Origin of the sequence: Candidatus Nitronauta litoralis (genome assembly GCA_015698285.1) — a bacterium.
Classification (GTDB): Bacteria; Nitrospinota; Nitrospinia; order Nitrospinales; family Nitrospinaceae; genus Nitronauta; species Nitronauta litoralis.
The window spans coordinates 3,517,958-3,575,628 of record CP048685.1 but is presented as its reverse complement, the minus strand read 5'-3'; the positions used below and the strand labels follow the sequence as shown (position 1 = coordinate 3,575,628).

The 57,671-nt window shown below is 45.3% G+C and carries 54 protein-coding genes (2 of these 54 running past the window's edge); 26 read left to right on the top strand and 28 right to left on the bottom strand.

What is annotated here, in order from left to right:
• Both G3M70_16340 and G3M70_16335 read left to right on the top strand, forming a co-directional pair.
• Positions 1 to 70: the 3' portion of a response regulator transcription factor gene (locus G3M70_16340; protein ID QPJ63361.1), read on the top strand. It extends 572 nt beyond the left edge of the window; only the last 70 of its 642 coding nucleotides appear in the window; its start codon lies beyond the left edge, outside the window; the stop codon is at positions 68 to 70.
• A gap of 366 nt (positions 71 to 436) precedes the next feature.
• The gene (locus G3M70_16335; protein ID QPJ63360.1) at positions 437 to 3,898 is read left to right on the top strand and encodes a molybdopterin-dependent oxidoreductase; all 3,462 of its coding nucleotides are present in this window, start codon (positions 437 to 439) and stop codon (positions 3,896 to 3,898) included.
• Between the two features lie 428 nt (positions 3,899 to 4,326).
• Here G3M70_16335 and G3M70_16330 read toward each other — a convergent pair whose 3' ends face one another.
• Positions 4,327 to 5,553 (bottom strand): FTR1 family iron permease, encoded by a 1,227-nt coding sequence (locus G3M70_16330; protein ID QPJ63359.1) that lies wholly within the window; start codon positions 5,551 to 5,553, stop codon positions 4,327 to 4,329.
• 112 nt (positions 5,554 to 5,665) lie between these two features.
• Positions 5,666 to 6,706 (bottom strand): cytochrome c, encoded by a 1,041-nt coding sequence (locus tag G3M70_16325; protein QPJ63358.1) that lies wholly within the window; start codon positions 6,704 to 6,706, stop codon positions 5,666 to 5,668.
• A 255-nt stretch (positions 6,707 to 6,961) separates the two neighbouring features.
• On the opposite strand from G3M70_16325, the gene G3M70_16320 reads away from it, so the two are divergent.
• Together G3M70_16320 and G3M70_16315 are read left to right on the top strand one after the other, a co-directional pair.
• Entirely contained in the window at positions 6,962 to 8,488 is a 1,527-nt protein-coding gene (locus G3M70_16320) for a carboxypeptidase M32 (GenBank protein ID QPJ63851.1), read from the top strand.
• Between the two features lie 26 nt (positions 8,489 to 8,514).
• On the top strand, positions 8,515 to 9,021 hold the full coding sequence (locus tag G3M70_16315; GenBank protein QPJ63357.1) for an SH3 domain-containing protein: 507 nt from the start codon (positions 8,515 to 8,517) through the stop codon (positions 9,019 to 9,021).
• A 3-nt stretch (positions 9,022 to 9,024) separates the two neighbouring features.
• Here G3M70_16315 and thrH read toward each other — a convergent pair whose 3' ends face one another.
• Positions 9,025 to 9,636 carry a bifunctional phosphoserine phosphatase/homoserine phosphotransferase ThrH gene (gene thrH, locus G3M70_16310; protein QPJ63356.1) on the bottom strand — a complete coding sequence of 204 codons (612 nt, stop codon included), beginning with the start codon at positions 9,634 to 9,636 and terminating at the stop codon, positions 9,025 to 9,027.
• An 89-nt stretch (positions 9,637 to 9,725) separates the two neighbouring features.
• On the bottom strand, positions 9,726 to 11,297 hold the full coding sequence (gene murJ / locus G3M70_16305) for a murein biosynthesis integral membrane protein MurJ (protein ID QPJ63355.1): 1,572 nt from the start codon (positions 11,295 to 11,297) through the stop codon (positions 9,726 to 9,728).
• 217 nt (positions 11,298 to 11,514) lie between these two features.
• Between murJ and thiD the strand changes: the two genes are divergently transcribed.
• Together thiD and tenA are read left to right on the top strand one after the other, a co-directional pair.
• Positions 11,515 to 12,351 carry a bifunctional hydroxymethylpyrimidine kinase/phosphomethylpyrimidine kinase gene (gene thiD / locus G3M70_16300; GenBank protein ID QPJ63354.1) on the top strand — a complete coding sequence of 279 codons (837 nt, stop codon included), beginning with the start codon at positions 11,515 to 11,517 and terminating at the stop codon, positions 12,349 to 12,351.
• Positions 12,348 to 12,995, top strand: coding sequence for a thiaminase II (gene tenA, locus G3M70_16295; GenBank protein ID QPJ63353.1), 648 nt, complete (start codon positions 12,348 to 12,350; stop codon positions 12,993 to 12,995). Before thiD ends, tenA begins: the two co-directional genes overlap by 4 nt.
• A gap of 6 nt (positions 12,996 to 13,001) precedes the next feature.
• Here the strand turns inward: tenA and G3M70_16290 are convergent, their stop codons facing one another.
• Positions 13,002 to 14,825 carry a hypothetical protein gene (locus G3M70_16290; GenBank protein ID QPJ63352.1) on the bottom strand — a complete coding sequence of 608 codons (1,824 nt, stop codon included), beginning with the start codon at positions 14,823 to 14,825 and terminating at the stop codon, positions 13,002 to 13,004.
• 12 nt (positions 14,826 to 14,837) lie between these two features.
• Positions 14,838 to 15,794, bottom strand: coding sequence for an AAA family ATPase (locus G3M70_16285; GenBank protein ID QPJ63351.1), 957 nt, complete (start codon positions 15,792 to 15,794; stop codon positions 14,838 to 14,840).
• Positions 15,795 to 15,942: 148 nt separating this feature from the next.
• Between G3M70_16285 and G3M70_16280 the strand changes: the two genes are divergently transcribed.
• The 14 genes from G3M70_16280 (at position 15,943) to G3M70_16215 (ending at position 29,630) form a co-directional block, all read left to right on the top strand.
• Positions 15,943 to 17,499 (top strand): hypothetical protein, encoded by a 1,557-nt coding sequence (locus G3M70_16280; GenBank protein ID QPJ63350.1) that lies wholly within the window; start codon positions 15,943 to 15,945, stop codon positions 17,497 to 17,499.
• Positions 17,500 to 17,625: 126 nt separating this feature from the next.
• Positions 17,626 to 18,234, top strand: a complete 609-nt coding sequence (locus tag G3M70_16275) for a hypothetical protein (GenBank protein QPJ63349.1) — start codon at positions 17,626 to 17,628, stop codon at positions 18,232 to 18,234.
• Positions 18,231 to 19,652, top strand: coding sequence for an FAD-binding oxidoreductase (locus G3M70_16270; protein ID QPJ63348.1), 1,422 nt, complete (start codon positions 18,231 to 18,233; stop codon positions 19,650 to 19,652). The genes G3M70_16275 and G3M70_16270 overlap by 4 nt, the downstream gene beginning before the upstream one ends.
• A 125-nt stretch (positions 19,653 to 19,777) precedes the next feature.
• Positions 19,778 to 20,320, top strand: coding sequence for an HNH endonuclease (locus G3M70_16265; protein QPJ63347.1), 543 nt, complete (start codon positions 19,778 to 19,780; stop codon positions 20,318 to 20,320).
• A 25-nt stretch (positions 20,321 to 20,345) separates the two neighbouring features.
• The gene (locus G3M70_16260) at positions 20,346 to 21,662 is read left to right on the top strand and encodes an HPr family phosphocarrier protein (protein ID QPJ63346.1); all 1,317 of its coding nucleotides are present in this window, start codon (positions 20,346 to 20,348) and stop codon (positions 21,660 to 21,662) included.
• Between the two features lie 20 nt (positions 21,663 to 21,682).
• A complete protein-coding gene (locus G3M70_16255; protein ID QPJ63345.1) occupies positions 21,683 to 22,189 on the top strand; it encodes an NUDIX domain-containing protein in 507 nt (168 codons plus the stop codon).
• 60 nt (positions 22,190 to 22,249) lie between these two features.
• Positions 22,250 to 22,930, top strand: a complete 681-nt coding sequence (locus G3M70_16250; protein ID QPJ63344.1) for a hypothetical protein — start codon at positions 22,250 to 22,252, stop codon at positions 22,928 to 22,930.
• A gap of 5 nt (positions 22,931 to 22,935) precedes the next feature.
• Positions 22,936 to 23,802: a branched-chain-amino acid aminotransferase gene (locus G3M70_16245; protein ID QPJ63343.1), complete on the top strand. Its 867-nt coding sequence runs from the start codon at positions 22,936 to 22,938 to the stop codon at positions 23,800 to 23,802.
• 24 nt (positions 23,803 to 23,826) lie between these two features.
• Positions 23,827 to 24,444, top strand: coding sequence for a dephospho-CoA kinase (locus G3M70_16240; protein QPJ63342.1), 618 nt, complete (start codon positions 23,827 to 23,829; stop codon positions 24,442 to 24,444).
• Positions 24,437 to 25,048: a hypothetical protein gene (locus G3M70_16235; protein QPJ63341.1), complete on the top strand. Its 612-nt coding sequence runs from the start codon at positions 24,437 to 24,439 to the stop codon at positions 25,046 to 25,048. Before G3M70_16240 ends, G3M70_16235 begins: the two co-directional genes overlap by 8 nt.
• 62 nt (positions 25,049 to 25,110) lie before the next feature.
• A complete protein-coding gene (locus G3M70_16230; protein ID QPJ63340.1) occupies positions 25,111 to 25,440 on the top strand; it encodes a hypothetical protein in 330 nt (109 codons plus the stop codon).
• A 36-nt stretch (positions 25,441 to 25,476) separates the two neighbouring features.
• Positions 25,477 to 26,985 carry a hypothetical protein gene (locus G3M70_16225; protein QPJ63339.1) on the top strand — a complete coding sequence of 503 codons (1,509 nt, stop codon included), beginning with the start codon at positions 25,477 to 25,479 and terminating at the stop codon, positions 26,983 to 26,985.
• Positions 26,982 to 27,275 carry an EscU/YscU/HrcU family type III secretion system export apparatus switch protein gene (locus G3M70_16220; protein ID QPJ63338.1) on the top strand — a complete coding sequence of 98 codons (294 nt, stop codon included), beginning with the start codon at positions 26,982 to 26,984 and terminating at the stop codon, positions 27,273 to 27,275. The genes G3M70_16225 and G3M70_16220 overlap by 4 nt, the downstream gene beginning before the upstream one ends.
• Positions 27,276 to 27,437: 162 nt before the next feature.
• Positions 27,438 to 29,630, top strand: coding sequence for a LysM peptidoglycan-binding domain-containing protein (locus G3M70_16215; GenBank protein ID QPJ63337.1), 2,193 nt, complete (start codon positions 27,438 to 27,440; stop codon positions 29,628 to 29,630).
• Between the two features lie 3 nt (positions 29,631 to 29,633).
• Here the strand turns inward: G3M70_16215 and G3M70_16210 are convergent, their stop codons facing one another.
• From G3M70_16210 to G3M70_16195, 4 genes are all read right to left on the bottom strand, one after another.
• Positions 29,634 to 30,383 carry a M14 family metallocarboxypeptidase gene (locus tag G3M70_16210; GenBank protein ID QPJ63336.1) on the bottom strand — a complete coding sequence of 250 codons (750 nt, stop codon included), beginning with the start codon at positions 30,381 to 30,383 and terminating at the stop codon, positions 29,634 to 29,636.
• A complete protein-coding gene (locus tag G3M70_16205; protein QPJ63335.1) occupies positions 30,376 to 30,978 on the bottom strand; it encodes a hypothetical protein in 603 nt (200 codons plus the stop codon). Before G3M70_16205 ends, G3M70_16210 begins: the two co-directional genes overlap by 8 nt.
• Before the next feature lie 96 nt (positions 30,979 to 31,074).
• A complete protein-coding gene (gene nth, locus G3M70_16200) occupies positions 31,075 to 31,722 on the bottom strand; it encodes an endonuclease III (GenBank protein QPJ63334.1) in 648 nt (215 codons plus the stop codon).
• 54 nt (positions 31,723 to 31,776) lie between these two features.
• Positions 31,777 to 32,538, bottom strand: a complete 762-nt coding sequence (locus G3M70_16195; GenBank protein QPJ63333.1) for a formylglycine-generating enzyme family protein — start codon at positions 32,536 to 32,538, stop codon at positions 31,777 to 31,779.
• A 244-nt stretch (positions 32,539 to 32,782) separates the two neighbouring features.
• Here G3M70_16195 and G3M70_16190 point away from each other — a divergent pair, with 244 nt between their 5' ends.
• Positions 32,783 to 33,739 carry a hypothetical protein gene (locus tag G3M70_16190; GenBank protein QPJ63332.1) on the top strand — a complete coding sequence of 319 codons (957 nt, stop codon included), beginning with the start codon at positions 32,783 to 32,785 and terminating at the stop codon, positions 33,737 to 33,739.
• Positions 33,740 to 33,744: 5 nt separating this feature from the next.
• On the opposite strand, the gene carB is transcribed toward G3M70_16190, so the two are convergent.
• The 6 genes from carB to pyrR are packed head-to-tail and all read right to left on the bottom strand — an operon-like array spanning position 33,745 to position 41,814.
• On the bottom strand, positions 33,745 to 36,987 hold the full coding sequence (gene carB / locus G3M70_16185; GenBank protein ID QPJ63331.1) for a carbamoyl-phosphate synthase large subunit: 3,243 nt from the start codon (positions 36,985 to 36,987) through the stop codon (positions 33,745 to 33,747).
• Entirely contained in the window at positions 36,987 to 37,886 is a 900-nt protein-coding gene (locus tag G3M70_16180; protein ID QPJ63330.1) for a hypothetical protein, read from the bottom strand. The genes carB and G3M70_16180 overlap by 1 nt, the downstream gene beginning before the upstream one ends.
• Complete coding sequence (gene carA, locus G3M70_16175; GenBank protein ID QPJ63329.1) at positions 37,873 to 38,997, bottom strand: glutamine-hydrolyzing carbamoyl-phosphate synthase small subunit; 1,125 nt, start codon at positions 38,995 to 38,997, stop codon at positions 37,873 to 37,875. Before carA ends, G3M70_16180 begins: the two co-directional genes overlap by 14 nt.
• A gap of 6 nt (positions 38,998 to 39,003) precedes the next feature.
• On the bottom strand, positions 39,004 to 40,293 hold the full coding sequence (locus G3M70_16170; protein ID QPJ63328.1) for a dihydroorotase: 1,290 nt from the start codon (positions 40,291 to 40,293) through the stop codon (positions 39,004 to 39,006).
• 45 nt (positions 40,294 to 40,338) lie between these two features.
• A complete protein-coding gene (locus G3M70_16165) occupies positions 40,339 to 41,274 on the bottom strand; it encodes an aspartate carbamoyltransferase catalytic subunit (GenBank protein ID QPJ63327.1) in 936 nt (311 codons plus the stop codon).
• On the bottom strand, positions 41,275 to 41,814 hold the full coding sequence (pyrR, locus tag G3M70_16160; GenBank protein QPJ63326.1) for a bifunctional pyr operon transcriptional regulator/uracil phosphoribosyltransferase PyrR: 540 nt from the start codon (positions 41,812 to 41,814) through the stop codon (positions 41,275 to 41,277).
• Positions 41,815 to 42,057: 243 nt separating this feature from the next.
• Between pyrR and G3M70_16155 the strand changes: the two genes are divergently transcribed.
• The gene (locus tag G3M70_16155) at positions 42,058 to 42,669 is read left to right on the top strand and encodes a cob(I)yrinic acid a,c-diamide adenosyltransferase (protein QPJ63325.1); all 612 of its coding nucleotides are present in this window, start codon (positions 42,058 to 42,060) and stop codon (positions 42,667 to 42,669) included.
• 1 nt (position 42,670) lies between these two features.
• Here the strand turns inward: G3M70_16155 and G3M70_16150 are convergent, their stop codons facing one another.
• Both G3M70_16150 and G3M70_16145 read right to left on the bottom strand, forming a co-directional pair.
• Positions 42,671 to 42,967, bottom strand: coding sequence for a (2Fe-2S)-binding protein (locus G3M70_16150; protein QPJ63324.1), 297 nt, complete (start codon positions 42,965 to 42,967; stop codon positions 42,671 to 42,673).
• A 34-nt stretch (positions 42,968 to 43,001) separates the two neighbouring features.
• A complete protein-coding gene (locus G3M70_16145; GenBank protein QPJ63323.1) occupies positions 43,002 to 43,877 on the bottom strand; it encodes a DnaJ domain-containing protein in 876 nt (291 codons plus the stop codon).
• Between the two features lie 175 nt (positions 43,878 to 44,052).
• Between G3M70_16145 and G3M70_16140 the strand changes: the two genes are divergently transcribed.
• Genes G3M70_16140 through G3M70_16130 form a run of 3 tightly spaced genes read left to right on the top strand, consistent with a single transcriptional unit; the run spans position 44,053 to position 46,561 of the window.
• Positions 44,053 to 44,931, top strand: a complete 879-nt coding sequence (locus G3M70_16140; GenBank protein QPJ63322.1) for a hypothetical protein — start codon at positions 44,053 to 44,055, stop codon at positions 44,929 to 44,931.
• Positions 44,918 to 45,574, top strand: coding sequence for a TlpA family protein disulfide reductase (locus G3M70_16135; GenBank protein QPJ63321.1), 657 nt, complete (start codon positions 44,918 to 44,920; stop codon positions 45,572 to 45,574). Before G3M70_16140 ends, G3M70_16135 begins: the two co-directional genes overlap by 14 nt.
• A gap of 6 nt (positions 45,575 to 45,580) precedes the next feature.
• Entirely contained in the window at positions 45,581 to 46,561 is a 981-nt protein-coding gene (locus tag G3M70_16130; protein ID QPJ63850.1) for a methyltransferase domain-containing protein, read from the top strand.
• A 5-nt stretch (positions 46,562 to 46,566) separates the two neighbouring features.
• Here the strand turns inward: G3M70_16130 and G3M70_16125 are convergent, their stop codons facing one another.
• From G3M70_16125 to G3M70_16100, 6 genes are all read right to left on the bottom strand, one after another.
• Positions 46,567 to 48,471 carry a motility associated factor glycosyltransferase family protein gene (locus G3M70_16125; protein QPJ63320.1) on the bottom strand — a complete coding sequence of 635 codons (1,905 nt, stop codon included), beginning with the start codon at positions 48,469 to 48,471 and terminating at the stop codon, positions 46,567 to 46,569.
• A 64-nt stretch (positions 48,472 to 48,535) separates the two neighbouring features.
• Positions 48,536 to 49,300 carry a methyltransferase domain-containing protein gene (locus G3M70_16120; GenBank protein QPJ63319.1) on the bottom strand — a complete coding sequence of 255 codons (765 nt, stop codon included), beginning with the start codon at positions 49,298 to 49,300 and terminating at the stop codon, positions 48,536 to 48,538.
• Positions 49,301 to 49,308: 8 nt separating this feature from the next.
• The gene (locus G3M70_16115; protein ID QPJ63318.1) at positions 49,309 to 50,031 is read right to left on the bottom strand and encodes a class I SAM-dependent methyltransferase; all 723 of its coding nucleotides are present in this window, start codon (positions 50,029 to 50,031) and stop codon (positions 49,309 to 49,311) included.
• A gap of 34 nt (positions 50,032 to 50,065) precedes the next feature.
• On the bottom strand, positions 50,066 to 52,342 hold the full coding sequence (locus tag G3M70_16110; protein QPJ63317.1) for a DUF429 domain-containing protein: 2,277 nt from the start codon (positions 52,340 to 52,342) through the stop codon (positions 50,066 to 50,068).
• 13 nt (positions 52,343 to 52,355) lie between these two features.
• The gene (locus G3M70_16105; GenBank protein ID QPJ63316.1) at positions 52,356 to 53,000 is read right to left on the bottom strand and encodes a hypothetical protein; all 645 of its coding nucleotides are present in this window, start codon (positions 52,998 to 53,000) and stop codon (positions 52,356 to 52,358) included.
• Complete coding sequence (locus tag G3M70_16100; protein QPJ63315.1) at positions 52,985 to 54,127, bottom strand: pyridoxal phosphate-dependent aminotransferase family protein; 1,143 nt, start codon at positions 54,125 to 54,127, stop codon at positions 52,985 to 52,987. The genes G3M70_16105 and G3M70_16100 overlap by 16 nt, the downstream gene beginning before the upstream one ends.
• Before the next feature lie 162 nt (positions 54,128 to 54,289).
• On the opposite strand from G3M70_16100, the gene G3M70_16095 reads away from it, so the two are divergent.
• Positions 54,290 to 54,673, top strand: a complete 384-nt coding sequence (locus G3M70_16095; GenBank protein QPJ63314.1) for a hypothetical protein — start codon at positions 54,290 to 54,292, stop codon at positions 54,671 to 54,673.
• A 5-nt stretch (positions 54,674 to 54,678) separates the two neighbouring features.
• Here G3M70_16095 and G3M70_16090 read toward each other — a convergent pair whose 3' ends face one another.
• The 4 genes from G3M70_16090 to G3M70_16075 all read right to left on the bottom strand — a co-directional run.
• On the bottom strand, positions 54,679 to 55,104 hold the full coding sequence (locus G3M70_16090; GenBank protein ID QPJ63313.1) for a DUF1566 domain-containing protein: 426 nt from the start codon (positions 55,102 to 55,104) through the stop codon (positions 54,679 to 54,681).
• Between the two features lie 30 nt (positions 55,105 to 55,134).
• Positions 55,135 to 56,007 (bottom strand): hypothetical protein, encoded by an 873-nt coding sequence (locus G3M70_16085; protein QPJ63312.1) that lies wholly within the window; start codon positions 56,005 to 56,007, stop codon positions 55,135 to 55,137.
• A gap of 8 nt (positions 56,008 to 56,015) precedes the next feature.
• The gene (locus G3M70_16080; GenBank protein ID QPJ63849.1) at positions 56,016 to 57,449 is read right to left on the bottom strand and encodes an anthranilate synthase component I family protein; all 1,434 of its coding nucleotides are present in this window, start codon (positions 57,447 to 57,449) and stop codon (positions 56,016 to 56,018) included.
• A gap of 95 nt (positions 57,450 to 57,544) precedes the next feature.
• On the bottom strand, positions 57,545 to 57,671 hold the final stretch of the coding sequence (locus G3M70_16075; protein ID QPJ63311.1) for an FtsX-like permease family protein. It continues 1,085 nt past the right edge of the window; 127 of the gene's 1,212 nt are visible here — the last part of the coding sequence; its start codon lies off the right edge, out of view — the gene reads right to left on this strand; the stop codon is at positions 57,545 to 57,547.

The window sequence follows — 57,671 nt, the reverse complement described above, 5'->3', positions numbered from 1 at the left end:
AATTCAAAAAATGAATATGGAGTCGAATTCTCAACTGGTTCAATACGCTGTATTGAATAAATTAATTTGAGCTGTATTTTTTTATTTATATCCCGCTATTTTGTTTTTTTAAGATTCATGAAATCTGGGCGCGAGTCGGAAAAACACCCACTGCTTTGATGAGATAATTTTTCAAAAATTTTAGGGAAAATTTTATTTGAATTTAGGATTTCCCCGATATTTCCTTCCTGTAATTTTAGATACTCTCTCGCACAAGTGCAAAAGGCCTGAAATAGGTCTTGTTTCCTTGAGGTTCAGGGAAATGGACTTGGTTGGATTTGTCACTGGTTGAGGTTCCACGATTAGGTAGGCAGTGGCGGTCTTTGGGGAGGGTTGGGTGGTCAAGCTGCTCAATCTTCAAAAATTTCCTCTCTACAATTTTTAAAGGAGATGGTCTATGAGGTTGAATCGCAGGAAGTTCCTGCAGGTCAGTGCTGGCGTCGCTACGGCGATGGCACTTTCTAGTAAGAGAGTTGGAGCACAGTTAAAGCCGGTTGTTAAGGTAGGTAATCCCCTCGAATCCTATCCGGATCGTCGCTGGGAAGAAGTCTATCGTGACCAGTATAAGTATGAACGTTCATTCACGTACTGCTGTTCTCCTAATGACACCCATCAGTGTCGTGTTCGTGGATTCGTCCGTAACGGCATTTTGATGCGTATTGAGCAGAACTACGATCATCATAAAATTCTTGACCTGTATGGTAACCAGTCAGACGCTGCCTGGAACCCACGCATGTGTCTGCGCGGCATGACCTTCCCTCGCCGCGTTTACGGTCCTTATCGGAATAAGTACCCGATGATTCGCGTTGGCTGGAAACAGTGGGCGGATGACGGGTTTCCTTATCTCGACAAAGAAAACCGTGAAAAGTATAAGTTCACCAGCCGGGGAACGGACGAGTTTGTTCGTATGACCTGGGATCAGACCTTCACTTATCTGGCTAAGGGGCACATTGCGGTAGGTAAAGCCTACTCCGGTCCTCGTGGTGCCCAGCGCCTGAAAAACGAAGGTTATCAGCCAGAAATGATCGAAGCCATGGGCGGTTCCGGTTCACGCGTTATGAAATACCGCGGTGGTATGGGAATGGCCGGTGTTGTTGGTAAATATGGTCTTTACCGAGTTGCCAACATGGTGGTTTTGATCGATGCTATCGTGCGTGGCCGTGGTCCTGGTCATGTTTTGGGTGGTCGTGCGTGGTCCAACTACACCTGGCATGGTGATCAGGCTCCGGGGCATTCCTGGGTGCATGGTATGCAGACTTCTGACATCGACTTCGCTGATCATCGTTATGCGAAGCTGACCATTCAGTGGGGTAAAAACCTCATTGAAAACAAGATGCCGGAAGCGCATTGGTACACTGAAATCATGGAACGTGGTGGTACGCTGGTTTCTATTGCGCCGGAGTACAATCCTCCTGCGACGAAGGCTGATTACTGGATTCCGGTTCGCGCTGGTCTTTCAGATATCGCCATTTTCCTTGGTACGGCCAAAATCATCATGGACGAAGGGTTGACGGATATTCCTTACATCAAGGATTACACCGATATGCCTCTTCTGGTACGTACCGATAACCTGACGCGCTTGCATCCGGATGATTTTATTCCCGGTTATAAGCCTCAGCCGCTTCCGAAAGATGGCTTCACCACCAAGTGGATGAAGAACTTCAATCGGGACAAAATGCCGGACTTTGTTGTCTGGGATACCAACACCGACAAGCCTGTAGCGATCACTCGCGAAGACATCGGTGCGAAAATGCGTAAAAAGAACATCGATCCAGCTCTGGACGGTGTTTATGATATTAAGCTTGTAAATGGCAAGACCATCACGGCTATGCCTCTGTACGAAATGTACAAGATCCATCTGAAGGACTACGATCTGGATACCACTCATCAGATTTCTCATGCTCCTAAGGATCTCGTTGTTCGTCTGGCGCGTGACATGGGTACGATTCTCCCCGTTGAGATCCACTACGGTGAGGGTATCAATCACTACTTCCATGCCACCATGCATAACCGCGCATCCTATGTTCCGCTGTTGTTGACCGGTAACGTAGGTCCGAAGGGTTCCGGTTCTCATACCTGGTCCGGAAACTACAAAGCTGGTAACTACCAGGGTTCTCACTGGTCAGGTCCTGGCTTTGCGGCGATGGTTGCTGAAGATCCTTTCAACCCGATCACTGATCCAGCCAAAAATGTCGACTGGGCCAATGTTAAGGGGTACATGAAGGGTGAAGAAGTCAGCTACTGGGCGCATCGTGATAAAGCTCTTATCGTTAATACCCCACGGTATGGACGTAAGGTTTTCACGGGTCGTTCCCATATGCCGACTCCGACCAAGTTGATGTGGTTTGTAAACGTTAACGTAATCAACAATGCGAAGTGGTTTTATGAATTAATTTTTAATACCAATAACAGCATTGACATGATCATAGCTCAGGACATCGAGTTCACGGGTTCTTGTGAGTACTCAGACATCGTACTTGCGCCGAACTCCTGGGCTGAGTTTGAGAGTTATGAGATTACGTCTTCTTGTTCTAATCCGTTCCATCAGATTTGGGGTGGTACCGGTATTAAGCCTGTTTTCGACACCATTGACGATAACCTGATTCATCGGGAATTCGCTCTGAGACTGTCAGAGGTTACAGGTGACAGGCGTTTTGCGGATTACATGAAGATTTATGAAGGTAAAGCTCCCACTCGGACGAAAGCAATGATTCGTCGGTTGTTCACCACGTCGACCACGGGTATGGGCTACAACATCGATGACATCATCAACGGCAAGTATGGTGAGCCGGGTGCATGTCTGATGCTGTTCAGAACTTATCCGCGTTCTCCGTTCTGGGAGATGTTTACCGAGTCTAAACCTTACTACACACCAAACGGACGTATCCAGTTCTACAATGATGAGCCGGAAGCGATCGAATTTGGTGAGAACTTTGTTGTTCATAGGGAAGGTCCGGAAGCAACGCCTTACCTGCCGAACGTTATCGTGTCCACCAATCCCTACATCCGTCCTGATGACTACGGAATTCCGGAAGACGAGCAAGATCCGGATCTGCGTCACGTGCGGAATATCAAGAAGCCATGGTCTTCAGTACGTACGACCAAAAACTTCTTGTGGGAAAAGGGATATCGTTTTTACTGCGTAACTCCGAAGTCCAGACATACCGCTCATTCGTCCTGGGCGACGACTGACTGGAACATGATCTGGAACAACAACTTTGGTGATCCATATCGCATGGACAAACGGTCTCCTGGTGTGGGTGAATGGCAAGTTCATATGAACCCATTCCTTTGTAAGGATCTGGGTATCAATGATGGTGACTATATCTACTGTGACGCTAATCCGGCTGATCGTCCTTATATGGGTTGGAAACCTTCCGATCCTCGTTATAAGGTTGGTCGCCTGATGTTGCGTGCGAAGTACAACCCTGCGTATCCGTATCACACCACGATGATGAAACATGCAACGTGGGCCGGTACAGAGCGTACGGTTAAGGCTCATGAAGAGCGGCCAGACGGACGTGCAATGTCCATGACCACTCCTTATCAGTCTAACTTCCGTTACGGTGGTCAGCAGTCCATCACCCGGTCTTGGTTGATGCCGATGCATCAGACTGACAGTCTGTTCCATAAGGCAAAATCCAAGATGAAGTTCAAGCATGGTTACGAGGCAGACAACCACGCTGTTAACGCCACGCCGAAGGAAACTTTGGTTAAATTCTCCAAGGCGGAAGACGGTGGTCTGCACGGTAAGGGGCTTTGGGAGCCAGTCCGAACGGGCTACACTCCTGAGTCTCCGCTGAAAGACCGTTTTGCTGAAATGTATCTCGCGGGACAATACGTACGCACTAAGATATAAAGGCAAAGTATTGCGGGGTCCTTTAAGGGCCCCGCAATATTTTCGTTTTTAAGATATTTTTTTTTTTCTCTATATTTTTTCTTAATTCTTGATCCCTCAAAAATTCAAAGGACTGTTTCCAGTTAAGAAGCCTGTGGTTTTACTTTTCCTTCAAGTTTGGAAAGGGGGGGGTAATTCCTATTGCTATTATGTAGGCGACAAGAAGAATGACTTGTCCAATGAGGGTTTCGACTGTGGCGTTTATTCCAAGGTCTTAGGATTCGGGCGTCCAACTGGCTGGAGTGGTTGAGAGGGCGTTCCCTATCGGGTGATCATGTCAATCCCTTGGCCATGAAAGTAAAGGCCATGAAGGCAAGTAGAGTACAGGTTGACCTGGATTCAAATCCCTGAATGTTTGATCCCTCAAGAATTCAAAGAATTGATTTCAATTAGGAAGTCTGTGGTTTTACTTTTCCTTCAAGTTTGGAACGGAGGGTGATTGCTATTGCTATTATGTAGGCTACAAGGAGAATGACCTGTCCAATGAAGGTTTCGATTGTGGCGTACATCCCTAGTTCGGCAAATTCGGGCGCCCAGGTGACTGGTGTGATTGAGAGAGCGTTCCCCATCTGTAGTTCATGCAATCCCTTGCCCATGAACATAAAAGCCATGAAGGCAAGTAGAGCACTGGTGGCAATAAAGAACCATTTGACCGGGATTCGAATTCCCATTTTATAAATCAGGAAATAGACGATTACCAACACCAGGCAGCCGAAAAGAAAACCGGGCAGGATGCCGCTGGCCGATTCACCAGCCTGGATGAACAACGCCTTGTAAAAAAGTACCGTTTCAAATCCTTCCCTGTAAACCGAAATAAACGCCACCATGCCTAAGGTGAATGTGTTCCCAGTTCCAATTGCATCTTTCATTTTACCGGATATGTAAGCCTGCCATTTTGAGGCTTCAACTTTTGAAACCAGCCAATAACTCACCCAGAACAGCATGACGACAGCTAGCAACATTATCCATCCTTCCATCACTTCCCGGCTGGCGGCTCCCATTTCAAACACTGTTTCCAGTAACCATGCGGTAAAGAGGCTGGCGACCACCGCCAGGACCACGCCAATCCAGATGTGCCGGACCTTGTCCTGATTTTTTGATTTGATGAGGAAGGTGATGAGGGCGGCAAGGATCAATATGGCTTCAAAACCTTCGCGAACGATGATTCCGAAAGAATTGATGAACTGACTTTCGAATCCCATTTTTTCTTCGAGCAGGGGAAGGGCTTTTTTTAACCCAGCATTGAGCTCAGCGATAATGGTATTGACCTTTTCGAGGGGAGCATCGCTTTTGATTTGTCCCTGCAACTTGCCGAAGGTCTGTTCTAACCCTTTTCCCAATTCTTTATCCTTGTTGATCAGTGCGGGTTCTATTCCCTCATAAACGAGATAGGCGTCCATGGCGGCAAGTCTTGCCGTTGAACTGTCCTTGTCTTTATAGGCAGTCTGGGTTTCGGTAAGAATAGTCTGGATTTCCTGGACTATCTGGGCGGGTGTTTGCTCTGTTGATTCAGTTGAATCTTCTGCATAAGCCAGGCTTTGAACAAGAAGAAGACTGACGAATATGGATGCTTTAAGGATGCGTTTTAAAAACATGACTTGTAATAAAAAAGGCACCCGTCAGTGCCGTTCAATGATGAGTTGGCGCCTGAAATTAATTCAAAAGAGTAATTTCAGGGACCGATTACAATGTGAGAATACTGTAACCGGCCCCCTTAAACAATACTCTTTATTGCAACAGGGGCAGGGCGCTTTTTAAATCCAGATTGATTTTGTTTATGGTCGTTTCAATATCCTGATAGGGAGCTTTCTTTTTCATTTGTGTTTGTAATTCACCGAAGGTGCGCTCAATACCCTTTCCAACTTTTCTATTTTTTTCGAGCAAAACTTGTTCAACTGGTTCAAAAACAAGATAAGCATCAATTACGGCCAGTCTTGCCGGACGGACTTTTTCCTTCTCATAAGCTGAACGTGATTTTTCTAGCAGGTTTTTTATTTCCTCCAGAACCTTTTCAGGGTTTTCACCTGTTGCACCTGAATTTTCTGTTGCGGCCGCTTTTTGGATAGCGGGTAATTTGACCAGTTTATTGGAAAAGGTTCTAACGAAAAAAGTTACATCCCATCTTTCTTCTTCACTTAAAGTATCCGCCCAGCCCTGCATGGCAGTGTTGGCTATGCCCACCGAGATGATCTGGAAATTGTCATACGGATCGGTAATGCCATCTCCTGTCAGCTGAGGGTCAGCGAGCCGGGCCGGTGCCGGTTCCAGGCCTTTTGCCTTGGGACCATCCCCCTGACCGGTTGGGCCGTGGCAGACGACACAGTTCTTTTGATATATGGTTTTCCCCTTTGCCAGTGATACGGGCTTTCTCGGCGACTTAAAAATTGTTAGCCCGAACTGTTTTACCAGACCCGCATTCAGGTTTTGAACGGCTTTTGATATTTGAGCCGGATCCTTTTTGGATGCAATTATTTTGGATAGGGATTTGAACTTTGCTGCCAACTTCGAAGCTGACTTTATATCCTGACCCTTCTCTGAAATTCCCTGATACCGCTCTTCTGACTGAGCTAGGAATACCTGACTTTCTCCATACTCGTCCGCATTGATGATTTTTCCATCCTTAACTCCCTCGTGATACTCTTTATTGACGATGTTCAACATCATCACAATTTTTTCAGCTTGTTCTTTAATATCAGAAGCAAACGCTGTATTTGGGAGAAAAAGGACAAGAAGTAAGGGTAAGGACCGGACGAAAAAAGGGAATTTCATAAAATTAAGTTTTTTTGAAAGGTTAAAGATGTTCCCTTTGTTTTTAATGAACAGGGAACGGCTATTAATTGAGAACCATTTTCAATATATCGTGAGGGGCATAAAAGGTCAATGGATAACCCGTACTGGAAAAAAAATTACTACACCATTTTTTCCTATTAGTCAGAATTTGGGAATGTTACAAATGATAGTGAGCATAGTTTGGCCTTTGAGGTGGGTTTAGGTACAATTTTGTTATTAACTTGATGTGGGGTTATTTTGAAAAATAACGTTCGGGATGTTTACGACTCCCTCGAAGAAAAATTACAGGATAAAAGCAGAGTTGGCGCTGTGATGGGTATTTTGCACTGGGATCAGGAGGTGATCATGCCTAAGGGCGGTGCTAATTCCCGGGCTCGTCAAATGGCAACTCTTGCCTCAATTCTTCATGAAAAGTCCACTGACTCTGAACTTGAAGGAATGTTGGACCAGTTGCTGGAATGTCCGGAAGCCCAGTTCAATGAATACGAGTGGCGAAACATTCTGGAAGCAAAGCGGGATTATGACCTGGAGACCAAAGTACCGGGTCGATTGGTAAAAGAGATAGCAGAGCTCAGTTCCAAAGGGCATTCCATATGGGCTAAAGCCCGGGAGGAAAACAGATTCCAGGATTTTGCTCCCACACTGAAGCGCCTGATCGAGTTAAAAAAGGAATGGGCTGCCTGTGTGGCACCTGAAAAGCACCCCTATGATGCCAATATCGACCTGTTTGAACGCGATGCCACCATTGCAACCATTTTGCCTGTTTTTGAAAAACTGAAAGAGGAATTGATTCCCCTGGTTCAAGCAATTGCCGAAAGTGGAAAAGAAGTGGATACCAGTATTCTCACAGGCAAATTCCCACTTGATAGGCAGGAAGCCCTGGGTCGGAAAATCAGTGAAGACATGGGGTTTTCTTTTGATCAGGGGAGGATGGATGTTTCCGTTCACCCGTTTTCCGGTGGAGGCGATTTCACAGATGTCCGGATCACCACCCGTTACGGGGAGGATAACTTTGTGGAATCGCTGTACGCTGTGATCCACGAAACAGGACATGGACTTTATGAACAGGGGAGGATGCAGGACTGGCCGGATCTCCCGGTTTCCGAGTCTTTGACCATGGGGGTTCATGAATCCCAATCTCTTTTCTGGGAAAGAATGATCGCACAGGGGCGGCCATTTTTAAAATATTATCTGCCGCTGTTTACGGAAACCTTTCCTGAGCAAATGAACGGAGCGAGTGTTGACAACCTGTACGCAGCGATCAATAAGGTTTCCCCCTCCTTTATCCGTGTTGAAGCTGATGAGGTGACTTATCCCCTCCACGTTATACTCAGGTTTGAAGTAGAGAGGGGGATTTTTGATGGGTCGATTCAGGTGGATGACCTTCCCCAGGTTTGGAATCAAAAAATGAAAGAATATCTGGGCCTGACCCCGGAGACAGATGCCGAAGGAGTGTTGCAGGATGTCCATTGGAGCGGCGGGGCTTTTGGTTATTTCCCAAGTTATACATTAGGAGCCATGTATGCCTGCCAGTATTTTCAAGCTCTCAAACGGGATATTCCGAATATTGAGGAACAAGTTAGCCAGGGAAAATTGCAGCCGGTTAAGGAATGGCTGAATCAAAATATCCACAGAAGGGGCAGGCTTTATTCTGCAGAAGGACTTTGCGAAAAGGTGACTGGTGAGCCACTCAACCCGGAGCACTTCATCAGTTATCTAAAAAATAAATACGGGGAGCTTTACGAAATCAGTTTTTCCTAGCTTAAAAATTTTGAAGAGACAGAACCATGGTTTCTGGAAAGATGAAAACGGGTCGGGATGCGGAGGTCTGCTCTGTATGCCATACAGTGATACGTCCCTCCAGCATTTTTTGTGAAGGTTGCGGGCCACCAAAACTTCCACCTGAGGAAGTTAATGAGGGTATCGGGCCCTGGCAGACATTTTTCAGGGTAATGGTTGTAGTTCTGATTTTTTCCGGTTTGGTTTTTTATAAATACAAACCGGAAAGCTTTTCGAGTTTCGACACACTGGTCACCGAAATAAAATCCACTATCCCTGTGTTAAAAGAAGAGCTACCTGTTGCTGACGAGCCAGATTTCAAACTTGTGCACATGGTCAATGTTGATCGTGCAAATGTCCGGGCCAGGGCAACCTCCAATAGCCCGGTCATAGGGGTGTTGAACAAGGGGCAGGTTGTGAAGATGATAAGAAAAACAGATACCTGGTGCGAAATTCAACTAGACAAAAGAACAGGTTGGATAGCCACCCGGTTGCTCGATTCCAAAGTCGAGTGACCCTTATTTAAGAATTCCTTCCCTGACTTTCAGAAAAGCAGCTTTTAATTCGTCATAATTTTGTGTGACTGGAAATTGAGGAAACTCTTCCGTGATACTTGCCGGAGGCTTGAAGAAAATACCGCCTTCAGCCTGTTTCAGCATTCCCGTGTCGTTGTATGAATCGCCCGCGGCTATGGCTTGGAAATTCAGGCTCTGAAAAGCTTTCACCGCCTTGGTTTTTCCATCATTCTGTCGAAGCTTGTAATCTGCAATCCTTCCGTTGCTGTCAATAACCAGAGAATTACAAAACAAAGTTGGATAATCGAGTTGTGCCATGAGGGGGCCGGCAAATTGGTAAAACGTGTCCGACAGGATAATTACCTGAAATTCGGATTTCAGCCAATCCAGAAATTGCCTGGCACCCTGCATGGGTTCCATGGAACCGATTACTTTTTCAATATCCGGTAGCTTGAGGTTATTGTCATCGAGAATCTTGAGGCGCCCACGCATCAATTCGTCGTAGTCGGGAATATCCCGAGTGGTCAGGCGTAATTTTTCTATTCCGGTTTTTTCTGCAAATGCAATCCAGATTTCAGGGATCAATACCCCTTCAAGGTCAAGGCAAGCCAGCATGTTTCAGTTCCTCAGGTTTAAGTTTGGGAGAATATTATAGTGAAGGGAGATGAGAGTGCAATAAAGAATCATGGCTTTCCTTGCAACGGTCAGGTAGTCTTTGCGGCCCTTATTTGTTTCAGGTCAAGAACGTAGCGCAATTCTTCAAGTTTCATAAAACGCGCAATTACCCCGAAAATAAAGGCCCCCATGATGATGGCCACCAGGAGCACGGGGACTTTTACTAAAAGAGCTGCGGTCCTGTCAAATGCCCATTCGTTGAATACGTAGACTACCGCTCCCATGGCTGTTGCAGCCCCCGTGACCTTAAGGGTCATGGTCACTATTTTTTTCCCCCCAATTCGTCCAAGCCTGTTTTTTAAAACAAATATGAGAACCACTGCATTGAATATGGAGGAGAGGGAAGTGGCCAGAGCCAGGCCTCCATGTTTCAAAGGACCCATGAGGAGGATGTTCAACACAATATTTAAAACCATGGACCAGATTCCAATAATCATCGGAGTCCTGGTGTCCTGCATGGAATAGAATGCAGTGATTACAATTTTGGAGCCGGCGAATCCACACAATCCCAGGGCATAAAAAAGGAGAGCGAAGGCCGTCCCATCCGTTGCGGTGGTTGAAAATTCTCCGCGTTCCCACAGGGTGTTTACTATCGGCATTCGGCACAATATGAGCCCAACCGTTGCCGGTATGGAAATGAAGAGGACTAATCGGATACCAAAATTGAGCGAGTCTCTAAGTTCACCAAATTTTTTCTTCGCTGCCTGTTCGGATAGCAGGGGCAGCAGGGCGGCGCCCAGTGCCACGCCAAAAACTCCAAGAGGTAATTGCACCAGGCGGTTGGCGTAATAGAGATAGGAAATTGAACCGCTATCGAGAAGAGAGGCTAATAGTGTGTCTACCAGGAGGTTGATTTCGTAAACAGCTAGGCCCAGCATGACCGGAACCATTAATTTACCAATTTGAATAACGCCCGAGTGACGCCAGTTCCATGTCGGAATGAAACGAAATCCTAGGCGGCCAGTGGCGGGCCATTGCAAAGCAAACTGAAAAAAACCGCCGATACAAACCGCATAGGCCAGAGCCATCACGGGGACATCCAGGGTGGGAGCCCAAAAAAGGATGGAGAGAATAATGCAGATGTTGGTGATCGCCGGAGCAGCAGCGGGCAACGCAAATTCTTTGAAGGTATTCAAAATGCCGGTGCTGAACGCTGCCAAACCAATAAAGAGAAGAAACGGCGCCATCCATTGGGTCAGTTTAACTGTCAGGTCAAACTTTTTGGGTTCATCTATGAAACCGGGGGCAAACAGGGCGACGATCCATGGAGCAAACAGTGCGAGAAAAATGCAAGAGGCGACCAATAGAAACAGGAGGATATTAAACAGGTTTGCAGCCAATAACCAGGATTCCTCTTCAGGATGATTTTCACGATACTCGCTGAATACTGGAATGAATGCTGAACTGACAGCACCTTCGGCCAGGATCCGACGCTGTATATTGGGAATCCGGAAAGCCACGAAAAATGCATCGGCTGCAGGAGTTGCTCCGAATTTCATGGCGATGAGGACATCTCGCATAAAACCAAAGGCTCTCGAGAGTAGAGTCATGGAACCGATGACTCCGGCGGCGCGGCTGACCTGATGGTTGGTTGTTGGCATGTGTGATTTGTCGGATTAACGACAGGAGTTCAAGGGCAGGATCGAATACAAAGGAGGGTATTAACGGGGTTGGAAACCGTTTCCCTGTTGAAGAGTATAGCAAAAAGTGGAAATCCTCCCAATTACCAATTAAGAGGTCATAAATTTTATTTTGGAGGAGGTCATTTGTATTTCTGGACAGGGGTGGCTTTGGTACCATGCCTTGAAAGGATCCATTATGAAATCGTACACAACAGCGCTTAGCATTGCAGGTTCTGATCCCAGTGGTGGAGCCGGAATCCAGGCCGATCTCAAAACGTTTTCTGCGCTGGGTTGTTATGGAATGTCCGTTATTACGGCTTTAACATCTCAGAACACTATGGGAGTTCGGGGTATTTTTGATGTCACGTCGGAGTTTGTTGAGTCGCAATTAATTGCAATTCTGGACGATATTGAAGTCGATGCCGTGAAGATTGGAATGCTGCATTCCCCTGCAATCATAGAGGTGGTGGCGCGGTGCCTGAATAAATATTCTGTAGAAAAACTCGTTGTCGATCCGGTCATGTTTGCGAAAAGTGGCGATCGTCTTATTAGAGACGATGCGATCGAAAGCTTGAGGAAAGACTTGATTCCAAGGGCGACTGTGCTGACTCCGAATCTTCCGGAAGCAGGTGAATTTTTAAAACGGTCTATAAAAACCCGGGATCATATGGAAGAGGCTGCACATGCCTTGCTTAAAGAGGGTCCTTCTTGCGTTGTCATCAAGGGGGGCCATCTGGATTCTGGGGGAAGCGATGACTACCTGGCGTTCCGAAGTGAAAGCGGAATTGAAGGACAGTGGTTGTACAGTCGCCGCGAGACCACACCCAACATGCATGGCACGGGTTGTACCTTTTCCTCTGCGGTCGGCGCATATCTGGCGAAGGGACGTGAATTAAAAGAAGCTGTGCAATCAGCCAAAGAGTATATTGCTGGAACTGTCCAGGCAGGGGGTGAGTATTCGCTTGGCAAGGGGCAGGGGCCTGTGTCTCATTTTTATAAATTGTGGAAAGAAGGGGGAGAGGACAATAAATGAAATTTTCCGAAAGGGCATGGGATGCCGTAGCTCCACTATATAAGAAAATACTGGATCATCCTTTTAACCGGGAGCTTTCCCTGGGAACGCTCGCGTTGTCACGGTTTCAATTTTATATGAAGCAGGATTCCTTATACCTGGTCGATTTTGCCAGGGCGCTTGCCATTGTTGCTTCCAAAGCCGATAACCCTGATGATATTGTCTTGTTGCTCGAATTTTCCAAGGGAGCTATTGTTGCGGAACGTGGCCTGCATCAGCATTATTTTGATTTGTTCGATATTGAGTTGGATGTTGATAAAGCTCCCGGATGTTTCTCTTACACAAATTTTCTGATTTCAACTTGTACTCACAAAAGCTACGCGGAGGGTATCGCTGCCTTGCTCCCTTGTTTCTGGATTTACCGTGAAGTCGGTTTGCATATCCATTCACAAGCGGTTGCGGAAAACCCCTACCAGAAATGGATCGATACTTATTCGGGGGAAGAGTTTTCGAAAATTGTGGATGATGCGATTGATTTAACCGACCGGGTTGCAGATCAGGTGAACACTGAACAGGGAGAACAGATGCTAAATGCTTTTGTCTTATCCACTCGCCTTGAATGGATGTTTTGGGACAGCGCCTATCGGGAGGAGGCCTGGGTATAAATCATATTAAAAGTCGCTGATAAATCTCTGGGCAAATGATCGCACCTGTTTGCCATTTAAAACGTGAAATTGCCGTACCTTCTCGATGGTCTGGTTGGAAAACCTTTTGAGGGGGATGTGAATTATTCGACGGTGGTAATGCCGTGCCAGTTTTCTCCAGGCAGCGGGAGGCGGAGCAGGGGAGACCACCGTCACATGGCGCTCCTGTGAATGAAAAAATGCGGCCTCCAGTAAACGTTCCTCCAGAGTTTCCGAAAGTTTCATGCGGGGGTCGTCCCAGATATTCGGAATTGGTCGGGGGGGAAACATCATCATGCATCCACCATAGGTAGCCTGCCCTATACCCGGGCCGATCATATTATCGATATAGTTGGTTGCGAAAAAACACAGGGTCGATTCTTCATTGTGCTCAGCGTACCAGGTCTGGCGCCAGGGATAACGTTCCGGAACCGGTTCCATTTCGAACAGGAAAAGAACAATCTCGACCTTTCCGCGCGAAGGCGGAATTTCTTTTACATAAATATCACCAGTATGCCAGTTGCGCAGGGTATCGCGGATGTCGATCCCATCTTTTACAGATGAGGTGAATTTTTCGCTTCTGGCAAGATCGTTGGCCAGTAATAGTTTGGTCTGTTCCCGGACATGCGTATTAAAACTTTCAATCTTGTCGTCTTCAGGGGGCCATGAACATTGGCCGTGCGGATCCCAGGTGTATTTCCATTCGTCCTGTTTTTTCCAATCTGGTTGTGGTTTCAAGTCCAGGGTGCGCCAGACCAGCTCGGTTTCCTGTAGACGGTTTTTAAGGTTGACGGGGGTGTCGTCCCCAAAAGTTCCCTGGTCAATGCCAAGCGTCATGGTGTCGAAATATTCTTCTTTTTCCTGGTAAGGGTACTCCCGTGCTGCCTCGACCAATGCGATCGCAAAGGAATCTCCTCCAACCTGTTTAGCTGCCATGGCCAGCGTATAGAGGTCTGGAGTCAGCCTGCTTTCCATGAGAGACAGGTTGCGCACATATTGGAGATAAACCTGAAATGCCTGAGAAGACAGATTGTGATATTTGACCTTGTGTCTTTCCAGAAACTTTTCGCGAGCTCTTAGCAGGATCTCTTTTACCCCATCAATTTCGGCTGTTTTGTCTGATCGCAATTCTTCTCGTCTTTTTTCGTAAAGAGATGTGACATAAGGAAGTTCGCTGAGGGCAAAGGTCAATGTGGAATGTTCTATTCCAAAGAGGTCTGGGTTGTTTGTCTTTTCGGGCTGTGGGAATTTTTCGAGACTGTCATAAGCGGCCTTTATCCAGGGCCAATCAAGCATGGAACAAATAAAAATTAAATTTTCACATTCGAGTTCCAGACGGTGTAACTGGTGTGCCATCCAGCGGATTCTTAAATCCTGTTGGCTGTCTGCAGGTGGTTTCTTTAGTGAGGGCAGTAAGGTTACTGCAAATTCTTCCAAAGTAAGTTGAGAAAGTGCCAGGGTATCCGGGAATATTGATTTTCTTGGTTCGAAACGAGAGACTGGCAAGTCAATAAACTCCCGCCGAATATTTTCCTGCAAGGCAATTCTTAAACCAGCAATAACAGGCTGGGTGGGATCTATGGGGACATAATTCTGGGTGCCGTCCTCCTCGGACTGGAAGCTTGCCGTAATGTAGGGAAGATGGGTGATTCCGGTTTCTACAGTGGACTGGAATTCAGGCGGCAGGCAAACTGCCAGGCAGTCGTAGGTCTTGCCTAACAGGCGTTGCCTGACGACCCGCATGAACTGTCCGCTGCCGTGAACGACAGGGAGAAATTCGATCCGGTCACTAAGCGTGAATAGTTCGCTCAAGATAACCTCTCGTTATCGATCAAGATCGGGGTGAAGAGGGTCTCCCTCCCCAAAGAAGAAATCACCGAGACCCATCGGCAACCGTTCATTGCCAAGAGCGCGACGTTTACGCTCCGCAAGCTTATCCAGATCCAGCGCGTCTTCTCCAAGAATGCCTTCCACCGCTTCTTTCCAGGCTTTGTCGCTTGATAATGGATGCTCCGGGTCCTGAGCCAGTCGTTTGACTGCGTACTGGAGGATATGAAGGCCATCTCTTGGAGAAAAGTCCAGGTCGAGTTGATGTGATTTTTGCAGGAACTGAACGGTCAGTTCAACCATATCATGCCGGACAAAGGGTAGATGGTATTTCAGGATCGCCATTTCATCCTGTTCAGTCGGCATGCCCAGTGACAGGGTAGGTTGCAAACGCGACAAAATATAATCTGGAATCTCAAAGGTTGATTCATCCTGGTTCATGGTGACGCAGCAACGGAATTCCTTGTGTGCCGGAATTTGAATACCAGCGATGATTGACTCCACATAACGCCGATGATCGAGCAGGGGAGCCAGGGATGCCCAGCTCTTTTCGTTCATCCGGTTGCCTTCGTCCAGAATACAGATACCCCCGCTAATCATCGCTGTGACTAATGGAGACGCATGGTAGGAAATTTTGCCTTGCTCAGATAGCACCGGGGTAATGAGCAAATCTTCGGGCCTGGTGTCGCTGGTACACTGGAAAATATATAAAGGCTGCTTTCTGTTTCTTGCCGCTACCATACCCAGGGTCGTTTTTCCGATTCCCGGCATGCCGACAATGCGTGGTGAAAGTGGCATATCCTCCTTTGCCACCACCAGCCAACAAGCGAGCAATTGCTTTAGAATTTCCTCTTGCCCTATCCATTCAGGCTGGCTTTTATCCTGGGGACTCAGTGTGAGGTTGACCCCACCAAGGGTCACCGTCTCGAGCTGTAGTTTGTTTTCCTGATTCATTTGATCTCCTTAATTTTCCGGGAACAGGATACTTTTTGTTGTCAGGAGGTGTCAAGAATTGCCCCAAATATTCTAATTAATTGGAGTTACATTTCTGTGGTAGGATATGCCTGTAGTCCATTTCCTACCATTTTAGAAAAAATCGCTTATGATGGGTTGTGATTTAAGAGAGGGGCTTGGACGCATTGCCCTGGTTCTTTTTGGTTTATTGCTGATATTGATTGGGGAATTGACCCTAAGATGGGGAGGCTATGGGGAAGCCTATAATTTTGTTATCCAGGACTCAAAAATCCATAAAGGTAAGTCTTCTCTCAACTCCCAATATGTTGCCCTCCATTATTTCAAACATCTGCCTGTAAATTTTTCTTCTTTGATGAGAGAAAAACCCTGGTTTCAGGATACCGAGTTTTTTACCGAAAAAAAACAAGGAGTTTTTCGAATTTTCACATTAGGCGCATCAACGACCAGAGGATTTCCTTTCACTGGTCGTGAGATTAATTATTCCCGCTTTCTCGAAATGATTTTAAAAGATGTAGTGCCGGGAAAAAATTTTGAAGTGATCAATGCGGGCTACGATGCTTTGAGCAGTTTTGGTGTGTTGGACCTGACCCGGGAGGTAATCAATTACGAACCTGACCTGCTGATAATCTATTCAGGCCACAATGAATTTATCGGTCACTTTGGAGTCAATTCCACCATTAATTACGGTAACCAGCGTTGGATAATGGATCTGGTGAGGAACCTTCATCATTCCAGACTGTTTTTAGCGGGAGAATTAATGGTGATGAAAGTTAAAGGTGTAGGAAAAGAAGATGCAAACAGAAAAAGTCAGGTCAACATGTTTCGAGCTATGTTGTCCAAGTCGAATATTACCTGGGACCAAACGGAGCATTCAATCGCTCTCAAGAACTATCAGGAAAACTTGAACCGTATAGTCACCCTCGCCAGGAATGAAGGGATTCAGGTCATGCTCCTGAGCCCCGCTTCAAATATAAGGGACTTCCCACCTATTCGTTCAATTCCCGATAAAGGTCTCTCGGGTATGGAAACGTCTCGCATGAAAAAATTGGTTGAAGAAGGACGCGAATCTATAAAATTGAAACAAACAGCCCTTGCTTTTAACAAATTAAAAGCAGCGGTTAAATTGGATTCGGGATTTGCAGAAAGTCATTTTTTATTGGGTAAGTTATTGGAGGCACAGGGGAATAAGGTAGAGGCACGAAAGGAATATCGATTAGCTCGTGAATTTGATGGAGTTCATTTAAGAGCTTGTGCCGGGATGCAGGCTGTTGTCAGAAAAGTTGGAAAAAATAAGGGAATTGCTGTTGTTGATTTGGAAAGTAAAATGGAAAAAGTGGCTTCGGATGGTATCGTTGGTGATAATTTTTTTCTTGAACACGTTCATCCTAATATTAACGGACATTTTTTAATCGCTGATAGTATTGCCCATGCCCTCGAACTGGAAAGAGGGACTGGGTTAGATGGTTTCTGGGATTGGTCCCGGTTAAGAAGACCTGTGGAATATGTTCGTCAGATAGGGTATGGCCCAAGGCAATTTGTGGAAGCGCGATATACGGTTGGCCGTTTGTTGCTGGATTTTCCCTTTTACCATTGTGATTCAGGGGAGAAAATTTTACGTAGAATTGACCGACTGAATGCCGAAAATAATTTACTGAAAACGTGTTGGCAAATAAAACCTCATTAGAGCTTTACCTTCCGTTTTAATTATCTTAGGAGTGACAAACATTGGTCACTCCCTTCCATAGTGATAAAATAAAGTAGTAAGTTTATTGGATTCGTCCTTAAATCTTCTTTGGGGAGCCAGAATGCCATGACTGAACTGGATGCTATTTTTGAGGACTACATAGCGAGATTTTTAGAAGGAAATGCTGTGGCAAGACATTTCAATATGAAACTCAACGAACTGGGTATCGGTTTAATGCCCCTTGTGGATCATTGCACAATTAGAACAATGGATGTGGAACAGCGGGTGAAGGAGTTTATTGGGTTGGGATACCAGTACGACTCTTTAATAGGGGTTCTGAAGTTTGATAGCTGGTGGGCAAAAGTCTATCGCAAGCCGGGATATCCTGCGTTGTTTGTGGATCAGGCCTATAGTGATGAACGAGGACAGGAGAGCCTGATCCCCAAGTGGGTTCGTGCTCATGGAGACCAATGTTTCCACCATGTCGCATTATTGACACAAGATATCGAAAAAGCGATCAGTGCCATGGAAAAGAGCGGGTTTGAAATGGCAGGAAGTATTGTGGGTGAAGTTGGATCTGATCTGCGTCAGGTGTTTACAAAACCAGAAATGCGTGAGGGAGAGGCATATACCGTGTTGGAGTTGATAGAGCGTCACAATGGCTACGCCGGGTTTCTCCCCCCTCAGGCAAACGGCTTGATGGAATCCTCTCGTATTTCCGAGGGGTCTTCATGATTATCAAAAAAGATTCCTCTGCTATCGCACCCTACCTGAAGGATGCTTCAAATTTTCCTGACGGAACAGCAAGCTCTGTTGTGATCCCTGATTCTGTCGAGGAATTGATTCAATTTTTAAAGAGCAACACGGAACCAATAACCATCTCTGGTGCGAGAACGGGTTTGACAGCTTCCGGCATCCCTTTGTCGGGAACTATAATTTCAATGGAAAAGCTGAAGGAGTTATCTGGGCCGGATTCAATGGGGAAACTTGTTTCCGGTCCTTTCGTTACCATAAAAAATATACAGAGCCATCTAAAGGGATCAGGCTGGTTTTACCCGCCAAATCCAACGGAAACCTGGGCGAGTCTGGGCGGAACCTTGTCGACCAACGCATCAGGATCGAGGAGTTACAAGTGGGGCGCCACTCGCAATTATGTGGAAGAAGTAGAAATAGTGTTGGTAGATGGGCGTTGTGCCAAGGTCTCCAGAGGGCAAAAAATATCAAGTGATCTTGATTTTAACGACGGTTCAAAAATCAGATTCCCAGATATCAACTACACAAGTCCCCAGTGCAAAAACGCTGCTGGATTTTATGTTCAGCCGGATATGGATTGGCTCGATTTGTTTGTTGGTTCAGACGGCACTTTGTGCCTTTTTACGAAAATCACACTTAAAACTATACCTTCACCTGCAGATTTTTTAAGTGGAATATTATTTTTAGAAGATGAAGAGCAATGTTGGAACCTGGTAAAGGAGATTCGTGAATCCAAAGTCCAGGAAATTTCACCCTGTGCTTTGGAGTATTTTGATTCCAACTCTTTGAAAAGGCTTAAACCGGAATTTTCAAATATATCTCCTGGTGCCATGGCAGCTCTTTACTTTGAGCAGGATATTCAGTCCATGGATGATTACGACCGCTATCTGGAAGCCTGGTTTGAATTTCTGGACAATATGAGGGTTCCGTTAGAGGATTCGTGGTTTTCTCAATCGGATGCCGATCTGGAAAAATTCCAGGAATTTCGGCATAGACTTCCTTTAATAATCAATGAAGAGAACAGCCGTGAGGGACGTGTTAAAATTGGTACGGATATGGCGGTTACCGATTTACATTTTGTTGATCTCATGCACTTTTACCGAAGTGTATTAAAAGAATCAGGTTTGCCCAATGTCATGTTTGGGCATATCGGCGATAACCATCTTCACATAAACCTGCTGCCTGATAAGTCACAGATGACAACCGCAAAAGAAGTTTATGAAAAGTTTGTGGATCAAGTTCTTGCCTGGAGGGGAACGATTTCGGCGGAACATGGAGTCGGCAAACTAAAAAAAGAGTACTACCATGAAATGGTAGGCGATGAAGCGCTAGCCGATTTAAAAACGATAAAAAATTGTTTTGACCCTGATAATCTACTGGGGCAGGGTAACCTTTTCTGAATTTCCTGAAAAAAATACCTTTTAAATTGTAGGTTCTTATCAAACCGGTTGACGCACTTAGGCCTAAAGGGTAAAATTTCTCGACGGTTTCCTCGTGTATTTCTTTGATATGAAAAGGAATTCGTATGCTGGATGAGCAAAAAGTTCTGATTCTTAATTTTTCTTATGAACCCCTGCAATTTTGCACGGCAAAACGGGGGATCATCATGGTTTTGTCTGGACGGGCGGAAAAAATAGAATCAAACGGGTATATTGTCCGTTCGCCAAACCAGAGCTTTGCTTTGCCAACGGTAATACGGGTTTTGAAAATGGTACGGCGAAATATGGGCAAAGGATTGTCTTTCAGTAAAAAGAATATAATGCGAAGAGACAATTACACCTGCCAATATTGTGGAGTTCGCGAGAATATGTTGACGGTGGACCATGTTATTCCCAAATCACGTGGAGGCGGTACCAGTTGGACTAATGTTGTGGTGGCGTGCAAACCCTGTAACTTGAAAAAAGGCAGCAGGACAGCGGTTGAAGCTGGAATGCCACTCAAGAAAAAACCTTTTCGCCCGAACTTTCATTACCATTCATTTGTGATTCCATCCGCTTCTGAGGAGCATTTGGAAAGCTGGTATAAATACCTGCCTCCAGCACTTAAAGCTCGCAATTCTATAAATTGAATAGCAACACTTCCCTGGTCGTACTTTGGAACCAAAATCGCTGAATCAAATAATTTCCGAAGAAGAATTTTTGATTCTTCTTCAGGATAGCTGTGGTGCATTTTTCAAAACCTTCAATGCATTTCGAGACCTTCCTCAAGGCGACGGAGGTGCGACCCGGAAATGCTATTCGAGTCTGATTCAAGAGGCGGAGTTACTGGAAAGTTTCCTGGATGAACACGGTGCCCGCGAAAATAAAACCTGGGCCGGTTTTACAGAGTATGTTGCCTGTATTCGAAACCTGGTTAAAGCAGCATTTTTTTGTAAGCATCTGGTTGATCGTTATCCCTTTTACAAGTTGCGGGATACTGAGGAAGTGCAAGGGCGATTTTTTAACGATTCAAATGTGGTTCTGGACTTTTTAAATAACTCCATCCTGAAACTCTTTTTGGAATGTATTGAAGAGGGGAAGAAAAACCAGTTGGCAATTCCCGAGGCTGCCATCGATCCTGATAATTTTGCATTGCTGGAAGCCAATAAGCGGCTTCCAAAAAATGTAGAAGGTGAAGAGGTCAATGAACAAGAAGACCGGATCATTGACATGCTGGAAAAAATGCAAGCAGTGGGCAGTCTGATGGAGGCGATGCAAGTTGAGCGGACACAGGTGCCTGAAGCATTGAAAGCAATTGTTCCTGACAAAATCGATGAAAAAAACGCACGTATGTTAATGAATCTGGTGCACAGTATTCAATCAGAATTCGATACCTACATAAAAAGTACTCCCATTGAACAGAAGCATGAGGGGTTGAAAGGCCTGCGTGGCTATATCTCGATGCCACTTCACCTGCTCGAGATGATGATCTGGCTGATTCATTTTTATGAACGTCATGAAGATGAAATCAGAAAAGGTGAAGCAAAGAAAGTTATCAGCGGGTTGGTTGATAAAAACGATTTATTGTCCCACGTCGTGAACTACTGTTTTTATTATTCTCTTTACTATGTGCATGAAGGGGACAAGCTCAGCAAAGAGCTTCTAAAGGTTTTTGTGAAAACGGTTCGTTATGAGTTACCGGTGCCAGACCCGCTTGGATTTCATGCCCGACCCTCTACCTATGTTTCCAAAATTGTTCGGCGCTATGAAGGTGATGCCTGCATTATTATTGATAATGAAAAGATTGATGCGCGATCTGTAATGGGTTTGTTGCAAGCTGGAGGAGAATTGGCGGACAAGGGGTATAAGACGGTGGTATTCGAGGGAGACAAAAGAATACTGGATGACTTGAAAATCCTGGCATCCCATAATTATTGCGAAGAGAAAGAGGTCCCGGCAGAGCTGGATTATCTCAGGGGCTCCATTGAATAGGAATAGGTTGGAATACTCTCATGCATGAGTCAGAAGAAATTTTTGATGTGGTCGATCAGGATGACCAGGTCATAGGACAGGCAACCCGGAAGGAAGTCCATGAGCGGGGATTGCGGCATCGCTCCGTTCATATTCTTGTTTTCAACTCAAAAGGGGAATTGTTTCTCCAGAAGCGATCACTGGCTAAGGATGAAAATCCGGGTTATTGGGACACTTCTGCAGCGGGCCATGTCGATTCTGGAGAGGATTATGAAAGTTGTGCGCACCGTGAACTTGAGGAAGAACTTGGAATCAAAGCGGATCTAAAGGAAATTGGGAAATTCAGCGCCTGTTCGGAGACCTTTTTTGAGCATGTCAGGGTTTATCTCTGCACCTCTGATGCAAATATTGTAATTAACCCTGATGAAATTTCCGAGGGACGTTTCTGGTCTCTAAATGAAATTGAAACCTCACTTCAGGATGAAACGCTGCCCTTCACCTCAACCTTCAGGTTGATCCTCGATAAACTTAGAGGTAGTCTGCGATAGTCAGGCTATTTCCGCTTTTCAATTTTCATATTTTCCAACCCGCCTTTTCCAAAAGAGCCAATGACAACTTTTGATACTATCGTCGTTCTGGTTTTAAGTGTCAGCCTTATTTATTCCTTGTTTCGGGGAATGATTAAAGAGGTGTTTTCCCTGCTTTCTATCGCGGTAGGGTACCTGGTCGCAATAAAGTATAACCATGAAGCCGCGATTGAGCTAAAGGGCTTTATCGATTCCGAACCTATCGCCAGAGCTGTAGGCTTTGTTGGTCTTTATCTGGTATTTTCTATGGCGGTTTCTTTAATAGGTTTTCTTGTTAAAAAACTACTGCATAAGTCGGATACTCTTTCCGGTATGGACCGAATCATTGGTGGGGGAATTGGTCTTTTAAAAGCGGCAGCCCTGTTGGCAATGGTGATTGTCCCGCTCCAATGGTTTCCTGATTTTTACGGAGACATTACCCGTGATTCTGTTACAGCTCCTTATTTGGAGAAAACTACGGTCGAGGTAAAACGTCTTTTAAATGTCGATGACGAGTTTTTTGAAAGGAATCTTAATAAGGTTAAAAGGTTAAAAGAAGAAATGCCGGATATTGAAAAAATGAAAAAGATGAATGATCAGTTTGAAAAGTTAAAAAAACAGGCGGAAGAGCTTGGGGTTTCAAAATCGGAACCACAGGACAAACACAGTCAGGAAGATCAGAAAAAACTAGACGACCTGATCCGGTCCGTAACCAAAGAATAATAAAAATGACCACGCAAATTAATTTAAATGGCGAAATTGGACCAGATGCTTTTATCTCTGTTCTCGATCATGGTTTTCTTTTCGGAGATAGTATTTACGAAGTTGTTGTAACCCATAAGGGTGTTCCCTGTTTCATGATGGGGCATCTGAAGCGGTTACGAAACTCAGCTGCCGGACTTTCCATGGAAATCCCGTGGTCCGATGAGCACATTGTTCAACAAATTGACCGTACGGTAACGGAAGCAGGTAATGAAGAGTCTTACATAAGGGTTATCGTGACCCGGGGTGTGGGTGAACTTGATATTGACCCCACTTCTTGTTCGAACCCCGAATTGCTGGTTCTGGTTAAGGAATTAAAACCATACCCTCAAGCAAACTATGAAAAGGGGATCAACGTTGCTCTGGTTTCGGTCAAACGCAACTCCAGGGACACGGTCAGTCCTGGAATAAAAACAGGAAATTACCTTAACAATGTGTTAGCTAAGCTGGAATCTAACAGCATGGGGGCACAGGATGCTTTGATGCTGAATCATGAGGGCCATCTCACCGAATGCACCACCAGTAATTTCTTTTTTGTAAGTGATGGTCGAATAATGACCCCATCGCTTGAATGTGGAATTCTTGCCGGAATTACACGTGACGTTCTTCTCCAGGTTGCTCAGGAAAACGGAGTATTGGTAGAAGAAGGTGAATGGCCTCCTGATAGCCTGATAAAGGCGGATGAAGCGTTCATCACCGGAACGGTTAAAAAAGTTATGCCTGTCACTCATCTGGATGGGCGACCATTTGGAGATGGTCAGCCGGGACCCGTGACGCGCCGTATGATGCGACTATATGACGAAGCTTTAAGTCGAGAGGCAGACACTTCCTGAAATTGGAATTACTCAAGAGTTTATATGGCATTGTTAGTCGGTGTAACAGGAGGGATGGGGGCTGGAAAATCGACTGTATCTGGAATGATTTCCAGGCTCGGGGGACACATCATTGATGCTGATCAGATTTGCCGACGTCTGGTTGAACCGGGTAAGCCAGCATGGAAAGAAATCGCGGAGGCTTTGGGGCCTGAGATAGTTTTGCCGGACCAGACTCTTGATCGCAAAAGAATTGCGCAAATTATTTTTAAAGACGCCGAGCAGAAAAAAAAGCTGGAAACGATTCTTCATCCGAAAGTGTTTGAGCAGGAACAGGTGGAGTTTAGGGAAATTAGCATTAAAACCCCTTCATCAGTCGTGATTCTGGATGCTGCTCTGTTAATTGAATCAGGAAATTACCGAAAAGTAGATAAGGTGGTTGTAGTGGCCTGTCCGGAAGAACAGGCAATAAGTCGGATAGTGGCCCAGGGGCGATTTGCGGAAGATGATGCCAGGCTCAGAATTCGAAGTCAGATGCCCCTGAATGCAAAAAAGGCGGTAGCGGATTATATTCTGGAAAACGATTCTTCACTTGAAGACCTGGGGCAAAGGGTAGAGAAACTGTTTGAAAACCTTAAAGCCCTGATCGGATCAAATGGCTGAACAAGAAGAAAATGACACAGAAGATGAAGCCCAGGCGTTAGAACGGCTGCTTGAGGAGGAAACGGAAAAGGAAGAAGGCGAAGCAGTTGAGGAAGAAGGTGGGAAAAGTAAAAAGAAGTTACTCATAATTGCAGGTAGCGCTGTTTTAGTTATTGGGGGGGCGGTTGGATTTTTAATGATGGGGGCGGATGAAGAAGCACCTCCAACCCTCGAAGAATTGGCTAAACCTTTGGAGGACCCTGAATTAACGGAAGAAAAAAAACAGGCACTAAGAGAAGCTGAAGCCCCTAATTTTTATAAGCTGGAGCCATTCTTTTTGCCTTTAAAGGATAAGAAAAAAGAGACCGGACAATTTATGCATATCCAGATTCACCTCCAAATGAGTAATATCAAGTTAAATGAAGAGATTGACAATGTATTGCCGTTGATCAGGCAAACCATTTATGAAATTCTTGAAAGGAAACGGCCCAGGGATTTCATGAACCCCAAAAAACCGATAAAGGAACGTCTGAAAAGTGAGATTGTTACATCCACGAATACCCTTCTTGTTACCGGAAGCGGAAAGATAAATGATGTTTATTTTTCTGAATTTATTATCAGGTGAGCCGGTTGACAGATGTTGTTCAAGGGATATAGTAATAATATCAGTCTGTTAAGGGGAAGGTGATGCCGATAATCGATCCTGCCAGTGTTCAACACGTTCTCCAGATGAGTTCTTCTGTGGAAAAGGTGGTTGTTGAGGCCCAGGCACAACAGCGGGTAGACCAGTCTCTTAAGGAAGAAAGAACGGCTTTGGACGATATTGAGCAAAACGAAATCCAGGACCCAGAAGATACGAAAGAATCAAATCCCTCCGACCCTGATGGAAAAAACTCCAACCGACAAGTCAGGATCAAGAAAAAGCAAGCCGGTGCCGAAAAAGAAGTAGAGGCCCCTGAAGTAAGTGTTCCCATAGTTGAGGGCAATCCCAGCTCCCATCTCGATTTAAGGGTATAAAACCACCACAATCGCATCGCCTTCCTGGAGAAAAGTGTGGTTCCTGAATTTAACAGTGCAGAATCCCTCCGTATCATTTTTCAGAATGACCCATCCCTGAAAGTTCAAACGCTCAAACTGGCTTCACTGGATCAATTCATCAAAAACTTTGTCCCCGGGCAGGTGGTGTCGGGAAAGGTGATTGACCAGTTGTCTTCTGGAAAGAACCTTGTTGAATTAAATGGGCACCGTGCGGCTGTAGAATTCAATCAACCGCAGAGTCCAGGAAGGAGTTTTCAGGTTCGGGTTGAACAGCTTTCACCGACACCGATTTTTAAACTCCTTGAGGGAACGGTGAAGCAGAAGAACCAGAATCCCTCAGCTATAAAAGGCAGTTCCAAAGCCAGTGCCGGGCTCCTGGATCATGTGAAGGTGTCAAATGCTTCGCAAAAAACATTACCCTCACCTCCTGTTTATTCATTAAAGGAAATTTCTGCCTTTGGATTGACCCCTGATAACCAGGTCCCAGGCCGCCTAAACCTGGTAATTGATTCCAATACTGTTCAGGTGAGTTTGCGGGGGCGGGAAGTTACGCTTTTCCATAGTAATACAGCCTTGCTTGAAGGCACGGAACTGTCAATTAAAGCGGAGCCGAAAGGTGATGGGTTTATTCTGGCTGTAAGAGGGTCAGAAAACCAAAATCCGGCTTTGAAACTACTTCAATCTCTTTTGCCGGGAAGGCAACCTCTCACCCAATTGATCAAGGATTTCGAAGGTGCTTTTTTCAGGTTGAGCGAGTCTGAAGCCAAAACCATTCCAAATGAATTGAAGTCCAGACTGCAAGAAACTCTCAATGTTTTAAAAGCGGTGCAAAGTGAGCCAGTTGAGGCCAAAGCAATTCGTGAAAATATTGCCAGGACGGGAGCCAGCTTTGAATCCCGGCTTAGCCGGTTTTTGGAAAACCCGACAGGTTCGGGTTTAAAGCAAGCCGTGACGCAGGATTTCAAAGGACAGCTTCAGGAATTGTCCAGAGTTTTGGAAAAACGATTTGGGGCCGGGATTAAAACAGGCGATGGGACTTTTCAGTCTCTTGGCAGGCAGACGCAGGCAATCATTCAAAACCTGGATATTCATCAGCTCACGCAGGTTGTTGCTCGCCAGGAGAATCATCCGATGTCATTGATGATCCCAAATATGCTGGAGCCTCAAGGAAGACCCATAAAAGTATTTTATAGGGAAGATGGGGATGACCCCAAAAGCAACAAAACCGAAGGAAAAAAGAAATACACCCTGGTTTTTTTTCTGGAGTTATCACAACTAGGAAACGTGCGTTTGGATGCACGGGTTCAAAATAAAACACTGGGTCTAAATGTTGCTGTAGAAAATGAAGAGGTATTGGGGTTCGTAAAGGATGGTTTCGAGATTTTTCAAAAACAATTGAAAGAGATGGGATTTGAATCCGAAATTAACGGTCAGGTAAACCCCGAAAAAATTCAGGAACCTATAGATGAGTTGCCAGAGGGGGTTTTCAAAAGTTTAAGCAGTCTGGTGGATGTAAGGACATGAAGAAAAAAAAGCACCAAAAATCGGCACTTTCCCTGCATTTTAATAAAGAAAAGGATCAAGCTCCCAAGGTCACCGCCAAAGGCAAGGGACTGATGGCAGAAAGGATTATTGAACTGGCCCGGGAGCATAAAATTCCCATCAAAGAAGATCCTGACCTGGTTGAAGTTTTGTCACAAGTGGACGTTAATCAGGAGGTACCTCCTTCTGTTTATCTGGTAGTAGCAGAGTTATTGGCCTGGGTTTATAAAATGAACTCTGATTACAAAGGGGGCTTTCATACCCCTCAGTAACCAGTAATCAAAAGGTCTTGACTCGCTGAAGACCCTCTGTTATCCTTTTAAAAACAAAGGAGTTATTGAATTTTTGCTTGATTCGTTAATTCCAGACCTTACCGGCCTTGACGAATCTGGCCCGGCAAACAATCCTGCGCATTTCCCTGGGAGTTACAGTTCTTGTTGTTACGATTGAAGGCTCCATTCACGTTAATTGCTTTTGTTTGCTTTCTCTTGATCTCGGTCACCTCAGGCTGGAGCAAGGGAACATCTCTCCATAGCGGGCAAAAGGGGTTCACCACACCCCGTGGTTTGGAAAGCGCTGTTGGATTCTGGACCAAGGTTTACACAGAATACACTACACGCCACGCCATCCTCCATGACTCTGAAGACCTCAGTGTAATTTATGAAGTGGTCTATCTCGGTGAAAAACGCCTTGGACATCGTCGGCGTTCTGCCAAGGTCAACCCTGTCCGGAGAAAATACCAGAAAATATTGAGGAAGCTTGCCAAGCGTAAAGGAACACTGGGATTAACAAGTGAAGAGCGACGAGTTGCCAAGCTTGTTAAGGGAAGTTATTCACGCGCCGCAAGAAAAATCAGGGTACAGATTGGTCAAAAAGACAGGTTCAGAGAAGGTATTGTGAGGTCCGGCAAATATTTGGAAGGAATTCAGAGAGAATTTCGTCTCCACCGGATGCCAGAAGAGCTCACCGTGCTACCGCATGTTGAATCCTCTTTTCAGGTCAATGCCTATTCCTCAGCTGGTGCCGCAGGTGTCTGGCAGTTCACTCGCAGTACAGGGCGACTGTTCATGAAGGTTGGCTATTCTGTTGACGAAAGACGTGACCCCATTTTGTCGGCAAATGCTGCCGCGAGGCTTTTAAAATCAAACTATGATGAGCTGGGTTCCTGGCCTTTAGCTATTACCGCATACAACCACGGCGTTAATGGCATGAAGCGGGCACAACGTCGCTATGGAAATGATATTGTCAAAATCATAAAACGTTACAAAAGTCGCACTTTTGGTTTTGCTTCCCGGAATTTTTATGCAGAATTTTTAGCCGCTCTGGGAATCATTAAAAATTATAAAAAGTATTTCCCAAAAGTGGTGATGGACAAACCGATCAAAACGGTATCCACACGACTGAAATATTTTATCCATATTGATGACCTTGTAAAAAATCTGGGCATGACAAAGGGTGAGATTGCCGAATTCAATCCTGCCTTGCGCGAGCCTGTAATATCGGGCAAAAAAAGAATTCCGAAAAACTTCCTGTTGAAGGCACCGGCAAGTAAAGTCTCCAATCTTGGGACGAAAATCGCAAGCTTGCCGAGTTCTCATCGTTTCAGCAAACAGGTGAGATCACGATGGTATACCGTGCGTAGGGGGGATACTTTGTCAAGTATTGCCAGGCGAATGCGGACTTCAGTCAGGGCTCTCAAAGTTTCAAATAACATTGACAATCAACACCGGATTTACAAAGGGCAAGTCCTCGAGATGCCTTGGGGGGCAAAAGCAGTCAGGAAATCGCAAACAGTCAAAGTGGCTTCCGTCAAGTCCCGCAAACCCCAACTCTATCTTAGCGATAATCTGAAAAACTACCGCGTGAAGCGTCACGACAATCTTTCCAAAATTGCCCGTCGATTTGATATGTCAGTCAAAGATCTCATTCGCGTAAACAGGTTGCGCAACCCTGACCGCTTGAAACCAGGACAAACGATAAAAGTTGCAAGCTTACAGTCTGCGGGGCTGGTTAAACCCGAAAGAAAGCTTTCTATCAAAACAAAACAACCTAAGAAAGCGGATGATAAGCTGGTGGCCAGTGTGGCACCAATGCAGGCTGAGGGTAGCGGGAAAATAAAGATCGAATACTCTGATGCCATCAGCACGACGAAGCATTTTAATAAAAACCGTCCTGCCTTCATGCCGGTAAAGTTTTCCGGAGGTTCACACAAGAATGGGAAGGTGGGGATAATTGCTGTCGACTTTGAAGAAACGCTCAGTCATTATGCCGACTGGGCAGGTATCTCCATAGCGGAATTCAGGAAATTTAATAAACTGGGGCGTCGAGCGTCTCTTCAGATAAACCAGTCCTTGCGTGTGCCTCTTTATAAAAAGACAGCTCAGGATTTCGAAGAAAAACGCCAGGAATATCATCGCGCAATTCAGGAAGACTTTTTTAATAACTACCGGGTTGAAAAAGTGGTCATTCGGAACCTGAAACGTGGAGAAACGATTTGGGAAATATGTAACGATATTTATGTGATTCCTATGTGGCTCCTGAGTAACTATAATCAGGAAAAAAATATCAATGCCCTTGCCGAAGGTGCTCCAGTTGTGATCCCTGTAATAACCGCTATAAAAGCCTGACCTCTAAAAATTATCCAGAGCTACCTCAATCGCTTTTAAATGGGCGCGGACCCTCATATCCATTGGGAGTTTGGTTGCCGTCTCGAGAGTAAAAACTTTCTTGCATCCCTTTGAAAACGCGTATATTGCCATTGGCCACCATTCCATTTCATCCGGATTCGACAGATGGGCAAGTAGGCCATTTTCCGCGGGCAACTCTTCAATTTCTTCTTCCAAATTAATTGGCATAATTTTTGATACTTCATTCAGGATATTGCGTCCTAGTGGAGAAATGGGTTCCGCTTCTTTCTGAAATAAATAATACCCAGGTGAGTCAATGTCCTCATGAAGTTCAATATCGAGGTCAAATGCGCGTTTAAATAGAGATTTAATAAATACCACTTCCTGGGGCGGGCTGGTATCCCTGAACTTGCGGTTGAGATCAATCTTGTCAGCGTTTTCGCGGGTTGACGCATTATATCCAGACGGGTTGATGCAGGGGATAATGTTCAATTCCCAGTCATCGATATATTTTTGAAAAAATTTTTTTTCAAGAAAAGTAAGAAGGGCTTCCACCCCTGCGGGTTCGTCCCCATGGATCCCGGCAGAAATTAAAGCACGCTGCGAATTTCCTTTTCCTAAAACCAGATGTTGAATCGGGTACTGGTCTGATCCGGAAACTATAAGGGTGGATGATATTTGGGAGTTTTCGGGTAAAACGGTTTTTAGCCGCGAGAGAACGCGGGAATAGAGTGGTTCTCCGGCTTTATTCAACCGGCTGTTCCCTGGGGCTGTTTTTAGGGCAGGGCCTATCAGGTAATCCAGTGTCGCAAACCGTTGTACTGTCTAGAAAGTGTTTCCAGGTCAGAGTTTCTTTTTCGGTTGGATAATAGGCCCAGGCTTTTTGGATAGTGTAAAAATTTTCATATCCGGCAATGGCCTTGATCAATGTTGCTTCAACGCGATTAGTATTGGGATTTAAATTGCAGACCTGCTTCCAGTTGTAAACTTCATATCCATTTTGAATGGTTGCCTTGCCCACTGTCGATTTGATTCCTGGGCATACCCGTTTTCCCATTCCTTTTATTAAGGAAGCATATTTCCTTGGGGAGGTTTGGACCATTCCAAGATAGGTCTGGACTGTGATCATTTCAGTCCAGTTTTCTGAAGTTTCACCTCTTGGGACATATTCCTTTAATTCCATATTTCCATTAAGTGTTTTATACCCCAGAACGTAATTTTTTGGGATGGGGTTATGGAATACTTCGTTTATGGGGTTCGGGATTTCTGAGGCCGTTCCGGTATTCTCAGGCGTGCTTGAGCACCCTGCAATGAGAAACAAATACAGAGCTATGGAAATGTTATTCATAATTTTCATTTGAGCACTAAAATTCCCTTAAATTAATTCTTAGTTGTAATAAAGCCGCTTAATGAAACTGAAAAATTATACTTTGGTAACTAGAACTTAAGAACGTGTGTCCGGGAAAAGCTTATTTTCAAATTCACATTCCTTATTTATGACGCATTCTGAACAGGAGAAATTTTTGGCTTTGCAAACATAGCGACCGTGGAGAATCAAATAACGGTGGGCATTTTGCAGCCATCGTTTTGGGGTCACTTTCATCAGTTGCTCTTCTACCTTTTCAACCGTTTTTCCGTTCGCCAACCCCGTTCGGTTCGCCAATCGAAAAACATGGGTGTCAACGGCTATCGTTGGCTCTCCAAAGGCTTCATTCAAGACCACGTTTGCTGTTTTTCTTCCTACTCCAGGCAAAGCTTCCAGGAATTCCCGTTTGTCAGGAACTTCTCCTTCATGTTTCTCCAATAGGATTTTACAGGTTTTGATTATGTTTCTGGCCTTGGTCGGCGCAAGTCCGATAGTCTGGATATTTTTTTGTAATCTAGCTTGTCCCAGTTTTAAAATAGCCTGGGGTGTATTGTGTGTTTTAAAAAGGGTGGAGGTTGCTCCGTTGACAGATTTGTCTGTTGCCTGTGCGCTTAAAATTACTGCTACCAGAAGTTCAAAATTGCTGGTAAATTCCAGCTCCGGTTTTGCTTCAGGCAGGGATTTTGCGAGTTTTTGATAGAGTCTGTTAATTACTTTTGTTTCCAAGGAAAATCCGATTTATGAATGTTGATTTTAAGCGAATTCAATTCAGGTAAGTTTCTATTTTCCCTTGGTTGATTTGACGCAGCGCACACCGACAAGAAATGTCTCTGTGGGATCCGCTCTACCACGCACTCGCATGGCTGCACGGAAATAAGACTTGTCATCCAGCCAGGAGGCACCCTTGATAACCCTGGCACTTCCAAACTTAGGACCCTGGGGATTTTGAATTGGGCTTCTCTGGTAATAAGTCCAATCGTACCAGTCAGAAACCCACTCCCATACGCTTCCCATCATATCGTAAAGACCCCAGGGGTTCGGTTTTTTGGTTCCAACCGGGTGGGGTCTTCGAGTTGAATTTCTGTCATACCACGAATAGTCTCCATTGATACCATCGCCCCAGAAATTTTCGGCTGTTGAGCCTGCCTTGGCTGCGTATTCCCATTCCGCCTCAGTAGGTAGTCTTCCTCCCCTGCGCGCGCAAAAGGTCCGTGCTTCCCTAAATCGAACGTGATCAACAGGCAAATCATCACCGATTAAGGTGGTTGGAAGGTTCGGCATCCATTTTTTCCATTTTTTCTGGGTGGCTTCATGGGTATCCATGTAAAACGAATCCAGACAAACTTTATGTGCCGGCCGCTCCATATGATTGGGTTCATTTTCAAATGTGACAAGATAATGCTTATCCGTACCCATCATAAAACAGCCGCCCTTGATCAAAACCATACCTTCTGGAGCTGAATTGGCAAAAACCGGAGAAACAGGGGTAAGGATCAAGGCGATAAATCCGATAAGAAGCTTAGGAAATTCTTTTCTGAGCATAGTAAAAATCGTGGCCTGTGTAGGTTGATGAGAATAATTGATTGGTTCAATCCAGGATGTTCGGGGCGTAACGGATCTATTATACAATGGTACTGGCAATCAATAAACAAGGATGAAAAAAGTGAGCCGTAACCGGATTTTTCCTGTGATTTTGACAATTGCCTTTTTGACCTTTTGTTTTGGGCCTTTTAATGCGAGTGCCCAACACATCAAGACTGTCAAAATGGGGGCTATACTCAATCCTATGGATTGGGAGGGTGATTACGATCCCGGAAGAGTGGTCGCTGTGGCGATTGACCAAAGAGGGATTCTTTCCCCCAACATTCTCTGGGAGAAAAGTGATGCCCCTGTAAAAAATGATGATGAAGGGGAAGATGACCCGTTGGCAATGGATACGGGGGAGGACGTTTCATCTGAAAAGGAAAAGCAGAAAAAACTTCCCGTTCAATTTGTCCTGGAAGGCGAACTGCAGGTTTTCAGTCCTCATGTCGAGGTTCCTGCTTCCATGATTGGATTGAATATTGAGGATGATTATTTAGCCGAGGTCCACCTGCACCTGAAGTTAGTCGATAATTTTACCCAGAGGATTATTTCTCAAAAGTATTTCTGGGCGGTGGGGCATGGAGGAATAGAGCCCTTTCCAAATACGGAGGAATCACTTATTCCAGGCCACCCTGACTTTCAAAAAACGTCTATGGGGCATGCGATCGAGAACCTGACAGAAAAGATATTTCAATATCTAAGTGGTTTCCTGAATGAAATCCCATTGGATTCCCAGGTTTTGTTTGTCGATGAAGATCAGGAGACGGTGACTTTGAATGTTGGTCGCAAACACGGAGTGAAAATTGGTGATGAGTTCACGATCTATAAACTCACACCAAATCTGGAAGACCCAATCACGGGGGCTGACCTGGGTGATCACTTTAAACGCCTTGGGGCAGTTCGTGTATCAGAAACAGGGGAGGGTTTTTCGGAAGCAGTCCTTTTGGTAGGCACTAATTTAAAAAGAGGATTGATTGCACGGGGTGAAAAATTTCCTATAAATGTTCTGGATAAGACTGGGCAAGCAAGTGGAAGTGATTTGGCAGCTATTGAATCTAACCGGCCCTTTGAAGATTTGGTACGTGAACGGAATTATCCCCGGGGTACTATCACAAGTTTCGATTTCTTTTCTATTTTGGGTTTTGAATTAGGATTTTGAAAATATTATTTAATGTCGTCCCGGTATTCCTGCAAAGATCTTATCCCAAGCTCATTTTTTTTCATCGCTTCTAATGCCGCTAACAGTGCCTGAGCTCCCCGAATTGTGGTGCAGTAGGGAAGGTTTTGTGTCAACGATGCCCGCCGTAGTGAAAATGAATCATTGATCGCCTGGACTCCAAAGGTAGTGTTGACCACTAACTGAACATCACCATTTTCGATACAATCTACAATGTGTGGAGGCCCCTCAAGGAATTTATTGATTGCCTTAACTTCCTCTCCATGGTCCTGGAAGAATTTTGCAGTACCTCGGGTGGCTAAAAGCTGATAGCCCAAAGTTTTTAAAGTTTTCCCAATTAAAAGGGCGGCGTCCTTGTCGTCATCCTTGACGCTGATAAACGCTGTTCCTGTTGAGGGAAGGGTTACACCTGTTGCCAGAAGCGACTTGGCAAAGGCTCTGCCAAAGTCAGTGTCCAGTCCCATGACCTCCCCGGTGGACTTCATTTCCGGTCCTAACAAGACATCCACATCCGGAAATTTAATAAAGGGGAAGACAGATTCCTTTACGGCAATATGTTTGAATTCCGGTTCATTCGTAAAACCCAATGACTGTAAAGTTTCCCCAGCCATAACCCGGGCCGCTAGCTTGGCCAGAGGGGCTCCGATTGTTTTGCTTACAAAAGGAACGGTCCTTGAAGCTCTTGGATTGACTTCAAGGACGAAGATGTCTTCCCCCTGTATGGCAAATTGTATATTGAGCAATCCAATAACATTGAGTTCCTTTGCCAACAGCTTTGTCTGACGTTTGATTTCTTCAATGACGGGAGCAGCTATAGAAAAGGGCGGAAGGGAACAGGCGCTGTCGCCCGAATGTACCCCGGCTTCTTCGATGTGCTCCATTACTCCCCCGATCACCACATGGTCACCATCTGATATTGCGTCAACATCAACCTCAGTTGCATTTTTGAGGAAACCGTCTATCAGAATGGGATGCTCAGGGGATGCTTTGACTGCGTGTTTGATGTATTGGCTTAAAGCGGCTTCATCATGAACGATTTCCATGGCTCGGCCTCCCAATACATAAGAAGGCCTGACGACCACCGGGTAACCGATACTTTGCGTTATTTCGAGAGCTTCTTCAAATGAGGTTGCTGTACCGTTTTGAGTTTGTTTTAGACCAAGAGTATTGAGAACGTCAGTGAACCGTTTACGATCTTCTGCGCGGTCAATATCATCCGGACTGGTGCCAATGATAGGAACGCCAGCCTGTTCCAATGCCATGGAAAGCTTCAGGGGAGTCTGGCCCCCAAATTGAACAATCACTCCGTCCGGTTTTTCAATCCGCACAATGTGAAGGACATCCTCCAGAGTGAGTGGTTCAAAATAGAGGCGATCCGATGTATCGTAGTCAGTACTTACAGTTTCCGGATTGCAATTGACCATGATGGTTTCAAATCCGGCTTCTTTAAGGGCAAAGGATGCATGGACACAGCAGTAATCAAATTCTATTCCTTGTCCAATTCGGTTTGGGCCCCCGCCAAGGATCATTATTTTTTTGGACTGAGTAGGGGCTGCTTCACATTCCTCTTCATAAGTGGAATAAAGGTATGGAGTGTGAGCCTCAAACTCTGCCCCACAGGTATCGACTCTTTTATATACAGGTAAGATACCCAAATCCTTCCGCTTGTTCGCTATATCCTCAGGTTTGCAGGACAGGAGATTGGATAAGTACGGATCCGAAAACCCCATTTCTTTAGCTTGCCTCAGTTGGTCTGAATCCATTTGGGCTATGGATTGGTTCTCTTTGACACGGGATTCCAATTCCAGAATTTCGTTTATGTTAAACAGGAACCAGGGGTCGATTCCGGTAATTCCATATATCTCTTCAATAGACATTCCCCGTCTCAATGCAGCAGCGACATGCCACAGCCTGTCCCAATGCGGTTTTTTAAGCAACTCTCTTAATTCGTCAAGATGGGTGATGTTCCTGTGTTCCAAACCTTTGGCGGCTTCAAACTCCTCTTCAAGGCCGAAAACACCAATCTCAAGGGACCTCAGTGCTTTCTGCAAAGCTTCTTTAAAAGTTCGACCAATGGCCATAGCTTCACCAACCGATTTCATCTGGGTTGTGAGCAGGGGAGGGGTTTTGAAAAACTTTTCAAAAGTGAATCGTGGGACTTTAACCACACAGTAATCCAGTGTGGGCTCGAAAGATGCTGGGGTTTCACGGGTGATGTCATTCTGGATTTCATCCAGAGTGAAGCCAACAGCAAGCTTCGCGGCAATTTTGGCAATCGGGAAACCGGTAGCCTTGGAGGCGAGGGCAGAACTTCGTGAAACCCGCGGGTTCATTTCAATGACAATCATTTCCCCATTTTCTGGATTGACAGCGAACTGAATATTGGAACCACCTGTCTCAACGCCAATCTCACGAATGATGGCAATGGAGGCGTTTCGCAGAATCTGGTATTCCTTGTCAGTGAGAGTCTGGGCCGGCGCCACGGTGATACTGTCACCGGTATGAATTCCCATGGGATCGAGGTTTTCAATGGAACAAATGATAACCACGTTGTCCCGTAAGTCCCGCATCACTTCAAGTTCAAACTCTTTCCATCCCAACAGAGATTTTTCAATTAACAAGGTGCTGTTAGGGCTGGAGTCCAGACCCCACTGGACGATTGACCGAAACTCCTCTTCAGTGTAGGCAATGCCGCCACCGGAACCTCCCAGGGTAAACGAGGGCCGAATGATGGCTGGATACCCGGTTTCTTTTACAATTTCGAGAGCTTCTTCCATGGTGGAGGCGTAGCCGCTTGGTGCCACTTCGAGATCAATGGCGGCCATGGCCTTCTTGAATAGAGCCCTGTCTTCGGCTTTTTTAATGGCCTCTACTTTGGCTCCAATAAGCTCTACAGAGAACTCATCGAGAGCTCCGGACTCTGCCACGGCAAGCGCTGTGTTTAACCCTGTTTGCCCGCCCATTGTCGGGAGGAGGGCATCGGGCCTATTTTCTGCAATTATTTTCCGGACGACATCCGGGGTAACAGGTTCAACGTAAGTTTTATCTGCAAACTCAACATCAGTCATGATGGTGGCTGGATTGCTGTTTAGGAGTACAACTTCGTATCCTTCCTCCTTCAGGGCTTTGCAAGCCTGGGTTCCGGAGTAATCAAATTCACAAGCCTGGCCTATGATGATAGGGCCTGCTCCTATAACCAGGATTTTTTTTATGTCAGTTCTTTTTGGCATTAATCGTTGTAAATGTCGTTAATATCGATTTGTCTTGAACGTTCCCATTTCAAGCTCATATAGGACAGGTGTTGCATTAATTCGAATCGGCGAGTTCTCAGTTCAAAGCCCATTTCGTTGGCTTTAAAACTAGCAATTTCAGATTCGACTTTTTTTAATTCTTCTCGGATACCGTTTAATTCTCTTTCCTTCTCCCGGTATTCCTGCTCCAGCTTTTCACGTTTTTCAGGTTTCCTGGATTTTTCGATTTTGTTTTTAATTTTGCTTAAAAGTCGTTCGCTGGTTTGCGATTTCTTTTCAATCCGGTCCAATTCTTTTTGACGAATTTTTAATTTACTCGTACTCTCTTTTTCAATAGTTCTCACGTCTTTGACTTTTGCACGGATAAACTTGAAAACCGCCGGGGGATGATACACAAAGTTTCCGGTAAAGGCGTTATCGTCTCTCATGGGAAAAAGACTGTCATCAAGGAGGGAAAACAGGTTGCCTTCGAACAAATCATTTTTGCTGAAAAAAAAGTCGGCTTCTGTTTTATTGACCCTGAACTCTTTATCCTCAAATAATTCATGGACCCGGGTATGTCGATCGCTTAAATGGGTCACTTGAAAAATGCCATGCAGGGAATGCGTCATGGTTTCAAGATCAGAAACTTCATTGTTGTCCAATTCCTCTCGTTTATTTTCCAGAAAATCCCTTAAAGGAACCTTTCCTGAATTGGGAAGTTGGTAATAAAGAACGAACCATTCAAGAAATAATCCCATGCGGGGCTCATAAGACTTGTCATCCTGGAAAACAGGTCCAGAAAGCTTTTGATAAGCCTCTTTTGCTGCTAGAAGGTATTCTTCCTCTACCTCTCTTGAGATAGTTTCCACCCATGAACTGATATCAACGCCGTCCATGGGTGGTCTCCATCAAATTTACAAATCGACTGAAAAGATGGGACGAGTCCATTGGACCAGGCGATGCTTCCGGGTGATATTGAACTGAGAAGATGGGATGCGTTTTATGGCGCAAACCTTCCACTGTTTGATCGTTGAGATTGATTGAAATTATTTCAAAATCCCCTTTGGAGTCCGGTGCGACAGCAAAACCATGGTTTTGTGAGGTGATTTCCACTTGCTGGGATTCTTTATCCATTACGGGTTGGTTTCCGCCATGATGACCGAATACCAGTTTGTAAGTATCAGCTCCCAGGGCAAGACTCAAAATCTGATGGCCCAGACAGATTCCAAAAATGGGTATATGGCCGATAAGTTTACGAATATTTTCGATAGCGTAGGTGACCGCTGCGGGATCCCCCGGGCCATTGGAAAGAAATACCCCATCCGGGTTTTGCTTCATCACCTCTTCAGCAGGAAAATTAGCGGGAACGACTTTAACGTTGCATCCTGCACTGACCAGGCATCGTAAAATATTTCGTTTGATACCGAAATCATAGGCCACCACATTCCATTTTGCCTGAGTGACCGGATTGGAAAATCCCTTTTCCAGGTTCCACTCCCCCTCGACCCATTCATAAGGCTCCCGGCAAGTCACAACCTTAGCAAAATCCTGCCCTTCCATTGACGGGAGCTCACGCGCTCTTTGTTTCAAGTCGTCGAGTTGATCGATGTGTGGCGAAATGATGGCCTGTTGAGCTCCTCCATCACGAATGTGTCGCGTGAGGGCTCGTGTATCCAATCCCTGAAAGCCGACAATCTTGTGGCGCTCCAAAAACTCATCCAGGGATTCACGAGATCTCCAATTGCTGGAGATGCCACTCAGTTCCTTAATGATAAAGCCTGTGAGCCAGGGTTTTTCGGATTCGTTGTCTTCCGGACTGATTCCGTAGTTTCCAATGAGAGGATAGGTCATCACCACCATTTGCCCGGCATAGGAGGGGTCGGTGATGACTTCCTGATAACCCGCCATGCTGGTATTAAATACTACTTCGCCAGTGGCTTCTTCTTTCGCTCCAAACAGACGTCCTTTAAATACCCGTCCGTCTGCTAATACCAGAACACCTTGCATTACAGGTTAATTCTCCGAGAAAAGGATTTTGCCTTTTACCAATGTGTAGCGAACCCGTCCTCTTACCTTACGTCCGTCAAAAGGCGAGTTTTTACTTTTGGATCTGAATTTGGAGATGTCGATTGTGTATTCTGTGTCAGGATCAAAGATAGTGATGTCGGCGTCTTTACCTTCCGCAAGATTACCCTTGTCCAGTTTAAAAAGTTTTGCGGGACTTGCGGTCAGCATATCGATCATTCTGGGGAGAGTGATGACCTCTTCGGTTACCATTTCCATTGACAAGGGCAGTGCTGTCTCCAGCCCTACAATTCCAAACGCCGCGCAGGAATATTCTACTTCTTTGTCCAGGTCGGCATGAGGGGCGTGATCGGTGGCGATGATGTCGATTGTACCGTCTTTCATCCCTTCTTTAACCGCCTCAACATCGCGGAGGGCCCGAAGGGGAGGGCTCATTTTAGTATTGGTGTCGTAGCCCCTTACCGATTCATCTGTCAGGATGAAATGATGCGGTGCAACTTCGCAGGTCACAGGCAGCCCTTTGGCTTTGGCTTGTCTGACGAGTTCAACCGCGCCACCGCTGCTAATATGGGCTACGTGTAAGCGTCCCCCTGTTTTTGGGAGAAGTGAGATGTCACGATATACCATGATGTCCTCAGCTTCTGTAGGCATTCCTTTGAGACCCAGCTCAGTCGAAATAAGCCCTTCATTCATGCATCCGCCAGCAGTCAAGTCCAGAACTTCACTGTGTTGAATGATAGGGAGGTCGAACATTTTGCTGTATTCAAGGGCACGGCGCATGAGTTCGTTGCTTGTTACCGGGCGGCCATCATCCGAAAAACCAATAGCTCCTGCTTCAGCAAGTTCCGCCATGTCCGTCAACTGTTCGCCTTTCAGTCCTCGGGAGATTGCAGGAATTGGATAAACCGATGCACCGGCATGGGCCTTGGATTGACTGAGTATGAGTTCAGTGACCGAACGGTTATCGTTTACCGGATTGGTATTTGGCATTACAGCGACACCAGTGAACCCTCCTGCCACAGCAGACTGGCAACCCGTTTCAATTGTTTCCTTATACTCATAACCAGGCTCCCGAAAATGGACGTGCATATCCAGAAACCCGGGAGAAACGACAAGGCCTGTAGCGTCGATTATTTTGGCCCCTTCACTTTGTGATTCAGAAATTCCACCAGGACTGGTTATTTGTTTGATTTTTCCTTTTTCAATCAGGAGATCGTGGGGGCCGTCTATTTCATTGGCCGGATCAATCAACCGTCCACCCTTAATTAGGATTTTCATTGAATCCTCCGTATTTCTTGGTCACCGGATAGAGGGAATGCCCGATTAATTTGGATTTTCATCAGATCCTCCGAGAAGGAGATACATCAGGGTCATGCGGACAGCAACGCCATTGTTGACCTGATTCAGGATAAGAGAATGATCGCCTTCGATCACATCAGGAGAGATTTCAACGCCTCGGTTCACCGGGCCGGGGTGCAGGATAATAACATCCTCTTTAGCCCTCTTCAATTTTTCTGCAGTTAACCCAAATAGAACGGAATATTCCCTGATGCTTGGGAAGGTAGTTTGATTGTGACGCTCCTCCTGAATCCGCAACATCATTATGACATCAGCATCTCTAATAGCTTCCTGCAGATTGTATGATACTCGAACTCCAAGGGATTCCATTTCGACCGGGATGAGTGTGGGGGGGCCAACGACTGTTACCGCCATACCGAGTGTTTTCATCGCAAGAATGTTGGAACGCGCCACACGACTGTGGGTGATATCTCCTACAATAACCACCTTGAGCCCATCAAATTCTCCTTTGTGTTGCCGAATTGTGGCCAGGTCGAGCAAGGCTTGAGTTGGATGCTCATGAGCCCCGTCACCGGCATTAATTACAGAACAGTCGACCTTGCTTGCCAGCATATGCGGTACCCCGGAAGCGGAATGACGGACCACCAGAATATCAGGATTCATCGCTTCCAGGTTGTAGGCTGTGTCCAAAAGGCTTTCTCCTTTTGTGACACTGCTTGTTGAACCGGAGATATTGATGACATCGGCACTCAGGCGTTTGCCCGCAATTTCAAAAGATGTCCGGGTCCGGGTGCTGGGTTCAAAAAACAAATTGACGATTGTTCGGCCTCTGAGTGTTGGGACTTTCTTGATAGGTCGGGTAGAGATTTCCTTAAAGGAATCCGTTGCATCCAGAATGGTCAGTATATCTTCTTTAGACAATTGGCCGATTCCGAGCAGATCTTTATGAGGGAAGGGCATCTAGGGCTCCTCCCTTTTTTCGACGATGACCCGGTCGGCATCGTCATTTTCAGCAAGTTGAACCTGTACCCGCATATCCAGGGAAGTCGGGAGGTTTTTCCCGACAAAGTCGGCACGGATCGGGAGTTCCCGGTGACCCCTGTCAATCAGGACGGCTAACTGAACTCCGGCGGGCCTGCCAAAATCCATCAGTGCATCAATGGCGGCACGAATGGTTCGACCGGTGAACAGAACATCATCAACCAGAACGATCTTTTTTTCTGTAATAGAAAACGGGATTTCAGTTTTCTTCAGGACTGGGTTTTGTTTGCCAGTTCCAACGTCATCCCGGTAGAGAGTGATGTCCAGAATTCCAAGAGGAACTTCGATTCCTTCGATATTTTTGATTTGTTCTATAAGTCTTTTGGCGAGAGGAACGCCGCGAGTACGGATTCCAACCAGTGCCAGATTCTCGGCCCCCTTATTGCGCTCCAGAATTTCGTGAGCGACGCGTGTTAGTGCCCGTTGTATTTCCTGTGCAGTAAGGGTAGGCTGACTCATAAAGCCTCACCTGGCGAGGCAAAGAGGTTTGGGCAAAAAAAATCCCCATCCGGGAACAAACCCGTCAGAGGAGGTGAGCTTTTCTTGGGTAGCAAAGTCATTTCAGGTTCTCTTGACAATCTCACAGGATTATCTTAAAGAGTTTAAAGCTGGCCTGATCTTATCAGAGGCCGAAACCAAGTCAAGAAAATTTAACGAAACCCTTATTTGTAGGGACTTAAGGGATACAAAACCGAGGTTACATTGGTCAGAATCAGTAAGGTATATACAAAAGGTGGTGATAAGGGAGAAACTTCTCTTGCAGGGGGAGGTCGCATTGCAAAGGATCATCCCAGGGTCGAAGCTTATGGGACAGTGGATGAGTTAAACAGCATCCTTGGGTTGGTACGTTATTTCAATATGCAAAATCCCCAGACCGCTCAACGTGATAAATTTGAAAATATTCTTGAGACATTGCAGAACTGGCTTTTCGATCTTGGAAGCCAACTGGCAACCGACCCTGAATTTTCTAAAAAGAAAAAGAAAATTGCCATCAATGAAAGTTACGTGACGTGGCTGGAAGCTGTGATTGATGCGATGAACGAAGAGCTGGAACCTTTGCCCAGTTTTACCCTGCCGGGAGGGGGGATTGTGGGAGCTCACCTTCATCAAGCCCGGACGGTATGTCGAAGAGCGGAAAGGAGGATTATTACTTTGTCCAGAGAACATGACCTTGGAGAGTGGCCGGTGCCTTTTATTAACCGGTTGTCGGATGCTCTATTTGTGTTTTCCCGTTGGACTTGTCGTTGGATGGACCAAAAGGAGTTGCTCTGGGTGCCGGAGACTGAGGCTCCAGATGACTGGCAATGGAAATAAGTTATTTGGCTCTAGGGCCTTTCCATGTCAGGCTGACATTTCCGCGCTTGACCTTAATCTGGCATCCCAGGCGCATTCCACCCGTGATGTCTTCTTCGTAAAGGTAATCGCGCTCTTCTTCATTGGGGGGTGACAGGTTTTCGCGTCCCTCTAGAACTGTCAATTCGCAAACTCCACAAGTTCCCTCGGTACAGCCGAACTTCAGGGATACATCTATATCCTCACAAAAGTCGATCAGAGGCATTCCATCTTCGCATTCATGGGTAATATTGTCAGGTACAAAGGTTATTTTGGCCATTATTTTCCTTTAGAAAAATCCTTAATAATCAATGCTATAGACCGGACTCTTTAAGGCTGGTTGCCAGGTCTTTCTGTTTGTCGGTCAGCTCTTTGGGATACACAGCTTTCAGGGTTACGATCTGATCACCTGGGCCCAAGGCGCTGGGAACACCGAGCCCTTTCATTCTAAGTTTTGAATGGCTTTGGGTTCCGGCGGGTACTTTTAAACTTTTTGTGCCGAACAGGGTCGGGATATCGAGACTGGTTCCAAGCATGGCTTCGCTCAATTTTATTTCCCGATCAATCAGAATATTTTTTCCATCCCTTTTGAAAAGAGGATGAGAACCCACCTGTAATTTTAGATACAAGTCCCCTTTTGGACCACCATTTGGGCTGGGCTGTCCCTTCCCGACAAGTCTGAGGTTGCTTCCAGTCTTTACCCCAGGCGGGATCTTCACCTGTACTTCTTCAAGCCCGCCGGGAAGTCTCATAGACAAGTTTTTCTCAGCCCCGAGAGCGGCATCCTCAAAAGAAATTTCCAGCCGGCTCTGGATGTCCTGTCCTTTCATGGGGCCAGGATTCTGTCCTGCAAACCCATGTCCGCGGAAGAAATCCTCCATACCGCCTCCACCAAAACCCCCCATACCAAATCCACGCAGGATTTCATTGACATCAAACCCGCGGAAAATGTCCTCCTGGGAATACCGTTTGTGAAAGTCAGTATCGCCAAACTGGTCGTATTGCTTCCGCTTGTCCTTGTCACTGAGGACGGCATAAGCCTCGCTGATTTTTTTAAATTTTTCCTCGGCCTGGGGGTTATTTTCGTTGCGGTCGGGGTGATATTCCTTGGCTTTCTTCCGATAAGCTTTTTTTATCTCATCCTCGGAAGAGGTTTTGGGAATACCCAGTATTTGGTAGTAATCGTTCATTTTAAGAGCCCTCAGGTCCTTGGAAATTTGAGCCGGTTATTATTCAAACGCTCCCAGGTTTCCCGCAAGACCGGGTGGTCATGCCAGAACCGATTAAAGGGGCATAATCCATAAATTATTGAATTATAACCGTTTATGGACTAAACTAAGTAGCGAATCGATTAAGGACCCAACAATGAGACCAAACCGGCCTGTATGGGCTTTAACCTCTATCATTCTATTAATATGCCTGACTGGGTGTGTCAAGTCCTGGCAGGATGATTATGACGATGTGGGGTTTGCCGGAAACGTGGATGAGGCTGGTTTTGTGATTCCAGAAAGTATCGATCCGGAAGAGATGTATCAATGGGAACCCCCATCCGAAAGAGAGCTGGAAGCTCGCAGGCTTCGTCAACGTGAGATGGACTTGCTAACGGCTGAAATCGAGAAGCTGGTTTTCGGATTCAATGAGCTGGAGCTTGCTGCAAGAAATCTTGACGGAGGGCGTGCCGCCTGGGATCAAAAACTGGCGGAACTGGACCGTTCCATGCTGGCTAGAATTGCCGAACTGGAAAAATTAAATAAAGCATCAGGTGAGAAAGTGGCAAACCTGAAAGGCTCGATAGGCAAACTTGAAAATGAACTCCAGGCAATTATCAGGGCACGAGATTCCAAAAAGTTTAAAGAGGGGCAATACCGGACAGCATACATTTTGTTTCGGGACAAAAAGTATCGGGGTGCTGCGGCCCAGTTTCTGAGAGTGCTAAAGTCACGTTATCCGGCACACCTGCGTGATAATATCCTGTTTGGTGTTGGAGCTTCCTTTTATAAACTGCGGAAATGGAAACAGGCTTCACAACCTCTGAAAACGTTGGTGAAAGAGGTACCCAAAGGAGATAAGTGGCAGGAGGCCAGCCTCTTGTTGGCTCTCACCCATTATCGCAATAAACAGAGAAGCCGGGCCCTTTTCATCCTTGAAAATGCCATGAAAAGAAATCCACCACCCCGTATTCGCCATTTGATGAAGCGACTTGAACAACGTATTCAGGAGGATCCAACCGTTGTCACTAATTGATAACCCAGCCCCTCCGCTGGACATAAAGGAATGGGTCCAGGGTAATCCTGGAACTATTGACGAAAATCGGGGGAAGGTGATTCTCATTGAAGCGTTTCAGGTCAACTGCCCCGGATGCTTTGTGGGTGGTTTACCCGAAGCGATCGATATTTTTCTTAAGAACAAAGATCAGCCTCTTGAGGTGTGGGGTCTGGCCACTGCATTCGAAGACTATCGGCTGAATAGTATTGATAATCTTCGAAAACTGCTGGAAACAGGAGAAGTGGTAGGGGAAACGCATCGGCATTTATCAGAATTGAATATGTTAAGTATGGACCGCTTGCAATATTTCATCCCGTTTCCAGTTGCCTGGGATCACATTACACCCTGCCATGGGGAGGTTTCTGACGAGGCTATCAATCAGGTCATCTACAGGGATTTCCCACAATACGACAGTATGCCGGAGGAGAATAAATCCTGGATCAAGAGGCAGGTTGAAGCCTACCTCAATAAAAAAGAATTCAATGCGGCCACATTTGAAACGTATCAAATGAAAGGGACCCCGTCTTCAATCCTCATTGATAAAAAGGGTATTGTCCGGCATTCCGTTTTCGGTTCCGGGCAAGGGCTTGAAGCTCTTGTCCAATCTCTATTGGACGAATAAATCATGATGCTGACCTACGAACAGTTTGTGCAAAAAATTGATCAATTGGAAGAAGCGCATTTACTGATCGCAGCGCTTGAGTTGGATATTTTTACTCTGGTTGGAAAAAAGAAAGTCACCGCCAAATCACTTGCCAAAGCGGGGAAATATTCGGAGGAGGGGATTGAAGCATTGCTCAATTGCCTCGTGACCTTGAAGGCCATGCACCTGAAACACGGACGTTATTCAAATACCTCTGAAATGTTCAAGCATTTTTCTAAAGACAGCCCACATTATAAAAAGGGCACGATCATGCTGAAGGGGGAAGACAACGAGGAGTACGGCCGTCTGCTGGGGGTGATTCGGAAGGGCCGGAACTTCAAGGGAACCCATGAAAAAGACGACCCGCAGCGCCGTTCCCTGTTCACCCATGCCATGCATGAACGCAGTCAGACTCGTGCCAAATCGGTGGCGGAGCATGTTGCCAGCCAACCTGTAGGGCGTTTGCTGGACCTTGGCTCAGGCCCAGGTTCCTATACGGCGGAGATTTTAAAGAAAGATAAGAAAGGGCAGGGGACTTTGCTGGATCGGAAGTCGGCCTTAAAGGTGGCTAAAGAGATATGGGGTAAGACACCTGTATGGAAACGCGTTGAAACCATACCCGGAGATTTATTTGATACGGAATATGGGGAGGGGTTTGATACTATTCTTTTTTCGAACATCCTGCATATTTACAATCCTGAAGAAAACACGCGCCTTTTGAAAAAAATGAACAAGGCTCTGAATCCGGGGGGGCGTGTTGTGTTGCTCGACTATTTTTTAAATGATACGCGTACTGGCCCGCAGGAAGCGTCCATGTTTTCGCTCACCATGCTGCTTTTCACCGAAACAGGGAAAACCTATACGTGGAAAGAATCTGAGGCTTTATTAAAGAAAACAGGTTTTAATAAATTGAAACGAATACCACTTGAAGATGATTCCGGGCTGCTGGTTGGTTTCAGGAAATAGTCTGTTTATCGAAGCAAAGAGTTAAACTCGGATATTAACCATTTAATCGCTTTTTCAATTTCCAGAAATATAATTCTGTCTCGCTGATATTTTCTTAAAACGATCTCATTTTCATTTTTTAAAAGATCAATTTGATAGGTTTCCTGATTCCAGTCGAGGAAAGCCGAATAAAGGTATTCCTGTAATAACTGCACACTGTCTTCATCTTTGATTATTTCCTCTAAAATGATTTCTGCAGCTAAAACCTGTTTCTTCTTATTAGATTGAGTAGAAGAGGCTTCAACTGATTCCTTAAGCTCCATTTCACGGTTCAGCTTTTCCCAGTTTTGGATGGAAAGTAACAGGTGTTCAAAATTTTGGATCTGTGATTGGACTCGGGAGGAAATATTTTGTTTAATCTCTTCAGTGACAAAGTCCAGGGAATCCTGGGTATCGATAGCTATAGTGCTTTTCCTGGAAAAACCTGGTAATCCCGCCAGGGTTTCCTTCAGGGTAGCGTTTTCAAGGTTTGAAATATTAACTCCTCCCTCGGTTGCATTGATCAGGCGCACACCACTCTTTTTAATTCTCTCGAATGGAAAACGAAAGGTGTCGAGGGCATTGCTCGTTACTAAGGAGTTTCCAAAAATATCTTGTGCGGTACTGGCAGCCAGAATGGAATCACTTCGATTTCGTTTTTGCAGCTTGCCGACAGTTTGATTTGTGCCGATGTTTTGCTGATGAAATTCTCCATGAAAGGCTCCGGAGCAGTGGGAGCGGTCTTTTGAAAATGATAAATCCTGACCGACCAGGATAATAGGGTTGCACCCCATGTGTAGTGCGAGGTTCAGGGCGGTATGGGCCACCGAACTGTTATTCCCCAGCTCTCCTTTTGAGGTCAAGCCTCTGGTTAAAAACTTCCAGATATAGGGTTGAGCTTCTACCGCAAACTTTTTTCCCTGAAAATTGTTCGGAATATTTTCCGGGATGCAGGGATTAAAAATCAGGCGGGTCCGTAATGGCTTGTTAATATTTTCAAAAGCTACACAGGAAACGGGTTTTGGGTCAATGGCTACGGCAAAATCCGCTTCAATTCCGGCATTTTGAAGTGGTTTTAAAGCTGTGGAAACGGCAATGATCCTGCAAAAACTTTGGCTTCCGCGAATCAGTTGAATATTTTTGTCTAAAGAAGGTCCAGCAGCAACAATCAATACAGGATCATTCTGAAAAATGTTTCTTAGATTGTTGATTCCAGGTGCACTCAAGGAAACCATGAAGTTTTGTAAGCAGTTTTGATATAGAAGCCGGGACAATGTGCGACGAGTGTTATGCGCGACCTGTGTTTCCCTTAAGGTTTCTTCAATACTGGATCGCATGTTTTCGTAAAATTCCGGGTCAAGTTGACTAAGGGGTGGGAAACGAACCAGCTTGAATCCGTTTAAAGTGAAACTGTCCCACCAGTCTGACAGGGTAGTGATTTCCTGGTCCGGGATTTCGCCGACGATCCAGCGAATATTTTTATTCTGGAGTAACGGCTCAATATGTTTGCACTGGAGAGCTCGATGAAAAATTTCAACCTTGCTTTCAACGACTAAAAATTTCGAATGACGAGGAGCATTTTGGATAAGATTGAGAAGGTGATAGCCCAGCCCCAATCCCAGAATTATAAAATTCGATGAGCCTTCAGGATTTAGTTTTTGAATGAACTGTTCAGCCTCTTGCGCCGGATTGTATCTGCTGTGCAAGGAAAGGGTTTTCCCATCATGATTTTTGAGAAGAAGAGTTGGGGACCCGGATTTTGATGACTCAATTTGGAAAGCTTCAGAAAACTTCTGGTTATCAACCTTTTTTGCCAGCTCTGGATGCAGATCGTACAAGCAAGACAGATTTGATTGGTAGGCATCCATAGGTTTGATGGTAGCAGGAGTCATCCTGTATTTAACGGAATCTTTTGAGCAGGACTTTAAACTTCGGGATATTCCTCGGGCCGAAAGATCATAATTTTGATGCTGAAAAATACAGTAATTCCCATTGGGTGTAGACACCCTGATCGGTTTTGAATTCTTCATCATAATCCCGAATCAATTTTTTTAATTCTGAGGGCTTTAGCATTCGTATGGGAGCTGCCCCAATCTGTTGGAGGTTTTTTAAAAGTTCACGGGTACTTGGGAAAAACACGTGGCGCTCTTCAGTTTCCTTGCATGTGATTTTGTATCCTGCAGATTTCAGGGAATTCTCCCAACGTTCCGAAGTTAACAAAAAATTGGGGCTTTCAAGTGAACCCAGATAACGAAATTCCTGCAAAGTTTTTGAACCAAAGGTGTTAAACAGAACGTTTCCATTTTTTTCAAGAAATTGAGTGAATTCGGAGAGGGTTTCCTGCGGGCTTTGAAACCATTGAAAAACAGCATTTCCTGTAATCATCCGGACTTTGGGAAATTTCATGTGCTCAGCATTTCCTAGCAACAGCTCGCATTTCGGAGGCAACGACAGCTGATTTTTTACCGTTTCGAGCATTCCTGGGGCGAGATCATTCAAGTAGAGTTGCTTCGCCTCTTTACTGAGCAAGTGTTTTGTGAAAAAACCAGTTCCACATCCAATTTCCAGGATGGGTTGAGGCAGGGGACAGGGCAGCATGGACGCCAGTCGTTCGGCCATACTTCGCTGTAATTGAGCGTGTCGCTCATAATTCCGGGCATGTTTGGAAAAACTTTCTATGAGTTTTTCTTCATAATCCGGCTTGGGTGCTGATTGTGACATAAGTCTGTTTAACCTGGTTTAATTCCGGAAATCATAAATACGCGAGTGTAAATGCCGCTTGAAACGGCACCCTCAATAATATTCAGTAATCTGCAGACCATTGTCATACCATCCCAAATAAATTTTCGTGAAGTTGAAATGAAGTCAATTGGCGGGGGCCCACAAGGACGGAATTTTATACTTTCAAATCCTGCCTGACGTAATAGTTTCTCAAGGAGGTGGGGGGTATAGCATACCTCATGGGTGAGGTCACCATGAAAAACCGAACCAACCCACGGGCTTTCTCCGTTAGGTGTTTGCAGGATAATACGACCTCCTGGCTCAAGCCTGTTAAAGGAAGAATGAAGAAAATCCAATGCCTCATCCTTGTAAAGGTGTTCAATAAAATCCAAGGCAACGATTGTTTGAAAGTGTTTACTTTCGTTTTTTAAAAATTCAAGCGCGTTGGCCTGCTCAACATTGAAACCCTGTTGTTGCGCTAAAGCAATTTGCTGGGGACTGCTGTCCAGCCCAAACGCTTGGGAATAACCGTTTTCTCTTAATAAGTTCAGAAATAATCCTGAGCCACAGGCCACTTCAAGAACAGGTGCATCCTTTTTTTCTGGAAACCATTGTCTGAGGTAATATGAATAAACCTGCCGGTACCTCTGGATTTCTTCCAAACCTGGAGGAGAGGTTTCTTTGTTTTGGTACTCAGTGTATTTCTCATTCCAGATATTCCGGTATTTCATGAAATCAATCCCAAAGTGGATCGTGATAAAAGCATTATGCCCTGTCAGAAGCGCGCCGCCTGGGGTGTTTGGTAAATGGGATCACTTTCTCCGGGAGATGAATAGTGAAAGTGGAACCTTTCCCATGTTCGCTTTGTACCGTAATGTCGCCTCCCATCATTTGACAAAAACGTCTGCTGATGGAAAGACCCAGACCTGTTCCCCCATATTTTCGAGTGGTAGATGAATCGGCCTGTTTGAACTCCTTAAAGATATTAATCATCTGCTCTTCAGTCATTCCAATTCCGGTATCGGTAACAGAAAATAATATCCACTCTGTATCACCCCTTTTTTCGCGTTTGCAGGACAAAGTGACAGTTCCCCCTTCTGTGAATTTGCAGGCGTTGCCAAGTAAATTAATGACAGTTTGCCGGACACGTGTTTTGTCTGCGGTCATGGAGCCAAGTGCATCCGGTATGAGGGTTTTCAACGAATTTTTGTTTTTATCGAGAAGAGGCTTTATGTTCTGAATAATTTCTTTCAGAAGGGGGTGGATATTAAACGTATCCAGATGAATATCCATTTTTCCTGCTTCAATCTTTGACAAATCAAGAATTTCGTTAATCAATTCAAGCAGAAAACGGGCTGATGAAATAATTTTGATAAGGTCTTCCCCCAGTTCCGGCAATTCACGTTCTTCTGTTTCTTCAAGCAACATTTCGCTGTAACCGATAATGGCATTCATTGGTGTTCTCAACTCATGGCTCATGTTAGCGAGAAACTGGCTCTTGGCCCGGCTGCTCTCCAGGGCTCTATCACGAGCCAAGGCAAGGTCAGCATATCCCTTCTTTACATTTTCTAAAAGTGCTACATGGGTGATTGCCACTGCGGCTTGAGACGCCAGGGATTCGACCAGGCCGACATAATCCTCTGCAAAATGAATAACGCGTTTTTTGTTCTCAGGGTTGCGTGCGTTGAGTAATTGCAAAACCCCGATAACTTTATTTTCGTGATTCTTCATTGGAACTACCAGCATGGATTTTGTCCGGTATCCTGTTTTTTCGTCGAACTTGCGGGGTCCTGTGAAATCGAAAGGTTCATACCGGTAGACATCTGAAATGTTGACGGGCTTTTGTGTCATGGCGACGTAAGCCGAGACATTGGCCTGGTTCATGTCGACCGGGGGAAAAGTGATGGGTTCGCCTGTGATACCGCCCATGCGGATTCCCAGAGATTCGTTTTGAACTATTTTGAAATGGAGCTGGTCGTTTTCAATAATGTAGAGGGTGCCACCATCGGCTTTGGTAAAATTCCGAGCTTCATTAATTATCATTTCGAGAAGTGCGTTTAAATCCTTTTCCCCCGAAAGGGCGCGGCCTATGTCAGAAAGATTTTTTATCTGGGCAAGTAGTTTTTTTATCTGAACTGTACTCGACAGTTCGTCCATAGAGCCCGTGTTATTGTCCGATTTAACCCCTGATCGTTTTCTGATTTGGCCCCTGATCAGACAGGGGTCTACAATCCATCCTTCCGCTTTAATCAATTGATGTTCCGGGTTAGGGATTCCAAAATGAGGTTTACCATTGCGCCATGCCCAGGCTGCCTGGAGTGCGCATAGCAAAGCATCCAACTTGTCTGCCGATGCTTCTGCAATGAGTTCATCCCTGTGAGTGGTATCTATTTCTAATGTTAAATGGAATTCAGTTTGAAACCCTGATGACAGGATTTCATTCAAGATGGTCTCTCGTGCGGTTTCCAGTTTTTGTGTGTCTTTTTTCTTGCTGTCAGTTTTATAGGGGCCGGCAAAACGCCTCGCAATCAAGGCAGGGTATGCTTCGACGGCAAACCGGTTTTCCTTCGGACGGACGTTGCAGGGAACAATGGATATTCCGGAATCTAAAAGGCGAGGAGCTCCCTCCAGGAACATTTTGACGAGGGGAGCCCGAACAAGTTTCAGCGGGCTTTGAGCCCCAGCAAGAGCATCTGTGATGCGTAGCGGTTCTTTTTGTCCCACCTTATTTTTATCTTTAAACCTTTGGACACTGCCTTCAAATCTTCCGGGTTTCCATTTTTTAATTTCCTTGACGTATTGAGGCCAGTTTTCAGGAAGTTTTAGACTTTCAATGAGTGCCTGGGGTTGCCCGAATGGGAAATCAAATCCCGCCATCCATGGACCTTTTTGTTTAAGAAAACTTTCCAGGTCTTCAAATTGGTAGAACTGACGAATTTCCTCAAGATGAAGGACACCACCCTTTTGCAAAGAACAAATAGCAACTGCAAGAGGTTTGGATCTAGTAGGCCGGCTTGTAAAATCAATTCCAAAAATCTTCATATCGAAGTTCTGTTTATAGCTGGAAAGAAGCTGCTAGTGATTGGAGGAGTGGGGCTGGGTGGTGTCCGGCATCTGGAACAACGAGTAGATCGGGAATTAGTTTCCTGAGAGATTGGTAATCAATTAAAGGGTCCTGATCTCCCATGATAGCGATATTCCCGGGCAAATTTTCTGGGTCAATGGACGTATTCTGTAGAAACTCCAATCCCCTAAGCAGAGTGGATGGTTCGATATTTAACTTGAAACTTTTATCGTTTCTATTCACTCCAATCAGCTTCAGGAAATCAAATACCGGACTCTTATCGTTCGGTTTGCGCGTCAGATTCCTTGTGATGTAGTTTAATTGAACGACTGAAATTTTACCACCCAGGTTCATTTCATTTGGAAATCCTAATACTGGGCAAAGAAGGGCCGTTTTTTTTGAAGCTTTCAGGAGGTGGGCATATTTGAGAAGCCAGAGGCTTCCAAGGGAATATCCGATCCAGAGCTCGGCTGAGTTTTGATTTATAAAACTGTGTGCTTCGTTCTCGTCAGCAGGATTTTGAGGATAGAAAGCCTCAACATGTGAATCCGGGAATGCCAGTTTAATTTGACTTTGGAACCAGAGTGAAGGAATGGCCCACCCACAAATGCCGATTATCGTTAAAGGACTCCGCATTGATTCGTCACATTAAGAAACTCATCAAGATGTGAAGAGTTAATTCCTGTGTGAAGGGAAAGCCGAAGGCGTGATTTACCTGGAGGAACAGTTGGAGGGCGAATTGCAGCAACTGCAATACCTGCATCTAAAAGTTGCTCCTGGACTTTTAAAACCTGGTTCGGTTCGTCAAAAATGACCGGGACGATAGGGGAGTCTCCGTCGATGGTTTTGTGTCCTTCTTCCACCAATTGGCTTCTGAAAGATGTTGATAGCTCACGAAGATCCTTCGATTGGTGTCGCGAACATTTAATTTGATCTAATGCAGCCAGAGCAGTGCCAGCTGCTGCTGGGGGCAAAAAGGTTGAGTAAATAAGCTCACCGGAGAAATTGGTGAGATAATCCGTCACCTCTTTAGAGTCTGTTAGTATAAAAGCTCCCATGCTGGCGAAGGATTTTCCCAACGTGCCGACAAGAATATCGACATGCTCCAGCACTTCTGTTTCCTTGGCCAGGCCTTCGCCTTTTGGTCCATACACGCCCAGTGCGTGTGCTTCATCAAGAATCCAAAAGAAGTCATGCTTCTGTTTTAAACGAGCCAGGCGTAAAAGGTCGGGGGAATCTCCATCCATACTGTACAAGCTCTCAGTAAAAACAAATAGCGTTCCATAATCCTTTTGATTTTTTTCGAGAAGTGACTCTAGATGGTCCAGGTCATTATGATGAAAACGATGAAAATTTGTATTTTTTTGACCAAGGGCCTGTGCGATCGAGTGATGGATAAGTCGATCGGTCAGAATCAGGTCGTTTGGCCCCGGTAGATGGTGGACCAATGCCTGATTGGCCATGAAACCTGAATTAAACAGGAGACCTGACTTTTTTCCAATCCACTTCTGCAAGGCAAGAAGGAGTTGATTGTGAAGCAGGCCAAAACCTGTGAGAAGAGGGGAGGCGCCACTTCCTGAGCCATAATCTTCAGTGGCTTTCTGAGAAGCACGAATAATTTCCGGATTTGTTCTCAGGTTAAGGTAATCATTGCTGGATAGATTTATGCGTATTCCTGGGGCAGACGTTATTTTTCTAAACAGACCTGCTTGTTTTCTCTGATCAAGAGCCTGTTGAAGTCGTTTTGTGATATGGGGGTTCAAGAGAGTAAATTATAAAAAAGGAGTTAATAAACTGGTTTGTTCAGTATGCCCGACTGGTCTCGGTGATTAGACAATACCAATGGTCGAAAATATAGATTCGACATTTAAATACAATTGAAAATTATGTTATAAATTCGGGGCCAAGTCAAAAGGGAACCATATATGAGCGATATTCAGGATGAGGGTAAAGTCTGGCTAAGGGGGCAAGTGAAACCCCTTCCAGCTGTAAAATTTGAGGATAGTATTGTCATACCGGACCTGCAGTATGGAGAAATATCTACTGTTTGGGGAGTTGCGCAGGGACTTTGCGTTGATGTCCATATTAAGGAAATGAAAACCCGGATTGCACGGTTATTTCCGAAAGACATCCATGGGGATTCGCCGGGAACTTTATTCAGTGGTTTTGACAACACAAAACACGCTGATATTTTAGCAGCCCTCCCTGATAACAAGGCTGTTTTGGAAAAGACATTCTGTGGGGATGATTACGGAAAAGTAGAACTTATGAGCCCGAAAACATTTTTTGAATTCGCAAACCTGACCTAGTTTGATCAGGACATGTCTCGGACGCCACGTGTGGCATGAAATTCCCTGGTCTGTTTGTCCACAAACTCCGAGGTTCCCTCGCGCAGGTTTACCCGCAAAGCCTGCCCTTCCTCATTTTCTTCACTGGTCCAGAGATATTGACCACCCTTTGGGACAAACACAGGTGCTATGTGCAGTACTTCTCCCTCATGATCAAGGCAGTTGAGTTCAGGTACATAGAGTGACAATGCTTCTTCTTTGGTCGGTAAACGCCAATCCGAAAACCCTCCAGCATAAACGTGGCACATGGTGAGAATGTAATTTTTTGCCTCCTCCCAGTTAACCCATTTGCCCAGGTCCCCCTGAGAATCTTTTGGTAACCAGAATTTTTTATGCAGCTTATCGCTGATTAGGCCTGACGGATTGTCCTGAAAACGTTCTTCTGTTGTCATGAGTTCCTTCCTGAATTTAAAGGCCGAAGGTTAGCATGATCCCATTTCGGTATCAAATATTTTGAGATACGATTCTCGGATGCGGCACGTCACCGGTCCGGGTGAGCCGTCTCCAACTGTTTGGCCATCAAATGAGGTGACTGGCAAAACCCCGATTCCTGTATTTGTTAGAAATATCTCATTTGCCTTGAATCCCTCATCATGAGATAAATCGCGATCGTTAAATGAAATTCCCTCATTCCTGGAGGTCTCGCGAATAAGGCGCCGGGTGATTCCATCCATCACAAAGGGCCCGAGGGTTGGGGTGTGAATCGCTTTATTTTGTACCAGAAAGATGTTGGTGACGGTTCCTTCTGTCAGGAAACCCTGCGGGGTAAGCGCGATTGCTTCATAGCACTTCCGTTCTTCAGCCTTTTTCTTGAGTAAAATATTAACGAGGTAGTTGGTGGTTTTAATTCGATGATTTGACAAACTTGTGATTGCTGCGCTATTGGGGATCGTGCAGATAGAAACGCCTTTGCTGTAGAAGTTCTCAGGAGGTGGCTGATAAGGCCTGACCACGACCACCAGAGTTGCGCTGGTAAATGGGCTGGGAAGTAATCCCGGTTCATCTTCACCGCGGGTAAGTTGCACCCGGACAATAGCATCCTCCAGTTCATTTTTATCGAGAGTTTGGTGAATTCGTTTTTCAATTTCCTGGATGGAAATCGGTAGAGGAATGTCGAGTTCTTCCGCAGCTTTTAACAGCCTTTCCATGTGTGCTTGTAAGCGAAAAACAGAGTTGCGTCTGGCGCGAAGTGTTTCAAACAATCCGTCTCCATACATAAAACCCCTGTCTTTTACAGAAAGGCGCGCATTTTCAATGTCTAAAAACTCTCCATTAACATTTACGATGAGTTGCATAATAGAGCTTACGTGAGTGCCTGAACCAAGGCGGCAGCTTTTGATAACGACTCTTTGTACTCAGTGTCAGGATCAGAATCGGCCACTATTCCCGCTCCCGCATGAAAACTAGCTACCCCGTCTTTTAAAAGAATGGTCCGGATAAGAATGTTCAGGTCCAGATGAGGGCCATACCCAATATATCCCATGGAACCACAATAGATTCCCCGCCTGACAGGCTCAAGTTCTTCTATGATTTCCATGCATCTGATTTTTGGACAACCTGTAATGGTGCCTCCGGGGAATACTGCCGTCAAAATATCTTTCAGGTTGGTTCCCTGTTTTAGTTTTCCCTGAACGTTAGAGACAATATGGTGGACATGTGAGTATTGCTCACGATTCATTAGCTCTGTTACTTCTACAGTACCGTATTCACATATCCGACCCAGATCGTTGCGTTCAAGATCAACCAGCATTAAATGTTCCGCACGTTCCTTTTCATTGAGCAGCAATTCCTGGGACAACAAGCCATCCTCTTTATGGGAAGCTCCTCGCGGTCTGGTTCCCGCTATTGGCCGGGTTTCTATCTTCCCGTTCTCCACCTTTACCAGGCGCTCGGGAGAAGAACTAACCAGAGCTCCTTCCGGAAAATAGAATAGACCTCCAAAAGGGGAGGGGTTGACCATTTTTAAATTTTGATAAAGGTCGGAAGGTTTGCCGTCATAGGGTTTTTCAAAACGTTGAGCAAGGTTGGCCTGATAAATATCTCCATCTTCTATGTATTTTTTAGCTTTATGAACACTATCGCAGTATTCCCATTGTGAGCTGTCTGTTTGCGGAGAATTGGAAGAAATAACCGGGTTTTTACTATTAAGTTTTGGAGTTGGGCAATCTTCAAGGACTTTCTCAATCCTTTGCCACAATGTGTTCATTGCGTCTATGGTGGAGCTGTAACTTTGAAAACAGGCGGTATCTGTTTTCAAAGTTAAAATCACCTTTAAAATTTCCAGTTGGTGATCGTAAACGAGCAGGGTTCCTGTTTCAGCCAGGAACAGATCCGGGATTGAATCCGTGTTGTTTTTCTTTAGGTCTACTGGTTCGAGAAAACAGATGGTTTCATAAGAAAAGAATCCGACCCATCCTCCCCAGAAATGTGGAGCGTAAGGAATATTATTTTCACCAAAATCAAAATTAATTTTCTGCAAAATTGAATCAAAAGAGCAGATTGAATTTTCATCCAGTCTCAGAAAGTTTCCATTGGATTCACCCAGGAAAGAAAAACGAGCGGTGGATTCAGGGCCCTTGCCACTTTCTAAAAGGAACGTTCCCACATCCCCTGCGAATAATTCTGAAAACAAAAGGAAAGGGTCCAGGTTTCTGACTTTTCTTTGCGCGATCAGAGGTAGACGTGAATTAGCTTTTCTCAAGTCGAGAAAACTATTCCAGTCGGGGAGAATTTCTATTTGGGTTGATCGCGTTTCAAGCATGGCCGCGATTATAAATCACAGTTGAGGGAATAAAAAGAATGGAAAAATTTAATTTTTACCGGGGAGAAATTTTATTCGTAACGCAAGGCATCGATTGGATTCAGGTTCGCGGCTTTGTTGGCGGGATAAAATCCGAAAAAAACTCCAATACCCACAGAAAACCCAAATGCCAGCATTATTGAATTTATCGAGACGATG

Coding starts and splice junctions, on each gene's coding strand:
- G3M70_16335 (QPJ63360.1), top strand. CDS start 437: ATGAGGTTGAATCGCAGGAAGTTCCTGCAGGTCAGTGCTGGCGTCGCT.
- G3M70_16325 (QPJ63358.1), bottom strand. CDS start 6,706: ATGAAATTCCCTTTTTTCGTCCGGTCCTTACCCTTACTTCTTGTCCTT.
- G3M70_16315 (QPJ63357.1), top strand. CDS start 8,515: ATGGTTTCTGGAAAGATGAAAACGGGTCGGGATGCGGAGGTCTGCTCT.
- thrH (QPJ63356.1), bottom strand. CDS start 9,636: ATGCTGGCTTGCCTTGACCTTGAAGGGGTATTGATCCCTGAAATCTGG.
- murJ (QPJ63355.1), bottom strand. CDS start 11,297: ATGCCAACAACCAACCATCAGGTCAGCCGCGCCGCCGGAGTCATCGGT.
- thiD (QPJ63354.1), top strand. CDS start 11,515: ATGAAATCGTACACAACAGCGCTTAGCATTGCAGGTTCTGATCCCAGT.
- tenA (QPJ63353.1), top strand. CDS start 12,348: ATGAAATTTTCCGAAAGGGCATGGGATGCCGTAGCTCCACTATATAAG.
- G3M70_16285 (QPJ63351.1), bottom strand. CDS start 15,794: ATGAATCAGGAAAACAAACTACAGCTCGAGACGGTGACCCTTGGTGGG.
- G3M70_16280 (QPJ63350.1), top strand. CDS start 15,943: ATGATGGGTTGTGATTTAAGAGAGGGGCTTGGACGCATTGCCCTGGTT.
- G3M70_16275 (QPJ63349.1), top strand. CDS start 17,626: ATGACTGAACTGGATGCTATTTTTGAGGACTACATAGCGAGATTTTTA.
- G3M70_16270 (QPJ63348.1), top strand. CDS start 18,231: ATGATTATCAAAAAAGATTCCTCTGCTATCGCACCCTACCTGAAGGAT.
- G3M70_16265 (QPJ63347.1), top strand. CDS start 19,778: ATGCTGGATGAGCAAAAAGTTCTGATTCTTAATTTTTCTTATGAACCC.
- G3M70_16255 (QPJ63345.1), top strand. CDS start 21,683: ATGCATGAGTCAGAAGAAATTTTTGATGTGGTCGATCAGGATGACCAG.
- G3M70_16250 (QPJ63344.1), top strand. CDS start 22,250: ATGACAACTTTTGATACTATCGTCGTTCTGGTTTTAAGTGTCAGCCTT.
- G3M70_16245 (QPJ63343.1), top strand. CDS start 22,936: ATGACCACGCAAATTAATTTAAATGGCGAAATTGGACCAGATGCTTTT.
- G3M70_16240 (QPJ63342.1), top strand. CDS start 23,827: ATGGCATTGTTAGTCGGTGTAACAGGAGGGATGGGGGCTGGAAAATCG.
- G3M70_16235 (QPJ63341.1), top strand. CDS start 24,437: ATGGCTGAACAAGAAGAAAATGACACAGAAGATGAAGCCCAGGCGTTA.
- G3M70_16230 (QPJ63340.1), top strand. CDS start 25,111: ATGCCGATAATCGATCCTGCCAGTGTTCAACACGTTCTCCAGATGAGT.
- G3M70_16220 (QPJ63338.1), top strand. CDS start 26,982: ATGAAGAAAAAAAAGCACCAAAAATCGGCACTTTCCCTGCATTTTAAT.
- G3M70_16205 (QPJ63335.1), bottom strand. CDS start 30,978: ATGAATAACATTTCCATAGCTCTGTATTTGTTTCTCATTGCAGGGTGC.
- G3M70_16195 (QPJ63333.1), bottom strand. CDS start 32,538: ATGCTCAGAAAAGAATTTCCTAAGCTTCTTATCGGATTTATCGCCTTG.
- G3M70_16190 (QPJ63332.1), top strand. CDS start 32,783: ATGGATTGGGAGGGTGATTACGATCCCGGAAGAGTGGTCGCTGTGGCG.
- carB (QPJ63331.1), bottom strand. CDS start 36,987: ATGCCAAAAAGAACTGACATAAAAAAAATCCTGGTTATAGGAGCAGGC.
- G3M70_16180 (QPJ63330.1), bottom strand. CDS start 37,886: ATGGACGGCGTTGATATCAGTTCATGGGTGGAAACTATCTCAAGAGAG.
- carA (QPJ63329.1), bottom strand. CDS start 38,997: ATGCAAGGTGTTCTGGTATTAGCAGACGGACGGGTATTTAAAGGACGT.
- G3M70_16170 (QPJ63328.1), bottom strand. CDS start 40,293: ATGAAAATCCTAATTAAGGGTGGACGGTTGATTGATCCGGCCAATGAA.
- G3M70_16165 (QPJ63327.1), bottom strand. CDS start 41,274: ATGCCCTTCCCTCATAAAGATCTGCTCGGAATCGGCCAATTGTCTAAA.
- pyrR (QPJ63326.1), bottom strand. CDS start 41,814: ATGAGTCAGCCTACCCTTACTGCACAGGAAATACAACGGGCACTAACA.
- G3M70_16150 (QPJ63324.1), bottom strand. CDS start 42,967: ATGGCCAAAATAACCTTTGTACCTGACAATATTACCCATGAATGCGAA.
- G3M70_16145 (QPJ63323.1), bottom strand. CDS start 43,877: ATGAACGATTACTACCAAATACTGGGTATTCCCAAAACCTCTTCCGAG.
- G3M70_16140 (QPJ63322.1), top strand. CDS start 44,053: ATGAGACCAAACCGGCCTGTATGGGCTTTAACCTCTATCATTCTATTA.
- G3M70_16130 (QPJ63850.1), top strand. CDS start 45,581: ATGCTGACCTACGAACAGTTTGTGCAAAAAATTGATCAATTGGAAGAA.
- G3M70_16125 (QPJ63320.1), bottom strand. CDS start 48,471: ATGACTCCTGCTACCATCAAACCTATGGATGCCTACCAATCAAATCTG.
- G3M70_16120 (QPJ63319.1), bottom strand. CDS start 49,300: ATGTCACAATCAGCACCCAAGCCGGATTATGAAGAAAAACTCATAGAA.
- G3M70_16115 (QPJ63318.1), bottom strand. CDS start 50,031: ATGAAATACCGGAATATCTGGAATGAGAAATACACTGAGTACCAAAAC.
- G3M70_16110 (QPJ63317.1), bottom strand. CDS start 52,342: ATGAAGATTTTTGGAATTGATTTTACAAGCCGGCCTACTAGATCCAAA.
- G3M70_16105 (QPJ63316.1), bottom strand. CDS start 53,000: ATGCGGAGTCCTTTAACGATAATCGGCATTTGTGGGTGGGCCATTCCT.
- G3M70_16095 (QPJ63314.1), top strand. CDS start 54,290: ATGAGCGATATTCAGGATGAGGGTAAAGTCTGGCTAAGGGGGCAAGTG.
- G3M70_16090 (QPJ63313.1), bottom strand. CDS start 55,104: ATGACAACAGAAGAACGTTTTCAGGACAATCCGTCAGGCCTAATCAGC.
- G3M70_16085 (QPJ63312.1), bottom strand. CDS start 56,007: ATGCAACTCATCGTAAATGTTAATGGAGAGTTTTTAGACATTGAAAAT.